Here is a 56,694-nt window from a genome sequence, read left to right as displayed (position 1 = left end):
CCTGTTACCCGCCGTAAAGCGCCCCCGCCTCAGCCGGGCGGCTGTCCCTCCTTACGGCGCGCGTGATGCCGCGCGACCCGGGCCCGGTTGCCGCAGGACGGCTTGCACCACTCCTGCCGCGCGTGCTCCTTGACGAAGTACCGCACACACCGCGGCGCGGGACACGCCCGCAGCAGCTCGCGCCGGGGCCCCGCCAGGAAGGCGATCGCGGAACGGGCGAGAGCGGCGGCCAGCCGCTCGCTCTCCACGGCGCCTTCCCGCACATGGTGCGAGGCCACCGGCAGCCCCTCGTCGGGCCAGTCCAGACACGGGCTGACGGGCACCCGCGCGGACGCCGCGTTGAGCCGCTCCAGCGCCTCGCCTGCCGACGGCAGCCGCCCGGCATCAGCGGAACTCGGCGGCCCCGGCCGCACCGCCCGCGCGAACAGCGTCCGCACCGCCGTCCGCACCGCGACCACCGCCACCCGCACCTCCTCGTCCGCCGTGAAGCCGTCCGCCCCCACATCGGCCCCGAGCGCGTCCGCGTGCGCACGTACCCAGAGGGTCAACCCGTCCGGCGTGGCGAGGTCATCGGCCACACCCCCGTGCCCGTCGTGCCGGATGGTGACGGCCAGATCGAGTGCGAGGCCCTCCGGCGATCCCATACCTTCCATGAGCTAATGCTATCTTCACCAAAGACCGTTAACCCACGAGGGGGTACCTGTGTCCGACCTGCGCGAGACACTCCGCGCACTCGAGGTCTTCGACGGCGCCCTGCCGACGTTCGACACCTCCGAACTCCCCGCCGACCCGCATGAGTTGTTCATCGCCTGGCTCCTGGCCGCGGTACGCCAGGGCGTCCGCGAGCCGCACGCGATGACCCTGTCCACCGTCGACGCCGACGGCGACCCGGCCGCCCGGGTCCTGATCCTCAAGAACGTCTCGCCGGACGGCTGGGAATTCGCCGCCGACTCCACCAGCCCCAAGGGCCGCGACCTCGCCGCCCACCCCTCGGCGACCCTCACCTTCTACTGGCCCGCCCTCGCCCGCCAGATCCGCGTCCGCGGCGGCGTCACCACGGCGCCCCCCGCCGCCAGTGCCGCCGACTTCCTCGCCCGCTCCCCCAGCGCCCGCGCCGAGGCCCTGCTCGGCCGCCAGAGCGGCCCCCTCCCCGACACCACCGCCCGCGACACGGCCGTACGCGCCTCCACCGCCCGCGTCACCGCCGAGCCCGACCTGATCTCCCCCACCTGGACCCTTTACGCCCTGCACGCCACCACCGTGGAGTTCTGGCAGGGCGACCCCGACCGCAACCACACCCGCGTCAACTACCGCCGCACCGAAGGCACCTGGGAGCGAGGTCTGCTATGGCCGTGACCACCCCGAACTCCACCTTCCCCCCAGCCGACACGCAGGCCGCCCTCACCACCGGCCAGAACCGCCTGCGCGCTCTGCTCCCCACCCTCACCGACGAAGCGCTCCGCGCCCCGAGCGCCCTCCCCGGCTGGACCAGGGGCCATGTCCTCACCCACATCGAAGGCGTCGGCCTCGCCCTCGCCCGCCAGGCCCGCTACGCCCTGCGCGGCGCCCAGGTCGACCTGTACGACGGCGGCCGCCCGGCCCGTGACGCCGCGATCGAGGCCGGACACGGCCGCCCCGCAGCGCAGTTGAGCTCGGCGCTGGAGGAGGCACTCGACGAGATCGAAGCATCCTGGTCCGCCGTCGAGCCCACCGACTGGACCCGCCCGGTCCGCCACCGCGACGGCACCCTCGAAACCGCCGCCCAGGCATGGTGGCGCGAACTGGAGATCCACACGGCCGACGCCCTACTCGGGCCCACCCCCCGCGACTGGACGCTCCCCTTCTGCGCCCACCTGATCACCTACCTGTCCCCCCGGCTGCCCCACGGCCACAGGGTCACCCTCACCGCGACCGACAACGACGACTCGTGGACCTTCGGAGAGGGCCGCCCGGTGACAGTGACCGGCCCCGCCGCCGACCTCGCCGCCTGGCTCGCGGGCCGCCACCCCAGCACTCCGCTGACGGGCGACCCGATCCCGCCGCTCTCCGAGTGGCCGTGACGCGTGTGCCCGGCCCGCCTCCGCGTGCCGGGCACGTCACCTCAGGTCAGATCGAACTCCCCGTCACGCGCCCCCAGCACAAAGGCCCGCCACTCCGCCGGAGTGAAGATCAGCGCCGGACCCTCGGGGTTACGCCCGTCGCGCATCGCGATGTACCCCTCGACGAAAGCGATCTGCACGTCACCCGTGCCTTGGCTGCTGGAAAGCCATTCCGCGTCCGTCAGGTCGACCTGCGGCTTCTTCCCGTTGGTCAACGGCTGTCCGATGGTGCTTTCGGCCACGTCCGCTCTCCTCCCACGTCGTCGTCCGTGCCTCAGCCTATCCACCGCGGCAGCGCCCTACACAAGATGCGAGAACCGGCCCCCACAACAGCCTCTCGTCAGGTAGAACCCGCAGAACCCGTCACGTGGAAGGAGCCTCGCTTCCCACCACCCACATGGCGAAGAACTGGGAGCCACCCCCGTACGCGTGCCCCATCGCCCGCTGCGCACCCGGCACTTGGTGCTCCCCGGCCAGCCCTCGCACCTGAAGTGCCGCCTCGGCGAAGCGAATCATGCCGGAGGCGCCGATCGGATTGGTGGACAGGACGCCACCCGAAGGATTGACCGGAAGGTCGCCGTCGAGTTCGGTGACACCGGACTCGGTGAGTTTCCAGCCCTCGCCCTCGGCGGCGAAGCCGAGGTTCTCCAGCCACATCGGCTCGTACCAGGAGAAGGGCACGTACATCTCGACGGCGTCGATCTCCCGCCGCGGCTCGGTGATCCCGGCCTGCCGGTAGACATCGGCGGCGCAGTCCCGCCCGGCCCGCGGACTGACGTAGTCCTTGCCCGCGAACATGGTGGGCTCGCTGCGCATCGCGCCACCGTGCACCCACCCGGGCGGCCGCGGCGAACGGGCCGCGCCCTGCCGGTCGGTGAGCACCATGGCGCAGGCGCCGTCGGAGGACGGGCAGGTCTCGGAGTAGCGGATGGGGTCCCACAGCATGGGCGAGGACTGCACCTTCTCAAGGGTGATGCCGGTCTCGTGCAGATGGGCGTAGGGGTTGAGGAGGGCGTTGCGCCGGTCCTTGAAGGCGACGAGGGAGCCGACGGACGACGGCGCGCCGGTGCGCCGCATGTAGGCGCGTACGTGGGGGGCGAAGAAGCCGCCCGCGCCGGCCAGCAGCGGTTGCTGGAACGGTACGGGGAGCGACAACCCCCACATCGCGTTGGACTCCGACTGCTTCTCGAAGGCGACGGTGAGGACGGTGCGGTGCACCCGGGAGGCGACGAGACCGGCGGCGACCAGCGCGGTGGAGCCGCCGACCGAACCCGCGGTGTGGACCCGCATCATCGGCTTGCCGACGGCGCCGAGCGCGTCGGCGAGGTACAGCTCCGGCATCATGACGCCCTCGAAGAAGTCGGGCGCCTTGCCGATCACGACGGCGTCGACGTCCGCCCAGTCCAGTCCGGCGTCGTCGAGGGCGCGGCGGGCCGCCTCCCGGACGAGACCGGCGATGGAGACGTCATGGCGGGCGGCGACATGCTTGGTCTGGCCGACCCCGACGACGGCCACGGGCTCCTTGGGCATGCGGCTACTCCCCTTCCAGGACGGCCACGAGATTCTGCTGCAGGCACGGCCCCGAGGTGGCGTGGGCCAGGGCCCGCGTCGCGTCGCCGCGCTGGATACGGGCGGCGGCCTCGCCGAGCCGGATCAGCCCGGCCGCCATCACGGGGTTGGCGGCGAGCGGGCCGCCCGACGGGTTGACCACGGTCGCGCAGTCGGGCGCGTCGAGCCGCAGCGCCCGGCGCAGCACGACCTCCTGCGAGGTGAAGGGCGCGTGCAGCTCGGCGGTGTCGACGGGGGCGGTGAACACCCCGGCGCGTTCGGCGGCGAGGCGGGTCGAGGGTGAGTCGGTGAGGTCGCGCACGCCCAGCGCGGGCGCCTCGATGCGGTGGTCCATGCCGCGGATCCAGGCGGGCCGCTCGCACAGCCGCCGCGCGGTGTCACCGGCCGCGAGCACCACCGCGGCGGCGCCGTCGCCGACGGGCGGGCAGTCGTGACGGCGCAACGGGCTGACGACGTACGGGCCTTGGTCCGGCGCGGTCTCCACCGCCGTCACCTGGGCGTAGGGATTGCCGCGGGCGGCGGTGCGGTTGCGGGCGGCGATACCGGCGAGTTCGGCCTCGTCGGTGATCCCGGCGTCGAGCAGCGCCCGCGCCTGGAGCGCGGCCAGGGCGACGGAGTCGGGCCACAGCGGGGCCGCGTAGTAGGGGTCGAGCTGCCGGGTCAGCACCGAACGGACGTCGCCGGGCGACGACTTGCCGTAGGAGTAGACCAGCGCGGTGTCGGCCTCGCCGGTGAGGAGCTTCACCCACGCCTCGTACAGCGCCCAGGCGCCGTCCATCTCGACATGGGACTCCGGGATCGGTGGCCAGGCGCCGACGCCGTCGAGGGCCATGGTGAAGGAGAAGGCCCGCCCGGCGAGGTAGTCGGAGGAGCCGGAGCAGGTGAAGCCGATCTCACCGGCGGCCAGCCCGGTCCGCTCCAGCACGTCGTGCAGTACCGGCATCAGCAGTTCGACCTCGGAGACCTCGTCGGTGCTGCGGCGGCAGGGCGACTGCGCGAAGGCGACGATGGCGACGTCCCGCATCTAGACCAGCTCCCGGTAGGTGTCGTAGTCGGCGTCCGGCTCTCCCGTGGGCCGGTAGTGGTCGGGGTAGCGGCCGCCCTCGGTCCACACCGGCTCGACCCGCAGCCCCATCCGCACCTGGTCGTACGGGATGCCGCCGATCCGGCCGTGCAGCGCGAGGTCGGCGCCGTCGAGCGCGATGTGCGCGTAGACGTAGGGGACTTCGATGTCGAGGGCCTTGAGATGCTGGCTCTTGATGTTGACGATGCAGAAGGTGGTGACCGTGCCGGCCGGGCCGACCTCGACCTGTTCGTCGGTGGCGACGCCGCAGGTGGGGCAGGCGCCGCGCGGCGGCACATAGACCTTGCGGCACTTGGGGCAGCGCTCTCCGGTGATGCGCTGCTCGGCGGCGGCCCGGAGGTAGCGGGTCTGGGCGCGGCCGGGTGTGTGGGTGTAGTCGAGGCGTGCGGTGGCGACGATGCCGGTGACGGGGCTGTCGAACCGCCCGTCGTGGGCGACGGCCGTGGCGGCGGCGGGCGGTTCGTCGGCGGCGCAGGGCTCGAAGCAGGCGATGTCGGTGATCGCGCCCTCGCGCCGCTCCGCCCAGCGGATCCGGACCCGCATACCGGTGCGGACGTGTGCGGGGCCGGGCGCGTCGAGCGCGTGCAGCAGGGCGGTGTCGGCGCCGTCGAGGCGTACGAGGACCCAGGCGAAGGGGGTGGCCAGCGGCTGCTGCGGGCGGGGGGTGGGGTTCCAGGCCCAGGTGGTGACGGTGCCGGTGGCGCCGACCTCGACCAGTTCGCGCAGTTCGGCGGCGGTCGCCGGGTCGTACTCGACGGGGGGCACCAGCACCCGCCGGTCGCTGGTGCGTACGCCGAGCACCGTGCGCAGCCGCAGACCGCTGAGGAAGGCGCTCTGCACGGGGCCCAGCGAGCGGGTGAAGGGGAACTCGACGACGAGCGGGGCGCGGAGCACGTCCGGTGCGGTACCGGATGTCATGGGCTGCCTCCTTGGTGACGATCTGTCAGGGGGGCTGTCAGGGGGGCTGTCAGGCGCGGCGGAAGACGGGCGGCCGCTTCTCGGCGAAGGCGCGGGGGCCCTCCTTGGCGTCGGCGGTGGCGAAGACCGGCCAGCCGCGGTCGAGTTCGAGCTTCAGCCCCTCGGTCTCGGTCAGTTCGGCGCTGTCGTAGACGCACGCCTTGACGGCCTCGACGGCCAGCGGCCCGTTGGCGTTGACGAGTTCGGCGATCTCCAGGGCCTTGTCCAGGGCCGTGCCGTCGGGCACCACATGGCCGATCAGGCCGATCTCCAGGGCTTCGTCCGCGGTGTACGGGCGGCCGGTGAGCAGCATCTCCAGGGCGTGGGTGCGGGCGATCTGCCGGGCGAGGCGGACGGTGGAGCCGCCGATCGGGAACAGCCCGCGCCGCACCTCGTACAGCCCGAAGACCGCGCTCTTGCCCGCGACCCTGATGTCGGTGCCCTGGAGGATCTCGGTGCCGCCGGCCACGCACGGCCCCTCGACCGCGGCGATCACCGGCTTGCGCGGTCTGTGGTGCCGCAGCATGGCCTTCCAGTGCAGGTCGGGGTCCTCCTTGAGCCGGTCCCTGTACTGCTGACCCGCCGCTCCGCCGCCACCCTCGGACAGCGCCTTGAGGTCCATCCCGGCGCAGAAGGCGCCGCCCGCGCCGGTCAGCACGACCGAGCGGATGTCGTCGTCCTCGTCGGCGCGCAGCCAGCCGTCGTAGAGGCCGACGAGCATCGGCAGCGACAGTGCGTTGCGCGCCTCGGGCCGGTTGAGGGTCAGCACCAGGGTCGCCCCGGCGCGTTCCACGGTGAGGTGTTCCGTACCGTCCATGGGCCACTCTCCTTCGTCCGGTACTGGAACAGGTTGCAGTAACCGCGGTGGCAGGACAAGGATTTTCTGACTACTCGTCAGATTTCTTGCACGGGAGCCCTTCCCAGTGCGCGCCGGGGACGTTCTAATGACCGCCAGGACCGGCTGGACAGGCCCTGGTCCACCGATGCGGGGCTGGAGGCACTGTGGAGTACAACCTTGCCGACCTGTTCGAGTCGGTGGCCGACGTGGTCCCCGGCCGAGAAGCGCTGGTGTACGTCGACCATCCCGGCACCGGCGCGGAACGGCGGCTGACCTATGGCGAGTTCGACGCGGCGGCCAACCGGCTCGCGCACCATCTGACCGCTGCGGGCCTGAAGCCCGGCGAGCACGTGGGGCTGCACCTCTACAACGGCGTCGAATATCTGCAGACCGCGTACGCCTGCCTGAAGGCGCGGCTGGTGCCGGTGAACGTCAACTACCGCTATGTGGCCGACGAGTTGGTCTACCTGTACCGGGACGCGGATCTCGCGGCGCTGGTCTTCGACGGCGAGTTCACCGACCGGGTGGCGGCGGCGCTGCCGCAGACCGAGCGGCTGCGCCATCTGATCCGGGTCGGGACCACTCCCCCGGACGCCACCGAACCCGCTCTGGCGCCGGTCGCCTTCGCCGACGCGGAGGCGTCGGGCTCGCCCGAGCGGGACTTCGGGCCGCGCTCGGCCGACGACCAGTTCGTGATCTACACCGGCGGCACCACCGGCATGCCCAAGGGCGTGATGTGGCGTCAGGAGGACCTGTTCTTCTCCGGGATGGGCGGCGGCGCGCCGACCGGCGAGCCCGTCAAGCGCCCGGAGGAACTGGCCGAGCGGGTCGCGGCCGGCGGCGACGGACTGGTCTTCTTCCCCACCCCGCCGCTGATGCACGGCACGTCGACGCTCACCGCCTTCATCGCCTTCCACTTCGGCCAGAAGGTGGTCGTGCACCGGAAGTTCGCCCCGCACGAGGTGCTGCGCACCATCGAGCGGGAGCGCGTCACCAGCGTCTCGCTGGTCGGCGACGCGATGCTCAGGCCGCTCGCCGACGCGCTGGCCGGCCCGCTGCGCGGCACCGACTGCTCCTCGCTGTTCACGCTGTCGAGTTCGGGCGCGATCATGTCGGAGACGGTGCGGGACCAGTTCCAGGCACTGGTGCCCGGTGTGCTGATCCTCAACAACTTCGGCTCGTCGGAGTCCGGTTTCAACGGCACCGCCACCGCCGACTCGGGCCCCGACCGCGGCTTCCGTATCGAGGTCGGCGCGAACATCGCGGTGGTCGACCTCGCCACCCTCGAACCCGTCGCCCCCGGCGAGCCCGGCCGGATCGCGCTGCGCGGCCACGTACCGCTGGGCTACTACAACGACCCCGCCGCGTCCGCCGAGACCTTCTTCGAGCGCAACGGCGAGCGCTGGGTGCTGCTCGGCGACATGGCGACCGTCGACGCGGACGGCGTGGTGACCGTACTCGGACGCGGCTCGCAGTGCATCAACACCGGGGGCGAGAAGGTGTATCCGGAGGAGGTCGAGGAGGCGCTGAAGGCGCACCCGGACGTGTACGACGCGCTGGTCGCGGGTGTGCCCGACGAGCGGTGGGGCAATCACGTGGCCGCCGTGGTGCAGCCGCGCGAGGGTGCGGGCCCGCTCACCCTGGAGTCGGTGCAGGCGCACTGCCGCGCCCGGCTGGCCGGTTACAAGATCCCGCGCAGCCTGGTGCTGACCGACCGCATCCAGCGCTCACCGAGCGGCAAGGCGGACTACCGCTGGGCCCGCGCGGTCGCCGTACGCGAGGCGGAGGCGGCGGGATAGCGGCACTTCGGGGAAGGCGCCCACGGGGCGGGCGCCTTCCCCGTGGGCGTCCTCCGCGAGGACGTGCCCGGGGCGGCGGCGGACGTCCGCCGCCCCGCTCCTCCTGGATTCTGTACCTACTAGTATGTACACTCACCTCATGGACACCGCGGAACGGTTGATCGAGAGCGCCCAGGAACTCCTGTGGGAGCGCGGCTACGTCGGCACCAGCCCCAAGGCCATCCAGGAGCGGGCAGGCGCCGGGCAGGGCAGCATGTACCACCACTTCCGTGGCAAGCCCGATCTGGCGGTGACCGCGATGCGGCGCAGCGCCGAGCAGCTGCGGGCGCTGGCCGAGCGGCAGTTCGCCGACGGCGGCACGGCGCTGGACAAGGCGTCCGGCTACCTGCTGCGCGAGCGCGACGCGGTGCGCGGCTGCCGGGTCGGCCGGATGGCGATGGACCCCGACGTGCTCGACAGCGACGACCTCCGCGCGCCGGTACGGGAGACGTTCGCCTGGCTGTGCGAGCGGCTGGCCGGCATCGTCGCCGACGGCATCGCCAGCGGCGAACTGCGCCCGGACCTCGACCCGGTGGACACCGGCGCCGCTCTCGCCGCGGTCGTACAGGGCGGATACGTACTCGCCCGCGCCGCCGACTCGCAGGAGCCCTTCGACCGGGCGGTCCGCGGCGCCACCGCGCTGCTCGCGGCGGCCCGCGTCACCGGCCCGTCCGCGTAACCACCCGCCGCCCACCGGAGACGGCAGCCGCCTACCGCGCCACAGCACAGCACACCGACGGGGAGTCAGCACCCATGCACGCCATGAACTACCGCATCACCCTGCCCGCGGACTACGACATGAAGATCATCCGTCGCCGGGTGGAGACGAAGGGGCATCTGCTCGACGGCTTCCCCGGGCTCGGCCTGAAGGCGTATCTGATCCGCGAGCGCGGGGTCGACGGGTCGCCCGTCAACGAGTACGCGCCGTTCTATCTGTGGAACACCGAGCGGGGTATGAACAGCTTCCTGTGGGGCCCGGGGTTCCAGGGGCTCGTCGACGACTTCGGCCGCCCGGTCGTCCAGCACTGGACCGGTCTCGGCTTCGCCCGCGGACCCGCCTTCGCCCGTACACCGCGCACCGCCACTCGCCGCGTGCGGCCGCTGGGTCCCGGCGACGCGCACGCCGCCGTGATCGACCGCGCGCTCGACGACCTGGCGGAGCAGGCCGCACACCCCGGGGTGCACAGTGCGGCCGTGGCCATCGACCCGCGCCACTGGGAACTGCTGCACTTCACGCTCCGGGAGGACGGGGCGCCCCAGGAGGCGCTGGTGGACGGCACCGAGGAGCACTTCCAGGTGCTGCATCTGTCGGCGCCCGGGCTGGACGCGATCGAGACCGGGCGGCAGTGGTGACGACAACAGCCGCGCGGCACACGCGGGACGACAGGGAAGCAGCCGGGGACATGAAGGAGAGCAGAGGCATGAAGCAGGCCACCGTCGATCGCGAGGCCGGGTACCGGCTGCTCGGTGAACTGGCGGGTCCCGCCACCGTCGAGGGCACCCTGGCCGGGCTCGACGCCCTCGCGCCGGGCTTCCCCGACTGGATCGTCACCAGCCTCTTCGGCGGCACCTACCAGCGCGAGGGGCTCGCCCTGCGCGACCGGCAGATAGCCACCCTGGCCGCCCTCACGGCCTTCGGCGGCGTCGAGCCGCAGCTCGACGACCATGTGCGCAACAGCCTGCGGATCGGGATGTCGCCCCAGGAGATCGTCGAGGTGATGGTGCACCTGGCGCCGTACGTGGGCGTGCCCAAGGCGCTGGCCGGACTGCGGGTCGCCGCGGCGGCGTTCGCCGACACCGAGGACGCCGTCACCGGGGACGCCGCCGCCGAGGGGGCGACGGCGTGAGGACGGTCCGTACGGTCCTCGGTGACATCGCGCCCGACCGGCTCGGGGTGTTCGACGCCCACGACCACCTCTTCCTCAGCAGTCCCGTACTGGCCGGGCAGGAACTGGACGACGCGGAGGCGGCGGGCGCCGAACTCGCCGCCTACCGCGCGCTCGGCGGTGAGGGACTCGCCCAGTGGACGCCCTTCGGCATGGGGCGCAGGGCCGCCGAGCTGCCCGCGCTCTCCCGTACGCACGGCGTGCACGTGGTGGCCGCCACCGGGCTGCACCAGGCGGTGCACTACCGGCCGGAGTTGCTGGAGCGGCTGCGCGAAGGCGGGGGCCTCGCCGCGTTCTTCACCGCGGAGCTGACCCGCGGGATGCACGAGGGCGACGACCCGGACGGGCCGCGCGGCGCCGCGAAGGCCGGGATGATCAAGGTCGCCGGGATGTACCACGGCCTCGACGGCCACACCCGTGAGGTGATGGCGGCCGCCGCCGAGGCGCACCACGCGACCGGTGCGCCGATCGGTGTCCACCACGAGCTGGGTACGGCCGCCGTGGACGTGCTCGGGCTGCTGCACGGCGAGGCCGCAGTGCCCGTCGAGAGCATTCTGCTCGGCCATCTCAACCGCTTCCCCGACCCGGGCGTCCACCGTGAACTGGCCGCCTCCGGTGCGTTCCTGGCCTTCGACGGGCCCACCCGGGCCCACCACGCCACCGATTGGCGGCTCGTGGACAGCGTGGTGGCTCTCGCCGAGGCCGGGCACCTCCACCAGATCCTGCTCGGCGGTGACACCACCTCCTCCGCCGGTCGCGCCGCGACCGGCGGCGGCCCCGGCCTTCCGTACCTCCTCCGCACCCTCCGGCCCCGTCTCGAACGTGAACTCGGCTCCGCCGGCGCCGAGGCCATCTTCCTCCACAACCCCGCCCGCGCCTTCTCCACCGCCTGGCGCAACTCGCCTCGCGCGGCGGAGGACCTAGCCCCGTAGGGGCGCGGGGAAGCGCGCTGCGCTTGCGGAGGCCCAGGCACCGGACGTGCCCCGTCAGGGGCGCGGGGAACTGCGCGACCAGCCCATGACCGGGCTGCAGGTCACCACCGGCCCCAATGGGGCAGACGCGTTGTTTTCGGGCCACCGGCCCGGTGGGGGCGGGCCGCGCAGTTCCCCGCGCCCCTTCGGGGCACAGGTCCTCCGCAAGGGCACCCGGCTAGGGAGCGAGCTCGGCGATGACGGCGGCGTGGTCGGAGGGCCAGGTGCCGGCTACGGGGCGGTCGGCGGTGCGCCGGGCGGCGCGGATGCGGCCGCGGCCGCCGGGGCCGGGGACGCCGACGAGGATGTAGTCGATACAGCTGGGCCGGTCGCCGAAGTTGACCGAGTCCCGGTGGGCGATGTCCCAGGTGCCGTGCGGCAGCGCGGGATCGGCGAAGCGCCAGGCGTCGAGCAGTACGAGACCGGGCACGGCGGGAGCCGTCTTGTAGCCGCCGATCAGCCGGACCTCGTCGAAGTCGGCTTCGGCGTTGAAGTCGCCGGTCACCACGGGCGGATGCCCACCCTCGGCCGTCCGCTCGGCGACGAAGGCGGCCAGCTCCCTGACCTGGGCGCAGCGCACCGCCGACTGCGCGATCCCGGAGTTGAGGTGGGTGGTGAAGAACGGCAGCGGCCCGCCGGGGGCGTCGATCAGCGCGTACAGCGCGGTCTTCCCGTCGTCGGGCTCGTCGCCTGCGGGGAGCCGCCGCTCGGCCGTCTCCAGCAGGGGGTGGCGGCTGAGCACCGCGACACCGACGTCGACCGAGGTGTCGCCGCCGTTGCGCCGGTGCCAGCGGTCCTGGACGGGCGAGCGCGACCAGGTCCACTCCATGCCCAGCTCGTCGGCCAGCCACCCGGCGAGGTTCTCGTCCGCGCTCCCCCACACCTCCTGCAGGCCCAGGACGTCGGGCCGCTCCTCGCGCAGGACGTGCAGGATCGCGTCCCTGCGCCGCTGCCAGGGGCCGAACCGCCACCACAGGTTCCATGTCATGATCCGCACGGTGCGGTTGTCGTTATCCACTCGCCCGTTCCCCTCGCCGCGCATACGGTGGTCGGGTGTCCACTCAGGTGATCATTCTCAACGGAGGTTCCAGTTCGGGGAAGTCCGGTATCGCGCGCTGTCTGCAGGCGGTGCTTCCGCAGCCGTGGCTGACGCTCGGCGTCGACACGCTGTACGCCGCGATGCCCGCGCACCTGCGGGACTCCGACGAGGGGATCGCCATCGGCGCCGACGGTTCGGTGTCGACCGGTGACGAGTTCAAGCTCCTGGACATAGCGTGGGCGCAGGGCATCGCGGCGATGGTACGGGCCGGGGCCAGGATCGTCGTGGACGAGGTGTTCCTCGGCGGGGCCTCCTCCCAGCAGCGCTGGCGCACCGCGCTGACCGGCCTCGACGTGCTGTGGGTGGGCGTCTACTGCAGCCCGGAGGTGGCCGCGGGGCGGGAGACCGCGCGCGGCGACCGGGTCGTGGGCATGGCCCGCTCCCAGGCCGAACTGGTGCACCGCGGCGTGGTCTACGACCTGGAGGTCGACACCAGCCGCTCCGAGTCGCTGGCCTGCGCCCGTACGATCGCCGCCCGCGTCATCGCCTGACCGCCGTCGTACGAAGAGCCGCTAGCCCACCGCACCGCCCGGCGCGGCGGGGTCGGCGGCGAGGAAGGCCCGCACCTCCCGCAGGAAGTCCCCGGGGCGCGCGTCGTGCACCGTGTGCCCGGCGTCGAGGGTGACGATCCGGCAGTCGGGGATGCGCGCGGCGGTCGCGGCGAGCTGGTCCTGCCGCAGATGGCTGGTGGGGCCGCCCGCCACGATCAGGGTCGGCGCGGTGATCGCGGTCAGCTCCTCCCACCAGCGCGGGTCGGGGGCGTTGCGCTGCTCCGCGACGGCGGGCAGCAGCCGCCAGTCGTACGGGGTCGGCCCGTCGGGGCGTTCCGGCACCGGGCGCGGCGGGTCGGCGGGGAACGGCAGCGGGCCCTCCTCCAGCACCAGCCGCGTCACGGCCGCGGGCCGTTCCATGGCCACCAGCGAGGCGACCGCCGCGCCCAGCGAGTGGCCGACGAGGGTCACCTGCGGCAGCCCGAGGGCGTCCAGGAAGGCCAGCACGTCGTCACGCATCCGCGCGAAGGCGTAGTCGCCCGGGTGCCCGCTGCCGCCGTGGCCGCGCAGGTCGAGGGCGTGGGTCCGCCATCCGTCGGCGGCCAGCGCGGCGGACACCGCCCGCCAGGAGGTGCGGTCCTCGCCGAGGGCGTGCAGCAGCACGAGCGGCGGCCCGTCGTCGGGTCCGGCCGCCTCGTGGGCGAGCCGGACCCCGTTCGCCTCTGTCGTCAGGAGTTCGTCCACGCCCCGAGGCTACGCGGCCGGGGGCCGCTCACAGCGGACGTTCGCGCTCGGCCCAATAGGGCTCGCGCAGCCGCCGCTTGTAGAGCTTGCCGTTGGGGTCGCGCGGCATCTCGGCGATGAAGTCGACGGTCCTGGGCCGTTTGTACGCGGCGAGGTGCCGGGCGCAGTGGGCGAGGATCTCGTCGGCCAGCGCCGGCCCCGCGGGCTGCCCGGGTGCGGCCTCGACGACTGCCTTGACCTCCTCGCCCCAGTCGTCGTGCGGGATGCCGAAGGCGGCGGCGTCGGCGACGGCCGGGTGGGTCAGCAGCGCCGCCTCGATCTCGGCCGGGTAGATGTTGACGCCGCCGGAGATGATCAGGTCGATCTTGCGGTCGCGCAGGAAGAGGTAGCCGTCCTCGTCGAGGTAGCCGAGGTCGCCGACGGTGAAGAAGTCCCCGATGCGGTTGGACCGGGTCTTGTCGGCGTCCTTGTGGTAGCTGAAGCCGCCGGTCCTCATGTGGATGTAGACCGTGCCGACCTCGCCGGGCGGCAGCCGCGTGCCCTCGTCGTCGTGGATGGCGATCTCACTGATCGGCCAGGACTTCCCGACGGTGCCCGGCTTCTTCAGCCAGTCCTCCGCGGAGGCGAAGGTGCCGCCGCCCTCGCTGGCCGCGTAGTACTCCTCCACGCACGGGCCCCACCAGTCCAGCATCGCCCGCTTGACGTGCTCGGGGCAGGGCGCGGCGCCGTGGATGGCGTGCCGCATCGAGGAGACGTCGTAGCGCGCCCTTACCTCGGCGGGCAGTGCCAGCAGCCGGTGGAACTGGGTGGGCACCATGTGGGTGTGCGTGCAGCGGTACCGGTCGATGACCCGCAGCATCTCCTCGGGGGTCCACTTGTCCATCAGCACCACGGGGTGGCCGATGTGCAGCGCCGCGCCCGCGAACTGCAGCACTGCGGTGTGGTAGAGCGGCGAGCAGACCAGGTGCACGTTGCCGTCGAAGGGCTTGATGCCGAAGATGCCGAGGAAGCCGCCGAGGTAGGTCTCCTCGGGCGGCTTGCCGGACAGCGGGCGGCGGATGCCGCGCGGGCGTCCGGTGGTGCCCGAGGTGTAGTTCATCACCCAGCCGCTGGTGCGGTCGCCGGGCTCGGTGACGGGCTGGCCGTCGAGCAGGTCCGCGTACGGCCGGAAGCCCTCGATGGCGCCGACCGCGTACCGCCGCCCGGCGGGCAGCCCCGCCTCGTCGGCGGCGTCCCGTGCCGCCTCGGCGAACCGCTCGTGGGCGACCAGCACCTTGGCGCCGGAGTCGGCGAGTATCCAGCCGATCTCGGGTGCCACGAAGTGGTGGTTGACCGGCACCAGGTAGAAACCGGCCTGGAAGGCGGCGAGATAGGCGGTGAAGATCTCGACGCCGTTGGGCAGCACGACGGCGAACGCGTCGCCCCGCTCCAGCCCGGCCGCGCGCAGCCCGTGCACGAGCTGGTTGGAGGCCGCGAGCAGCCGTCCGGCGCTCCACTCCTCGCCGTCCGGCGCGGTGAGTACGGTGCGGCCGGGGTCCTGTCCGGCCTGTGCCCAGAAGCCGTTGGGCGTGGACGTGCTCATCCGGTCCTCCTCAAGCGGGGCGTTCGGTGGGGCGATCACGGTGGTGCGGTGTTCAGCGGGTGTCGCGTCCGGCGATACGGTTCAGCCGGTCCATGGCGCGTTCGAAGCCGCGGGTGAGGTCGTCGAAGACGGCCTGGACGGGACGTTCCTCGGTCATCGCGCCGACGATCTGGCCGACGGGTGTGCCGAGCAGCGGGCCGATCTCGTAGCGCTGGATACGGGAGACGGCGTCGGCGACGAGCAGGCCCTGCAACGGCATGGGCAGCGGCCCGGGGCCCGCCGGGTCCTCCCAGGCGTCGGTCCACTCGGTACGCAGCTGCCGGGCCGGTTTGCCGGTCAGGGCGCGGGAGCGGACGGTGTCGCCCGAGCCCGCGGCCAGGAGTTTGCGGGTCAGGGCGCGGGAGTGCAGCTCCGCCTCGGTGGTGGTGAGCCAGACCGAGCCGAGCCAGACGCCCTGCGCGCCGAGCGCGAGCCCGGCGGCGACCTGCTCGCCACTGCCGATGCCGCCCGCGGCCAGTACCGGCAGCGGGTCCACGGCCTTCACCACCTCGGGGACCAGCACCATCCCGGCGATCTCGCCGGTGTGGCCGCCCGCCTCGTAGCCCTGGGCGACCACGATGTCGATGCCCGCCTCCTGGTGGTGCCTGGCGTGCCGGGCGCTGCCCGCGAGCGCGGCGACCAGCACCCCGTGGTCGTGGGCGCGGCGCACCACGTCGGGGGGCGGTGAGCCGAGCGCGTTGGCGAGCAGCCTGATCGGGTATCCGAAGGCCACGTCGAGCTGGCTGCGGGCGACCTGGTCCATCCAACCGGTGATCCGCCAGCCCGCGGGGTCGCCGGGGTCGAGCGCGGGCACGTCGTGCTTGGCGAGCAGCGCCTCGACGTACGCGCGGTGCTGGGGCGGGATCATCGCCTCGACGTCGGCCTCGGTGACGCCCTCGACCTTCTTGGCGGGCATCACGACGTCCAGCCCGTACGGCCGCCCGTCGGCGTGCTCGGTCAGCCAGTCCAGGTCGCGGGCCAGGTCGGCGGCGGCGGAGTAGCGCACCGCGCCCAGCACGCCCATCCCGCCCGCCCGGCTGATGGCGGCGGCGACCGCGGGGAAGGGCGTGAAGCCGAAGATGGGCCGCTCGATGCCCAGCCGTGTGCTCAGCTCGGTCTCCATGGGTGGCAGGATGCCCCAGCCCGTGGGGAGAGGGAAGAGATTTTCTGACGCAGTGTCAGTTTTCTGTGGCGGGCGGGCCGGGGCGAGGCCCGGACGCCGCCGTCACAGCCGCTCGGGCGCCCCCTGCTGCTGGTCGGCGACCCGGCGGTAGAGGGCCTGCGCCTCGGCGGTCCTGCCCAGCTGCTCCAAGCAGTGCGCCTCGTCGTTGCGACTGGTCAGGGTGTCGGGGTGGGTCGGGCCGAGCACCTGCTCGCGGGCGGCGGCGACCTCCTGGTAGACGGTCAGCGCGCTGGGCCAGCGGCCGAGCCAGCCCAGTCCGACCGCTATCTCCCGCTTGCTGACCAGAGTGTCGGGATGGGTGCCGCCGAGCACCCGCTCGCGGACCGCGGCCACGTCGCGCGCCTCGGCCAGGGCGCGGTCCCAGTGGCCGAGCCGCCCCAGGTTGACGCCGAGCGCGTGCCGGGCGCGCAGCGTCTCGGCGTCGGCGGAGCCCACGGTCCTGGTGCGGGCGGCGACCAGGTCCTCGTACAGCGTGAGCGCGTCCGCGCTGCGGCCGAGGCGCCCGAGGCAGATCCCGGTCTCGTACCGCGCGGCCAGGGTGTCGGGGTGGTCGGCGCCCAGGCTGCGGGCCCGGGCGGCGGCCACCTCGCGGTAGGTGTCGAGCGCTTCGGCCCAGCGCCCCGACTGCCCCAGCGCGTATCCCACCTCGAACCGGGTGACCAGGGTCTCCGCGTGGTCGGCGCCCAGCACCCGGGCGCGCGCGTCGGCCACTTCGACGGCCTTCGCGTACGACTCCTCGGCGCGGCCCAGCCGCCCGAGGTTGAAGGCGAGGTTGTGCTTGCAGTGCAGGGTGTCGGGGTGCTCGGGACCGACGGTGCGCTCCCGGGCGGCGAGCACCGCCGAGTAGACCTGGTGCGCCTCCAGATGGCGGCCGAGCCTGCCCAGGGCGTACGCCGCCTCGTGCCGGGCCACCAGGGTGTCGGGGTGGTCGGGGCCGAGCACCCGGCGGCGGACGTCCGCCACGTACTCGTACAGCCGCAGCGACTCCTCGATCCGGCCGAGCCGGGCCAGGCAGAAGGCGGCCTCGTGGCGGCTGGCCAGGGTGTCGGGGTGCTCGGTGCCCTGCGCGCGGTCGCGGGCGGCGGCCACCGAGGTGTGCAGGTCGTACGCCTGGCGCCAGTTGCCGATCCGGCCGAGGTCGATGCCCTCGGTGTGCCGGGCGGCGAGCGCGGCCAGGGTGTCGGGGCCCGCGGCGGCGGCCAGCGCGCGGGTCGACCAAGCGCCGGTGATCTCGTGCTGCGGCGGGGCGGGGACGCGGTGCGCCCGGGTGGAGCGGGCGGGCGAGCCGGTGGTCAGCCGGGTGGCCCAGGAGGGCAGCCCGGCGGGGGGCGCCGCGAGGGCCGAGGCGCTCGCGGCGGCCCGCATCGCCTTCAGCCTGCCGCTCACGTCCGCGGCGTCCTGCGGGCGGTCCTCGGGGTCCTTGGCGAGCAGGTCGAGGATGAGCCGCTCCAGCTCGACGGGCAGCTCCGGGCGGTGGGTGCGCGGCGGCTCCGGCTCGGTGTCGCGGTGGCCGACCAGGATCGACCAGGCGTCCTCCAGGTCGAACGGCGGCGCCCCGGTGGCCAGTTCGTACAGCACGCAGCCGAACGAGTAGAGGTCGCTGCGGTGGTCGACCTCGGAGCCACCGCCGATCTGCTCGGGCGACATGTAGTGCGGGGTGCCCATCGCCAGGCCGGTGCCGGTGAGCCGGGAGGTGAAGCCGATGTCGTGGCCGAGCCGTGCTATCCCGAAGTCGCAGATCTTCACGGCCCCGTCGGACAGCCGGATGATGTTGGCCGGTTTCAGGTCGCGGTGCACGATGCCCTGGTCGTGGGTGTACGCGAGCGCGTCGGCGACCTGCTCGGCGATGTCGGTGATGTCGGGGACCGGCAGCGGGTGGCGGCGCGAGTCGTCCAGCACCTGGAGCAGATTGCGGCCGTCGAGCAGCTCCATCACCAGGTAGAGCACGCCGTCGTGCTCGCCGAAGTCGTGGACGACGGTGACGCCGCGGTGCTGCAGCCCCGCGGCGACCCGGGCCTCCCGGCGGAAGCGCTCCTGGAGGATGCGGGTGAAGCCCGCGTCGCCGGTGTGCCCGGAGTGGCCGGCGGGCTTGAGGCACTTGACGGCGACCCGGCGGCCCAGCGACTCGTCCAGGGCGCGCCAGACCTCGCCCATGCCGCCGCGCCCGATCAGCTCGTGCAGCCGGTACCGCTGCTGGATCAGGGAGTTCTGGCCGTCAGGAGCCCGGCCCTGCGCCTGCTGGTGTCCCTCATGATGTCCCGCAGCCATCACGTGCCGTCCCGCCCCCGGTGGTCCTGGTGCTTCCCCGGTCCCAGTATGGCCGCGACCGCCGACAACCGGGACCTCGCGTCAGGGCGTACCGGTGGCCGCCGCGCGCAACCGGTGCACCGAGGGGTGCGTACCGGGCCCGAGACGGCCGACCGCCTTCAGGATATGGCCGGGCGGCAACTGCCAGCGCAGACCCGCCGGGATGGTGCGCAGCAGGCGTCCGGTGACGCGCAGCCGCCTGGTGGTGGCGGCCTCGGACGGCGGCTGGCCGCCGTACAGCTCGTGCGCGAACGGCGGCAGCGCCGCGTAGGCCGCCCCCGCCACCTGCTGCCACAGCGCCATCCGTACCGGCACCAGCGCCCGGGGCACGGGCGGCGCCTTGAGGAAGCGGGTGACCTCGTACGACTCGGTGGTGGCGGCCAGCTCCGGCCGGGTCTTCTCGAAGTACCGGGCCAGCTCCGTGGTGTCGGCGGGCACCGTCTCCGGGTCGAGGCCGACCAGCCGGGCCGCCACCCTCTGCTCGTCCACGTAGGCGTCGGCCTGCGCGTCGGTGAGCGGGAAGCCCGAGCGGCGGGCGACGTGCAGATAGGAGTCGATCTCCGCGCAGTGCACCCACATCAGCAGGTCGGGTTCGTCGACGCCGAAGGTCTCGCCGGTGTCCGGGTCGGTGGCGGAGAGCCTGCGGTGGATGCCGCGGATCCGGGCGCCCGCGCGCTCGGCGGCCGCCGTGGTGCCGTAGGTGATCTCGCCGACGAAGGAGGCGGTGCGCAGCAGCCTTCCCCAGGCGTCGCGGCGGAAGTCGGAGTTCTGCACCACCCCGCGCACCGCCCGCGGGTGCAGCGCCTGCAGGTACAGCGCCCTGACCCCGGCGACCCACATGATGGGGTCGCCGTGCAGCTGCCAGGTCACCGAGTCGGGGCCGAACAGCCCCGGGTCCTTCTCACGCATGGCGGCCTCCTCCGCCGTCTACGTTAACGTCGCACGCGGGGCATGCCGAGGCCGATCCAGGAGATGATCTCCCGCTGGATCTCGTTGTTGCCGCCGCCGAAGGTGAAGATGACGGCGCTGCGGTAGCCGCGTTCCAGCTCTCCGTGCAGCACCGCGCCCGCGGAGCCCTCCTTGAGCGGTCCCGCGGCGGCGGTCACCTCCATCAGCCAGGCGTAGGCGTCGCGGCGGGCCTCGCTGCCGTAGACCTTCACCGCGGAGGCGTCCTGGGGGGTCAGGGTGCCCCGCTGGAGGGCGTCCACCATCTGCCAGTTGAGCAGCTTCATGGCGTCCAGCCGGGCGTGCGTACGCGCCAGCCGGCCGCGGACCCAGCCGAGGTCGATGACCCGGCGGCCGTCGCAGAGCTTGGTGTCGGCGGCCCAGCGCTGGACGTCGTGCAGGGCGCGGATGGCCATGGTGCCGTGCGCGGCGAGGGTGACGCGCTCGTGGTTGAGCTGGGTGGTGATCAGCCGCCAGCCCTTGTTCTCCTCGCCGACCCGGCGGCTCACCGGCACCCGGATGCCGTCGTAGTAGCTGGCGGTGGTGTCGTGCGAGGCCAGCGTGTTGATCACGGTGAAGGTGTAGCCGGGGTCGGTGGTCGGCACCAGCAGGATGCTGATGCCCTTGTGCGGCGGCGCGTCGGGGTCGGTGCGCACCGCGAGCCACACCCAGTCGGCGGTGTCGCCGTTGGTGGTCCAGATCTTCTGGCCGTCGACCACGTAGGCGTCGCCGTCGCGCACCGCGCGGGTGCGCAGCGCGGCGAGGTCGGTACCGGCGTCGGGCTCCGAGTAGCCGATGGCGAAGTCGATCTCGCCGGCCAGCACCTTCGGCAGGAAGTACGCCTTCTGCTCCTCGGTGCCGAACTGCATGATCGTCGGTCCGACGGTGTTCAGCGCCATCAGCGGCAGCGGCACCCCGGCCTGCGCGGCCTCGTCGAAGAAGATGAACTGCTCCATCGGCGACATCCCGCGCCCGCCGTACTCCTCCGGCCAGCCGACGCCGAGCCAGCCGTCCGCGCCGAGCGTGCGGATCGTCTGCCGGTAGAAGGACTTCCGGGCGGCGGGGTCGTCATGGCGGGCGTACGCGTTGTCCGGTACGAGACCGGCGAAGTACGTACGCAGCCGGGCCCGCAACCGCTGCTGCTCGGGCGTGTATTCGAGGTGCACGGCCCCTCCTGGACTCTTCGGGACTCTCCGTGGTGTTCCGGTCGCTCCGCAGTGCCGCCGGACACAGTAGAACGTGTTCCATTAATTCGGAAGGGCGGTGCGACCGCGGGACTGACGCGATGTCAGTGGGGTCTGCCACTCTGAGTACGTACGTGATGCCACTGCGTAGCCACCACTGGGGAGGGGTGTATGAGGGGGAGGGGACGACCGCGCCTGCGCGGTCCGCTGCGGCGGCCGGGACCACCCGGCGACCAGCCCGTGTCGGCCAGCGAGGAGGAGCTGTTCGGCGGCGCGCTGCGGTACGACACCGGGTTCAGCCAGTACGAGTACGCGTATCTGGACCTGACGCTGCTGTCGATGGCCAGGTCGCTGCCGCAACTGGTCGGCGGGACCCTGCGGCTGGCCTGGCGGGCGGACCGCAGGGCGCTGGTCGCGGTGGGGCTCGCCGAGCTGGGCCGCGGGGTCGGGCAGGCGGCGGGACTGCTGATCACCAACCGGGTGCTGCGGGCGCTCTTCGCGACCGGCGACACCCCCGAGCGGCTGCGCGCGGCGCTGCCCGCGCTGGTCACCGCGGCGTCGGTGGCCGTGGTGATCGCGCTGCTCGCGGCGGTCTCCACCGCGGGCACCGGGCGGCTCGAGCCCAAGGTCGAGCGGCTGGCCACCGAGCAGTATCTGGCCGGCGCGGCGCGGGTCGAGCTGTCGGCGATCGAGGACGCCGAGTTCCACAAGCTGCTGGACTCCGCGAGATACGGCACCGCGTCGGCCCGGCGGATGATCGGCACCTGCGTGGCGGCGCTGAACGGCACCATAGCCTTCGCCGCCTCCGCGAGTGTGCTGACGGTGCTGCACCCGGTGCTGCTGCCGCTGCTCGCGCTGATCGCGCTGCCCAGGAGCTGGGGCGCGCTGCGGGTCGCGCAGCGCCGCTACACCTCGATGATGAACTGGATCGAGCACGCCAGGGCCGGGCATCTGCTCGGCAGCCTGCTCACCGAGCGCACCGCGGCGCCCGAGGTCCGGGTGCACGGCGTGGGGCCCTTCCTGCTGGGGCACTTCCGGCAGATGTCGGAGACGGCGGAGGCCGAGCAGACCCGGCTGGCCGACGAGCGCGCGCTGACCGAGCTGCTGGCCGCCGCCATGTCGGGCGCCGCGACGCTCGCCACGTACTGCGCGCTGGCGGCGCTGATGCTGTCCGGCGGCATGCCGATATCGGTGGCCGGCACCGCGGTGCTGGCCATCCGCACCGGGTCGTCGAGCCTCGCCGCGCTGGTCACCCACGTCAACCAGGCATATGAGGAGGCGCTGTTCGTCCGCGACCTGGAGCGGCTGGTCGACCAGGCGGCCGAGCGCAGCATCCCGTCGGGCGGGCTCGCCGTGGGCGCGCCGACCGGCCAGATCCGCTTCGAGGACGTCACCTTCACCTATCCCGACCGGACGGCCCCGGCGCTGGACTCGGTGACGCTGACCATCCCGGCGGGCAAGGTGGTGGCTCTGGTCGGGGAGAACGGCTCGGGGAAGTCCACCCTGGTCAAGGTGCTCGCCGGGCTCCATCTGCCGGACTCCGGCCGGGTGCTGTGGGACGGCGTGGACGCGGCGCTCGCCGACCGCGACCAGCTCTTCGCCCAGGTCGCCATGGTCACCCAGGACTTCCAGCGGTGGCCCTTCACCGCCGAGTCCAATGTGGTGATCGGGCAGCCGGACATCCCCGTGCAGCGCGAGCGGCTGGACGGCGCGGTGGACTACGCGGGGGCGCGGGAGCTGGTGGACTCGCTGCCGCGGGGTCTGCGCACCCTGCTGGCGCGGCAGTTCAGGGGCGGCCATGAGCTGTCCGGCGGCCAGTGGCAGCGGATCGGCATCGGCCGGGCCCGCTACCGCAAGGCGTCGGTCATCATCTGCGACGAGCCGACCAGCGCCCTGGACCCGAAGGCGGAGATCGAGACCTTCGACAAGATACGCGGCCTGGCGGCGGGCGGGCAGACCGTCCTGCTGGTCACCCACCGGCTGGCGGCCGTCCGGCACGCGGACCTCATCTATGTGCTGCACGAGGGGCGGGTGGTGGAGGAGGGCAGCCACCGCCAGCTGCTGGCCCGGCCCGAGGGGCGGTACCGGACGCTGTTCCGGCTGCAGTCCGACCAGTACGCGGCCGATCCGGTCCCCGACGCCCGCTGACCCGGCGCCGGATCCCCGCCGACATCGCCTCGCCGGCACCGCCTCGCCGACACCCCGCCCCGGCGGGCAGCCGGGAATCGCCGCCACCGCGGGTGATACTGCAACTGCGCTGGTGGGCGGCCGTGTCCACCGGTCCGCCGACCGATGCGAGGGCGCTCACCCAGATGGCCGAAGACGAGGCGGAGCCGGAGGAGCCGGGGCAGGCAGCCGAGCCGGAGGAGGCAGCGGAGCTGGACCAGCCGGAGCGGCCGGACGAGCCGGACGAGCCGGACCAGCCGGAGGGGCGCGGGCGGGCGGCGGTCAGGAGGTGGGGCGGACGGCGGGTGATGCGGCTGGGCGCGCTCACCCTGTCCGGACTGGTCCTGCTGGTCGCCGCCGTGGGGACGGTGATCTTCCTGCGGCTGAACGGCAACATCCGTGACCTGCCGCTGTTCGGCGGCATCGGCGGCGACGCGGGCAAGGAGCAGCCGGACGCCTTCGGCAGGACCCCGGTCAATGTGCTGGTGATCGGTTCCGACACCCGCGCGGACCCCGCCGACTGCCATCTCGGCGGTGCCTGCGGGCCGGGTGAGAACGCGGATGTGGAGATGGTGCTGCACATCTCCGCGGACCGGACGCACGCCACCGCGCTGAGCATCCCGCGGGACACCGTCACCGAGCTGCCCGCCTGCCGCAAGCCGCACGGCGGCGTCAGCCCGGCGACGCGCGGCCAGGTCAACTCCACGCTGCGGTTCGGCCCCGGCTGCACGGTCGCGGCCGTGCACGCGCTCACCCGGATCCCCATCGACCACTTCGTGATGGCCGACTTCGCCGGGGTGGTACGGATGTCGGACGCGGTGGGCGGTGTCCCGGTCTGTGTGGACCGCGATGTGTACGACTCGTACTCGCATCTGAAGCTGGCCAGGGGGCGGCACGCGCTCAAGGGCACCGCCGCGCTGCAGTTCCTGCGCTCACGGCACGGGTTCGGCGACGGCAGCGACATCGGCCGCACGGACGCGCAGCACCTGTTCCTGGCCGCGCTGGCGCTGCGGATGCGGCAGAGCGGTTCGCTCACCGATCCCGCCTCGCTGCTGGACGTCGCCGACGCCGCCACCCGGGCGCTCACGGTGGACCCGGGGCTGGCCTCGGTGTCCAAGCTGGTGGGCCTGGCGAAGGACCTGCGCAAGGTGCCGTCCGCGCGGCTCTCCTTCACCACGGCGCCCACCAGGCCCGACCCCGGTGACCCCAACCGGGTGGTGGTCACCGAGACCGGTCAGCGGCTGTTCGCCGCCATCGCCGCGGACATGCCGCTCACCGTCACCGGGGCGCCCGCGGGCGACGACAAGCCGGCCGACCCGACGAACGCGCCCGCCACGCACACCCGGGGCCGCACCGCGGCGACCGGCTCGGGCTGCGCCAAGGTGGCCACCACCCGCTCGGTGCGGGTGCGCGGGGTGGCGATGACCCCCAGCGCGGCGTTCCGGGCCACCCCCCGGATCCCGGTCTCGGCCCGCTGAACCATCCGCCGTCGCGCCCGACGGCCCGCCCGCCGACGCGCGGGCGCCGTCACAGCGGGGCGGGTGACGAGGCGTCGGGGATCAGCAGGTGCGGGGTGCCGGTGCCGTCGGCGGGGACGCTCCACAGGTCGGTGGTGCCGACCGCGCCCTCCTTGGGCAGGGCGTAGGCGACGGTGTGGTCGTCGAGCCAGGTGGCCTGGTCGTCCACGCTGTGCATCTCGGCGAGCGCCGTCTCCTTCAGCGTCCGCAGGTCCAGCACGTACAGGTGCCACAGCGAGGCACCGGCCAGCACGCGCTTCTTGAACGCCACCCGGGTGCCGTCCGGGGACAGCGACGGGCACTCGACGTTCTGCACCAGGCTGGTGACGGTGCGGCGGGAGAGGGACCCCCGGACGAGATAGGTGTGACCGCCGGTGCCGAGGGTGGCGTAGAAGGTGTCGTCGTCGGTGGCGAAGGTGACGCCCCAGAAGTTGATGTCGGCCGCGTGGTACTTCTGGCCGTTGAGGAGGATGGTGAACGCCTCCAGGTTGGGCGTGAGCGTCCAGGTCCTGGTGTCCACGATCGAGGTGCGGGTGGAGAAGAAGGCGGCGCCGTAGGACTCGCCGCCCACGAAGACGGTCCAGGCGGCGAAGTGGCCGCTGGGTGAGACCCGGGCGCGGCTGGGGGTGCCCGCGAGCGAGAAGGTGCGCAAGGTGTGCAGGCCCGCGTCGACCACCACCGCGCGGTTGGTCTGCGAGACCACGCCGACCGCGGACTGCAGGCAGACTCCGGTGCCCGCGGCGGCGTAGAACCGGGCGCACTTGAGGCCGGAGGCGGTCCGCGAGCCGTCCGCGGAACCGGCCGGGACGGTGGCCACCTCGGTACGGTGCGGGCCAGGCGCGCCGTTGACGAAGGCCACCTGCCTCGGCTTCGGGTCGAGCGTCACCGGGCCCGCGCCCACCACCGGGCCTCCCGCCCGCGGCTTGTTCTTGTCGTCGGCGCGGGACACGGCGTGCAGCACGAAGGCGGTGCCGAGACCGGCGAGCAGCACGACCGCCGTGGCGAGTACGAGCAGGCGGCGCAGCGGCGTCATCGGGATCCTCGGTCTGTTCGGGTGGTTCCTGGGGCTTCGGGTTCCCCGGTGGCCTCCGGGGTCATGTCCACGGGTGGCGGCATGCCCGGTGCGGGCCGCAGCACCACTCCGGCCACCCCCGCGCACAGCAGCAGGCCGATCGCGGAGTACAGCAGCGCGCGGCCGTCCCCCCACACCGTCCAGGCCGCGCCGAAGGCCAGCGAGCAGCAGAAGCGGGCGAGCGCCTGGCCGGTGCCGACCAGGGCGAGTCCGCTGGCCCGCAGGTGGTCGGGCACCACGTCGGCGACGGCGGCGGGCAGCACCCCGTCGGTGCAGGCGTAGAAGGTGCCGTGCAGGGCGAGCACCAGATACGGCAGCGCGGGCATGTGCGGCGCCCAGAGCAGCAGGGCGTATCCGGCGAGCAGTCCGCCGTGCCCCGCCAGGAACACCCCACGCCTGCCGATCCGGTCGGCGAGGACGCCGACGGGCACCGCCAGCAGCAGGAAGACGGCCGCGGTGCCCAGCGGCAGCAGCGGGAACCACTGCTCGTCGATGCCGATCCTGCGCTGCAGCAGCAGATAGATGAACGCGTCGCTGACCGTGGTCAGGCCGAGCAGCACCGCGCAGACCGCGAGCGCCCGCAGCCGGGGCAGCCGCAGCAGCGCCACCGCCTGGCGCAGGTCGACCGGCCGCCGGTCACCGTCGCCGCCGCCGCCGGCTCCCGCCACCGCCGCCGCGTCCCGCTCGACGCGCGCCTTGCCCGGCACGAACAGCACCAGCACCAGCACGCCGAGCACGGCCACGCAGGCGCTCACCCCGAACACGGCGTCGTAGCCGTCCTCGGCCACCCGCAGGATCAGGAAGGCGGCGACCGGGCCCAGTACCGCGCCCGTGGTGTCCATCGCCCGGTGCACACCGAAGGCCCGGCCGCGGTGTTCCGGCGCGGTGGACAGCGAGATCAGCGCGTCGCGGGGCGAGGTGCGCAGGCCCTTGCCGGTGCGTTCCAGGGCCAGCACCGCGCCGAGCGGCCCGAGGCTGTGCACGAGCAGCAGCAGCGGTTTGCACAGCGCGGACAGGCCGTAGCCGATCCCGGCGATGAGTTTGTGGTTGCGCACCCGGTCGGCGAGATGGCCGCCGGTGAGCTGGACGAGGGCGCTGACACCGTTGTAGACGCCGTCGAGGGTGCCGAAGCCCAGGGGGCTCAGGCCGAGCCCCGCCACCAGGTAGAGCGGCAGCACCGCGGTGACCATCTCCGAGGAGACATCGGTGATCAGGCTGACGGCGCCGAGCGCGAGGACGACCGAGGAGACCGCGGGTATTCGGCCGCGTACGGCGGCCTCCCCGGTCCCCATCCCCCCGGTGTTCCGCGTCTGTCTGCCCGTCTTCGACGGCTTGGTCGCCTTGGGCGACGCCCGGTCCGCCAGGTACATGTCTGTCGCCCCCTGTCAGCCCTGCCTGCTGCTCTCGTCCCGCAGCCAGGTGCCGAAGTCCTGGTCGCGGATGGCCTTCCCCGATCCCCTGCGGGCCGCGAGCGCGACCGCGAGGAAGACGACGACGCCTGGCAGCAGCCGCGGTTCCCGCCGGACCACGCCCAGCAGGTCGGCCTTGCTGGTCCGGGCGGACGGCCGGTCGGGACCCTGCCCCTGCGCGCTCTCCAGTTGGGCGGACGAGGTCGCCGAGCGTATGCGGCGCCTGATCAGATCGCCCCAGGTGCGCGGCGGATGGACGACCACCCGGGCCGCGTCGACCACCAGCCGCTCGTCGGGCCCGAAGGCCAGCGAAGCGGCGAGGTCGTCGGCCATCAGCGGCGGCAGCGCGGCGATCCGGCCGTACCCCTCCTCGGACACCGCGATCACCCCTCTGCCGAACAGTCCCTCCCGCACCGCGGGCAGCCGCTGCCACACGCGGTAGTAGGCGCGCACCCGCCAGGCGCATCCTGCCAGCGGGATGTCCCGTGCGGGAGCCGCGGCGAGAATCTTCGCCGGGGCGTTCCCCGCCGTTTCCCCCGCCGCCCCTGCTTCCCCCGCGCCCCCGGCGCTCCCGCCCGGCTCCCCCGCCCCGGTCAGCGCGTCCGCCAGCGCGCGCACGTCGGCCGCGCCGATCACCACGTCGGCGTCCACGTACAGCCGCGGGAAGCCGCGGGCGTGCGCGTCCCCGGTGCGCAGCGCCTCGTGTTTGGACGGCACCGGGATCTCCACCACCCGCACACGCTCCCCGCGCGCGCCGGCGACCGCCGCGGTGCCGTCGGTGCAGCCGTTGCACACCACCACGATGTCCGTCCCACCGGCCGCGCCGTCCGCCAGCAGGGCGTCCAGCAGCCTCCCGATGACCCGTTCCTCGTTGTGGGCCGGGATAACGATGCTCGTCACGAGGGGAGTATGCAGTGGTCGGCGGCAGTCGTGCTGAGTGTTTCGTCCAACTGTCCCCCCCGGTGGCCCCAGTAGTCTAGATTGTCGTCGCGGGGCCGGTTTGGGTGAGGGGGAACTCAGCATTCCGGTGTCCCGGCTAGTCCACTGCGGTGGGGGGAAGCATGGCCGACGAACTGGTCACGCCTGGGCGGGTTTTCCGCGATGCCGTGACCTCTGCGCACTCTCCGTTCACCTCGCCGCCCCTTGATCCGCACTGCGCGACATCCCGGCCAACGTGTACGAAGTGTACGAAGGGGAGACGGACACTGTGACGGACACCAATGCCCTCGGGCAGCAGCAGGCGGCGCCGCTGGGCGTCGCCGTCGTCGGGGCGGGGTACTGGGGCCCCAACCTGGTGCGCAACTTCCAGTCCAGCCCGCACTTCCGGCTGCGCTGGCTGTGCGACCTCGACGTGGAGCGGGCGCGCAAGGTGCTCGGGGGCTACTCCACGGTGCAGGCGACCGCGGACTACGCGGCGGTGCTCGCCGACCCGGAGGTCGACGCCGTGGCGGTCGCCACCCCCGCGGGCACGCACCTGGACGTCGCGCTCGCCGCGGTCCGCGCGGGCAAGCACGTACTCGTCGAGAAGCCGCTGGCCGCCACGTACGCCGACGGCGCGGTCCTGGTCGCCGAGGCCGAGGAGCGGGGTGTGACGCTGATGTGCGACCACACCTACTGCTACACCCCCGCGGTGGGCCGAATACGCGAGTTGGTGCACGCCGGGGAGCTCGGCGAGGTCCACTTCGTGGACTCGGTCCGGATCAACCTCGGGCTGGTGCAGAAGGACATCGACGTCATGTGGGACCTGGCGCCGCACGACCTGTCGATCCTCGACTTCATCCTCCCCGAGGGCGTCGAGCCGGTCGCGGTCGCGGCGCACGGCGCCGACCCGATCGGCGCGGGGCAGGCGTGCGTGGCGTATCTGACGCTCCAGCTCAGCTCGGGCGCCATCGCCCACGTCCACGTCAACTGGCTGTCCCCCACCAAGGTGCGCACCACCATGGTGGGCGGCTCGAAGCGCACGCTGATCTGGGACGACCTCAACCCGGCACAGCGCGTGGCGCTCTTCGACCGCGGGGTGGACCTGGCGACGCCGCAGGAGCTGGGTGTGCACGAGCGGCGCAGCATGCAGATCTCGTACCGGACCGGCGACATGATCGCTCCGGCGCTCCCGGAGAAGGAGGCGCTGCGCAGCATGGTCGACGAGTTCGCGGGGGCGATCACCGAGGGCAGGGCGCCGCTGACCGACGGCCGGGCGGGCCTTCGGGTGCTGGACATCCTGGAAGCGGCGTCCAGGAGCCTGGAGTTCAAGGGGGCCGTGGTGGGGCTGCGCACCGGTCACTGACCGCGCGCCGGTCTGGGGAGCTTCCGCCGCACACCGCGGCGGACCGTTTGGGGACGGATCAAGTGTGGGGGCAACGGCGTTGAGCACGGTACGAGACAGGACAATCCTGGTCACCGGCGGAGCGGGCACCATCGGCTCCAACCTGGTGGACCTGCTGGTCGAGGGCGGTGCGCGCGAGGTCGTCGTCCTCGACAACTTCGTCCGGGGGCGGATGGCCAACCTGGCCACCAGCATGGGCAGCGGCGTGGTCCGCGTGGTCGAGGGCGACATCCGCGACGCGGCCACGGTACGGAAGGTCACCGAGGGCGCGGACCTGGTCTTCCATCTCGCGGCGATCCGCATCACCCAGTGCGCCGAGGAACCGCGGCTGGCCAACGAGGTGATGGTCGACGGCACCTTCAACGTGCTGGAGGCCGCCGCGGACGCGGGTGTGGGCAAGGTGATCGCCTCGTCCTCGGCCTCCGTCTACGGGCTGGCCGAGACCTTCCCCACCACCGAGCGCCACCACCCGTACAACAACGACACGTTCTACGGGGCGGCGAAGGCGTTCAACGAGGGGATGCTGCGCAGCTTCCACGCCATGTACGGGCTGGACTACGTGGCGCTGCGGTACTTCAACGTCTACGGGCCGCGGATGGACATCCACGGTCTGTACACCGAGGTGCTGATCCGCTGGATGGAGCGGATCGAGGCGGGTGAGCCGCCGCTGATCCTCGGTGACGGCACGCAGACGATGGACTTCGTCGACGTCAGGGACATCGCCAGGGCCAATGTGCTGGCGGCCGAGTCGGAGCTGACCGACGAGGTGTTCAACGTGGCCAGCGGCACCGAGACCTCGCTGCGCGAGCTCGCCCTGGCGCTGCTGGAGGCGATGGGCGCCGAATCCCTGGTGCCCGAACACGGCCCCGCCCGCGCCGTGAACGGGGTGACCCGCCGGCTGGCGGACACCTCGCGCTCGGCCGAGGTGCTCGGTTTCCGCGCGAAGATCGACCTGCGGACCGGGCTGCGCGATCTGGTCGCCTGGTGGCGTGCCGAGCGCGCCGCGGGTACCGCCGACGCCAGGCTCGCCCGATGAGCGCCGCGCCGGAGACCGCGCCCGCGCGGATACCGGTGATGGTGCCGTGGCTGGGCGAGGAGGAGGCGCGGGCCGCCGCGGACGCGGTGCTCTCCGGGTGGGTCGCACAGGGCCCCCGGGTCGCCGCCTTCGAGGCCGCCTTCGCCGAGCGGGTGGGCGCCGAGCACGGTGTCGCGGTGAGTTCGTGCACCACCGCCCTGCATCTCGCCCTGGTCGCCCTGGGGATCGGCCCCGGCGACGAGGTCGTCGTCCCCTCGCTCTCGTTCATCGCGACCGCCAACGCGGTGCGGTACGTGGGCGCGGAGCCGGTGTTCGCCGATGTGGAGCTGGCCACCGGCAATCTGACGGCGGCCACCGTCGACGCGGTCCGCGGTGACCGTACGCGAGCGGTGCTGGCCGTCCACCAGGGCGGGGTGCCCGCCGATGTGCATGCGCTGCGGGCGGCGTGCGCGGACTGGGACCTCCCGCTGGTCGAGGACGCGGCGTGCGCCATCGGCTCGACGGTCGGCGGCAAGTCCGTCGGTCAGGGCGCGCTGCTGGCCGCGTGGTCCTTCCACCCGCGCAAGGTGATCACCACCGGCGAGGGCGGCATGATCACCACCGACGACGCCGAGTGGGCGCAGCGGTTGCGCAGGCTGCGCGAGCACGGCATGAACGCCTCGGCCGCGCAGCGGCACGCCAGCAGCACGCCGATCCTGGAGAGTTACCTCGAGGTCGGCTTCAACTACCGGATGACCGACATCCAGGCGGCCGTCGGCCTGGTGCAGCTCGGCAAGCTGGACGAGATCGTGGCCAGGCGCCGGGCGCTGGCGGCCCGGTATGACGCGCTGCTGGCTCAGGTGCCCGGGATCACCCCGGTGCGCGACCCGGCGTACGGCCAGGGCAACTTCCAGTCGTACTGGGTGCTGCCCGCCGAGGACTTCCCGTTGGGCCGGGACGCGCTGCTCGCCGCGCTCTCCGAGGCGGGGGTCTCCGCCCGCCGCGGGATCATGGCCTCGCATCTCGAACCCGCCTACCAGGGGCATCGGTGCGCGCCGCTGCCGGTCACCGAGCGGATCAGCCGCGACTCGCTGATCCTGCCGCTGTTCCACACCATGACCGACGACCAGCAGGACCGGGTGGTCGCGGTGCTGCGCGGGAAGGCGGCCGCCGGATGAGCGGCCCCGCCAGAGCGGGTGCCACCGGCGGGGACCCCGCCGGACCGATACCGGCGGGCCCGGGCAGCGCGCAAGCCGTCCCCGCCGACCTCGTCCTGATCGGCGCGGGCGGCTTCGCCCGGGAGACGGCGCAGGCGGTACGGGACGTCATCGCCGACGACGAGGCGCACGGCCGCCGCGCCCGCTGGCAGTTCCTCGGCCATCTGGACGACGATCCGGCACTGCACGGCCGCGACGTCGACGGTGTGCCGGTGCTGGGCGGCACCGGGTTGCTGCGCGACCTGCCCGGCGCCCGGACGGTGGTCTGCGTCGGCAGCCCACGGGACTACGCGGTCCGCGCCCGGCTGGTGCGGCGCCTCGCGCTGCCCGAGCACCGCTACGCCACGGTCGTGCACCCGACGGCGGTGGTGTCGAGGACCTCGCGCGTCGGCCCCGGCTCGGTGCTGCTGGCGCACTGCGTGCTGACCGCCGCCGTGCGGGTCGGCGCGCATGTCGCGGTGATGCCGCAGGTGGTGCTGACGCATGACGACGTGGTGGCGGACTTCGCCACGCTCGCCTCCGGGGTGCGGCTCGGCGGCGGGGCGCGGCTGGAGCGCGGCGCCTATGTCGGCGCGGGGTCGCTGGTACGGGAGTTCACCACGGTCGGCGCCTGGTCGCTGGTCGGGATGGGAAGCACCGTGCTCGGCGCCGTGCCGCCGGGTGAGGTGTGGGCCGGAAGTCCGGCCCGCAGACTGCGCGCGGCGGACCCCGCCGCGCTGGCGGAACTGGCCGGGCCCGTGGGGGACGGGTTCCCGGCCGGACAGGGATACGAGGGAATCGACTCCGGCCCGCGGCCGGTGACAGGGATGGGGAACCCGTTCAGATGAACCAGATTCCGCTTGTCGACCTCAAAGCGGCACACGCCGAGGTCGCCGACGAGGTCAGGGCAGGATTCGACCGTGTCCTGGCCAACACCGCGTTCATCGGCGGTGACGAGGTGCGGGCGTTCGAGCGCGAGTACGCCGAGTTCGCCGGGGTGGCGCACTGCGTCGGGGTCGCCAACGGCACCGACGCCCTCGAACTGGCCCTGCGCGCCAGTGGCGTACGGCCCGGCGACGAGGTCGTGCTGCCCGCCAACACCTTCATCGCCACGGCGGGCGCGGTGGCCAGGGCCGGTGCCCAGCCGGTGCTGGTGGACTGCGATCCGGCCACCCATCTGATGGACACCGAAGCGGCGCTGCGGGCCGTCGGACCGGCCACCCGCGCGGTCGTCCCGGTCCATCTCTACGGCCAGTGCGCCGATGTGGCGGGGCTCGCCGCGGCGCTGCCCGCCGGCGTCGCGGTGGTGGAGGACGCGGCGCAGTGCCAGGGCGCCACCCGGGACGGCCGCTCGCCGGGCAGTGGCGGCATCGCGTCGACCAGCTTCTACCCGGGCAAGAACCTCGGCGCGTACGGCGACGCGGGCGCGGTGCTCACCGACGACGAGGAGCGGGCCGATCTGGTGCGCGCCCTCGCCAACCACGGCGGCGTCGCCAAGTACCGCCATGACGTGGCCGGGTTCAACAGCCGCCTGGACGGCCTCCAGGCGGTGGTGCTGCGCGCCAAGCTGGCCCGGCTGGCCGCGGGCAACTCGGCCCGCCGCGCCGCCGCGGAGCGCTACGACGCGCTGCTCGGCGACCTGGCGGCCGCCGGACGTGTGGTCCTGCCGGTGACCGCGGCGGGCAACGCGCACGTCTGGCATCTCTACGTCCTGCGCGTCACCGGAACCAGCCGGGACGACGTCGTGGGCAAGCTCAACGCGGAGGGCATCGGGGCCGGTGTGCACTATCCGGCCCCCGTCCATCTCACCCCGGCGTTCGGGCATCTCGGCCACCGCCGAGGTGACTTCCCGCATGCCGAGGAGGCCGCGGACCGGATCCTCTCGCTCCCGCTCCACCCTCACATCACCCCCGACCAGCAGGAGCGAGTCGCCGCCGCGCTCGCCGATGCCCTGCGCTGACCCCCGTTCCGCGGCGCCCCCGCCGCGGTCCGGTGCCGGCCCCCGCTCGTGCTCCACACCGACTCGTCACGTCGGGCCCCTGCACCACCTGAGAGGTACAGATGTACAGAAGGAGCAGATCCCTCCGGGGCGCCCTGTGCGCCCTGGTGGCTGTGTTGACGACAGCCGTGCTGCCGCTGGCCTCGGTCAGCGGCGCCGCCGCCGCCGATCCCTGCGGATCCGGCTCGAACCCCATCACCTGCGAGAACTCCAAACCCGGCACCCCGATGTCCGACTGGTTCTCCCCCAACGCCTATGGGAACGTCCAGGGCTTCAGCTCTCAGGTGAGCGTCCAGGCCGGTGACACGGTCCAGTTCAAGGTGCAGTCCCCCGTCCCGTACCACGTCGAGATCTACCGGCTGGGGTACTACGGCGGGGACGGCGCCCGGGAGATCTCGACCGCGGCCCAGGCCGCGGCGACCTACCCGGCGAACTTCACCAGGGACGGCACCCCCGGCAGCCCGCCCGACAACGCGGTCAACGACGGCGTGCCGCACGGCAAGCCGCTCAACTGCAACACCAACGGCACCGGCCTGGTCGACTGCGGCAACTGGCCGGTCACCGCGACCTTCCAGCTCCCCAGTGACGCCGTGTCCGGTCTCTACATCGCCAACTTCGACCAGACCGACGGGAACGGCGTGATGCCGTACCCGTTCGTGGTGCGCAACGACGCCAGCCACTCCGACATCGTCGTGCAGACCGACGACGAGACCTGGCAGGCGTACAACATGTGGGGCGGCCAGAACCTGTACCAGGGCAACGGGCCGGCGCCCGACGGCCGTGCGTACCAGGTGAGTTACAACAGGCCGCTGGACGTGGGCGGTGACAACGGCATCTACGGCTCCGAGTACGAGATGCTGTTCTGGCTGGAGGAGAACGGCTACGACGTCAGCTACATCTCGGGCGTCGACATGTCCGCGCACGGCAGCACGCTGCTGACCAACCACAAGATGTTCATGTCGTCGGGCCATGACGAGTACTGGACGCAGGACCAGTTCACCAACGCGCTCAACGCCCGCCACGCGGGGGTCAACGAGACCTTCTTCAGCGGCAACGAGGTGTCCTGGAAGACCCGGTTCGGGGCCAGCATCGACGGCACCAACACCGCCAACAGGACGCTGATCTGCTACAAGGAGACCAAGCTGGAGTTCGCGGTCCCCGACGGCATCCCCGACCCGAACCCCAACGTCTGGACCGGCGCGTTCCTCGACCCGGGCAGCGCCGCCAAGGGCGAGCCGTTCCAGCCGCAGAACATCCTCACCGGCTCGCTGTTCACCGTGAACGGCTCGCGCAGCGACGCGATCACGGTGCCGGGCAGCTACGCCAAGCTGCGGCTGTGGCGCAACACCACCGTCGCCGGTCTGACACCGAGTCAGACCGCGACCTTCCCCGCGGGCACACTCGGCTACGAGTGGGACAGCGATCTGGCCAACAGCACCCGGCCCACCGGGCAGATCGACCTGTCGTCGACGACGGTGGACATCGCCGACGGCAAGCTCCGGCTCGACTACGGCAACACATACGGGAACGGCACCGCCACCCACAACCTGGTGGCGTTCCGCGACCAGACCTCGCACGCGCTGGTGTTCGGCTCCGCCACCGTGCAGTGGTCGTGGGGGCTGTCCAACATCCCCACCGGCGACCCGGACTCCGTCGTGGTGACCGCCGACAAGCGGATGCAGCAGGCGACGGTCAACCTCTTCGCCGACATGGGCATCCAGCCCAAGACCCTGCAGAGCGGCCTGGTCGCGGCCACCGCGTCCACCGACACCACCGGTCCGGCGGTCACCGTGACCACCCCGGCGTCCGGTGTCACGGTCCCGGCGCTGCGCCCGGTCACCATCACGGGCACGGCCAGTGACTCGGGCGGTGTGGTCGCCCGCGTCGAGGTCTCCACCGACGGCGGCACCACCTGGAACGCCGCCACCGGGCTGACGTCCTGGACGTACTCCTGGACACCCACCACCTCGGGCGCGGCGCAGATCAAGGTCCGCGCGGTCGACGACAGCGTCAACATCGGCGCGACCACCACGGTCCCGCTGACCGTCGGCCCGCAGCAGTGCCCGTGCACGGTCTGGCCCGCCACCGCGGTGCCGGCCCTCGTCAACAGCGGTGACGGCGGCGCCGTCGAGCTGGGCGTGAAGATCCGTACCACCGCGGTGGGCTCGATCACCGGCGTCCGCTTCTACAAGTCCGCCGCCAACACCGGCACGCACACCGGAAGCCTCTGGTCCGCGTCCGGCCAGCGGCTGGCCACCGGCACCTTCACCAACGAGACCGCGTCGGGCTGGCAGCAGCTCAACTTCTCCTCGCCGGTGCCGGTCAAGGCCAACACCACGTACATCGCCTCGTACTTCGCCCCGCACGGCGGGTACTCCTACGACGGCGGGTACTTCAGCGCCAACTCCGCGGGGCTCGCCCCGCTCACCGCCCTGAAGTCGGGCACCGACGGCGGCAACGGCGTCTACCACTACGGTTCGGCCGGCGGCTTCCCCAGTTCGGAGTCGGCGGGCAGCAACTACTGGGTGGACGCGGTGCTCGACACCTCGGAGGCCAGTGCGGTGCCTCCGTCGGTCACCGCCACCTCGCCGACGTCCGGCGCGGTCAACGTGTCGATCACGGCGCCGGTGACCACCACCTTCAGCGAGGGCGTGGACGCGGACACCCTGAGCTTCACGCTCAAGGACTCCGACGGAGTCGCCGTGCCGGGCACCACGACCCTCAGCTCGGCCAACAGCGTGACCTTCACGCCCTCCACCGAGCTGGCGCTGAGCACCACGTACACGGCGTCGGTGCAGGCGGACGACCTGTGGGGCAACCACATGGCGGACCCGGCCACCTGGTCCTTCACCACCAGCTCCACACCGCCCACGGTCACCTGTCCGTGCACGCTGTGGAGCGGGACCACGGTCCCGGGCACCACCGACGCCACCGGCGACCCCAACTCCCTGGAGCTGGGCACCCGGTTCAAGTCGGCGATCAACGGCTACGTCAAGGGCGTGACCTTCTACAAGGGCACCGGGAACACCGGCCAGCACACCGGCACCCTGTGGTCCGCGAGCGGTACGCAGCTCGCCACCGGCACCTTCGGCTCCGAGACGGCGTCCGGCTGGCAGACCCTGACGTTCGCCACCCCGGTGGCGATCACGGCGGGTACCTCGTACGTGGTCTCCTACCACGCGCCGAACGGCAACTACGCGGTCGACGGAGGCTACTTCTCCGGCGCCCACCAGTCCTATCCGCTGACCGCCACCGCCGACACGGCCGGCAGTCCCAACGGCCTGTACCACTACGGCTCCGACTCGGCGTTCCCGACCGGGACCTATGGCTCGGCCAACTACTGGGTCGCACCGATCTTCACCACGACCCCGTAGGTCATTTGCGTCCAGTCCCTTCCGGCAGAAGATTGGCAACCCGTCGATGAGCAGCGTCAGCGTCGTGATCCCCTGCTACAAGTACGGTCATTTCCTGGCCGACTGCGTCAGCAGCGTGCTGGACGAACAGGGCGACCTGGACGTCAGGGTGCTGATCATCGACGACGCGTCACCCGATGACTCGGCGGAGGCCGCGCGCAAGCTCGCGGCCTCCGACCCGAGGATCGAGGTGCGCGTCCACGAGCGGAACCAGGGCCACATCGCCACGTACAACGAGGGCCTGCTGGAATGGGCCGACGGCGACTACCTGGTGCTGCTGTCCGCCGACGACCGGCTGGTGCCGGGCGCGCTGGTGCGGGCGGCGGCGCTGCTCGACGCCCATCCCGAGGTCGGGTTCTGCTACGGCAGACCGCTGCGCTTCCAGCACGGCGGTCCGCTGCCCAGAGCCCGTACCGAGGGCCGCGGTTCCGCCGTCTATCCGGGCCACTGGTGGCTGGAGCGGCGGTTCCGCGAGGGCACGGGCTGCATCACCTCGCCCGAGGTGGTGGTCCGCGCCGACCTCCAGCGCGAGATCGGCGGCTACGACCCCAAGCTCCCGCACGCGGGAGACATCGAGATGTGGATGCGGCTCGCCTCGCACGCCGACGTGGGCCATGTCCGCGGCGCGGACCAGGCGTACTACCGCGTCCACGGCAACAACATGTCCACCACCGACTTCGGCGGCCAGCTCGACGACCTGCGGCAGCGCCGTGTCGCCTTCGAGTCGGTGCTCGACAAGTGCGGCGACCGGCTGCCGCAGGCGGAGCGGCTGGCGGACCTGGTGCACACCCGGCTGGCCCGCTTCGCGCTGCGCCGGGCCTACCGGGCGTACGACCGCGGGCGCACCGATGTGGTGCCCGTGGACGAGTTGGTGGAGTTCGCCGCGGAGTGCCTGCCGGGTTTCGAGGCGCTGCCCGAGTTCCGGGCGCTGCGGCTGCGGCGGCGCGTCGGCGCGAAGGCGATGCCGTACCTCCAGCCGCTGGTGCTCTCCGCGGTCGCCGAGCGCGGCCGTGAGTGGTTGTGGTGGCAGTCGTGGAAGCGGCGGGGGATCTGATGTCCGCATGCCGCACCGCGGCGCTCCCCCGCCGCCGGGACCGCGCCGCCTCAGTGCGCGGTCCGCGCCGCAGTACCGACCGCGCCCGCCGGACGCCGCCACCGGCCCCGGCCACCGCGGCGGCGCAGCAGCAGGCGGTCGGTCCACAGGGCGGCGAGGATGCCGAAGGTGGCGCCGGTGATCGCGACTCCGGCCAGCGCCCGGCTCCTGGTGCCGATCACCGGTACGGCGTTGGGCGGGACCAGCAGGTCCGTGCTCATCCGCGAACTCGCCGGGATCTCCTGCGCGTTCTGCATCCGGTCGAGATGGTCGCCGAAGACCCCGATGATCGCGCGGACCTCGGCGTCGGCCACCGCGGGGTCCGGCTGCCGCACCTGCACCTGGAGCGAGGGGATCAGATACGCCGGGGTGACGCTGGTGCCGCTGTTGCGCGGGACCAGGGTGAAGCTGCCTTCGGGCACTCCGGCCGCCCGCAGCTCGGCGGTACCGGCGGGCGAGCGCAACTGCTCGACGATCGCGTACGACACGGCCGCCAGCGGCGGCTGCAGGTTCGCGAACTGGTTGGGCTGGTTGCCGGTGACCGGCGGCTTGACCACGATCACCGCGGTACTGAGATAGCCGGGCCTGGGATGCAGCACGTGATAGGCACCGGCCGCGGTCAGCACCAGTGCGAGCAGCACCACGTACCAGCGGCGTACCAGTGCGAGGACGACCTCACCAGGCGTCATGGGGCCTCCTCCCCTCGGCTTCGATACTGTCAGGGCGGCCGGGCGGTTGTCAGCGAGTCCGGGGAGGCCGGGTGAATCTCAGCGAACTCCTCGGCGTCCTGGGGCGCCGCTGGTACGTGATGGTGCCGCTCACCCTGCTCGGGCTGCTCACCGGCGGCTATCTGTACACCTCGGTGCCCGTGTCGTACGAGTCGCAGAGCTCGATCTCGCTGCTGGACTCCACGGCCGTCGCCAAGCCCGCGCCCACCTACGGCAACCCCATCTCCAACGCCGGGGGTTCGCTCGTCGTCACCGCGGACGTGCTGATCAGGACGCTGCAGTCCACGGGCGCGGCGCAGGACCTGCACGACCGCGCGGTGACGGACCCGTACACCGTCGGCTTCGCGGCCAACGCCTCGGGGCCGCTGCTGTCGCTGGCGGTCACCGGCACCGACCGGGCCAAGGTGCTGAAGGAGACCCAGACCCTCACCGACTTCGCGGGCGAGCAGCTCAAGGCGCTGCAGCAGGCGGCGCAGGTCGCCCCGCAGTACTACGTCAAGGCCGCGCCCATCGTGCTGCCGCAGACGCCGGTGTCGAAGCTGAAGAGCCGCTACCAGTACATGGCGGCGGTCGTCATCGCGGGCACCGCGGGCGGCTTCTTCCTCAGCTTCGCCCTGGAGAGCTACGCGCTGGCCAGGCGCCGCAGGCGCGGGATCCCGCTGCCCGCGCCGAAGCCGGGGCGGCGGGCCGGCGGGCCGCGGCGCGGGCTGATCCTGCGGCGGCCGCTGGACTCGACGACCATCCTCACCGGCTATCTGGCGCTGGCGTTCTTCATCCCGTCCGACCTCACGCTGCCCGCGCTGGGCGGTGTCGGCACCCCCGCCAACGTCTTCGCCCTGCTCGGGCTGCTGTGGTACCTGGCGTCCTGGCTCACCGGCCGGATCACCACGGCGCCGGGCACCCGGTCGGCCCGGCTGGCGATGTGCCTGCTGGCCGCCGCGGTGCTGATGTCGTACGAGGCTGCCGCGGCCCGCGGCAGCGCGCACGAGGAGGTGCTGGGCGCCGACCGGGGTCTGATCGGGCTGCTGGTGTGGGTGTCGCTGGTGGTCCTGACCACGGCGGGCATCCAGGACCGGGCCCGGCTCGACACCCTGATGCGGCGGCTGGTCGTGCTGGGCACGGTGGTGGCCGCGATCGGCTACTACGACTTCTTCGCCGCCACCAACATCGCCGACTCCATCACCATCCCCGGGCTGCACTCCAGCGCGGCCCGGATCGCGGCGATGGACCGCGGCTCCTTCACCCGGCCGCGCTCCACCACGGCCCATCCGCTGGAGTTCGGCGGGATGCTGGCCATCCTGGTGCCCTTCGCGGTGCACCAGGCGTTCGACCCGGTCCGCAGGCACGCGGGCGCGATGCGCCGCTGGGCGCCGGTGGCGATCATGGCCGGCGCGCTGCCGCTGACGGTGTCGCGGACCTCCATCATCGGCGCCGTGCTGGTGGTGCTGGTGATGGCGCCGCGCTGGAAGCCGCAGCGCCGCTGGACCGCGATCGGGCTGCTGGTGGCCTCCGTCGGTGTCTTCAAGGTGCTGGTGCCGGGGCTGATCGGCACGATCACCACGCTGTTCTCGACGTTCCTGTCGAACTCCGACAGCAGCACCCAGGCCCGTACGGTGAAGTACTCGGCGATCGTCCCGTATCTGAAGGAACGCCCCTTCTTCGGGCGGGGGTTCGGCACCTTCACTCCCGACCTGTACTTCTTCACCGACAACCAGTACATGCTGACGCTCGCGGAGATGGGCCTGCTCGGCATGGTCGCGCTGCTGGCGCTGTTCGCCACCGGCATCCACCACGGCGGCGCGGTACGGCGGCTGGCCCGCGACGAGTCCGACCGGGAGCTGGGGCAGGCGTTCTTCGCCTCGGCCGTGGTCGGGCTGGTGATCAGCGCCACCTTCGACGCGCTCAGTTTCCCCATGTTCGCGGGGATGTTCTTCCTGACCCTGGGCGCCGGCGGGAGCTATCTGGGCTTCCTGCGGCGCGACGCCGCGGCGGAGCAGGCCGCCGCCGCACAGGCCGGTCAGGCCGCGGAGGCCACCGGCACCGAACGGTCCGACACCCCCGCCGGGCGCCCGTCCGCACCCCAACTCGTGGAGTCCTGATGCCCGTGCAGCCCACCGCCGAAGGCCCGGTCGCCGTCCTGGTCGTCACCTGGAACAGCGCCGCCGTCCTGCCGGACTTCCTCGCCTCGCTGCCCGACGGCATGGGCGGACTCGACTGGCGGCTCGTCGTGGCGGACAACGACTCGGCGGACGACACCGTGGCGGTGCTGCGGAAGCTGGCGCCCGACACCACGATCGTGCAGACCGGCCGCAACGCCGGGTACGCGGCGGGCATCAACGCCGCGCTGGGCGCCGCCGCCGCGTGGGACGGCGGCTACCGGGCGGCGCTGGTCTGCAACCCCGACATCCGGATGCGGCCGGGCTGCGCCAAGGTGCTGATCGAGGCGCTGGACGCCCCACTGCCCGACGGCACCCGGGTGGGGATCAGCGTCCCGCTGCTGTACGAGGAGGGCAGCGACACCCCCGTCCACTCGCTGCGGCGCGCGTCGAGCGTGACGCGGGCGTTCGGCGAGGCGGTGCTGGGCAACACCAGGGCGGGCCGCTTCCCGCGGTGGAGCGAGATGGTCACGGACCCGGCGGCGTACACCGGGCAGACCGTGGCGGACTGGGCGACCGGCGCGCTGCTGGCCCTGTCGGCGAACTGCCTGGCGCAGTGCGGGCCGTGGGACGAGTCGTTCTTCCTGTACTCCGAGGAGACCGACTACTGCCTGCGGGCCGGTGACCGCGGCCTGGTCACCCGTCTGGAGCCCGCGGCCTCGGCGGTCCACCTCGGCGGCGACTCGAAGGTCTCGCCGTTCCTGTGGACGCTGCTGACCCTCAACCGGGTGCGGCTCTACGGCCGTAGGCACGGCAGGGCCTCCACCGCGGCCTTCTGGGCGGCGGTCCTGCTGCGGGAGACCTCGCGGGCGGCCCTGGGCAAGGCGTCGAGCCGGGCCGCCGCGCTCGCGCTGATCAGCCCGCGGCAGATGCGCCGCGCCCCCGGTCCCGCTCAGCCCGCTCGGCCCGCACCGCGATCAGCGACTTCGTGACACCGGCCACCCGCTCGCTGAGCAGTTCCGAGCCGGGGAAGAGATAGCGCATCTCGGTACGGGTCAGCAGCTCGATGTTGATCACCGCGTTCATCCCCTCCTCGGGGGTGCCGGGGCGGCTGTGCACGAGCGGCCAGCGCCGTACCAGCCGGGCCCGGGCGGCGAGCGGCAGGAACTGGAAGCCGGGCGCCACGAAGTGCGGCTCCACCGGGAAGTAGCGGTACGGCGTCTGGACCCAGTGCAGCGGCGCCAGCGTCTCGACGGCGGCGACGAACTTCTGGCGCTGGCTGTGGCCGCCGACGTGCTCGATGGTGGAGTTGGAGAAGACCACGTCGTAGCTGCCGAGCGCCGCGGCGACCTCCGGGGCGGTCACATCGGCGACCTCCGCGGTGATCCAGTCGGGCAGCTCCGCGGGGTGCTCCTCCAGGTTGATGAGATGGACGTGCTTGGCGCGCAGCGGCGCCCGCAGCCACATGTCGGCGGTGCCGCCGAGGTCCACCACCCGCATCCCCTCGATTCCGGGGAAGCAGCGGCGGAACCGCTCCCAGCGGGCGACGCGCATGCGCTCGCCGAGCGAGCCCGGCGCGTCGACGAACCTGTTGCGGAGAGCGCGGGTGTCGGGCATGGAGTCAACCACCTGGAGTCGATCGGGCGTCGGAAGAGTCTGTGCGGAGCTGGGGGACCGGGTGCGCGGCGGTCAGGCCGCGGCGCGCGGGCGGCACACCAGGGCGACGAAGTCGTGGCCGACCTCGGGCAGCGCCTTGTCCTCGGCGGCGAAGCACTGCTCCAGCAGCGCGAGGGTCTCGGCGTCCTGGCCGAGGAAATTGTGCGCGATGCCGGAGAAGGCGATGTGCAGCACGGTGCCGCCGTACGGCCGCTCCTCGACGACGTCGAACAGCCGCCGCAGCCCCGGCAGCAGCGCGGCCGCGTCGACGGCCTCGGAGGGGTCGTCCAGCACCATCGCCATCCGGCTGGGGCGCACCACGCGCTGCTTGATCCGCCCGTCGGCCAACCGCCGCCGCTCCTGCGGCAGTTGGGACAGCAGCGCGTTGGCGGCGTCCAACTGGGCGTCGGTCCACTGGAACCGGGTGGGGCCGACGAACTCGTCGACCACGAACATCCCGTCGGGCTCGATCAGCTGGGCCAGCCGGGGCAGGGTCTCGTCGAGGTCGTCGAAGTGGTGCAGCGACTGGAGTCCGAGCAGCACGTCGAACCGCTCGCCGTCGGCGGTCATCCGGTTGACGTCGGCGACCCGGAAGCGCAGCACGTCGGCCAGGCCCTGCTCGGCGGCCGTGCGGTTGGCGAAGTCGATCCGCGGCTCGGAGACGTCGACGCCTTCGAGCAGCCCGAAGGCGCCCGTGCCGGCCCAGAGCAGTTCGTTGCCGCCGGTGCCGCAGCCCAGTGACAGGCCGCGCAGGTCGCGGCGCGGCGCGAAGTGCCGCGCCGCCACGTATTGCGGGAAGGAGGTGTCCGCGTCGCCGGTCATCAGCAGGTTCCACCGCTTGATGACCGCCGGTATCGCCCACCACTGCGTCTGCGAGGGCTCGACCTCGGCCCAGTGCTCGACGACCCGGGCGCCGCCCCGCACCCGCAGTTTGGACACCACGGGATGCAGTTCCAGCCGCCGCACCTTGCGCAGCAACCGGTCGGCGTCATGCCTGTTGATCAGATTGTTGAGCATGCGCGAGCCCCCCTCGCCCCTGTGGGCCGCCACGCGGCCCTCGCGGAACACTGTATGGGGTGCGGGGCGGGAAATATCGGACAACGGCAGGAATGGCGGGGGCCGGTCATTCCGTCCACGCCGTGTAGAAGCTCCCGGGGTTGACCAGGTAGCGGACGGTGGCCTTGGGGAGGTGCCTGACCTGGTGTTTCCTCGCGTATCTGCGGATCAGTTCCCAGTCCTCGCGGGGCATCACCTCAGGGGTGCGGCGCAGCCGGCTGAAGTGCAGGGCTCGGGTGCGGCGGGCGACGAAGGCGTTGGTGTCGAGGAAGGACTCCCGGGCCGCCCGGTGCCGGTCGAAGGGCACCGACAGGACGTCCATGTCGGTGCCGTCGGGCAGCACCCGCCGCAGCGCGGTGTAGACGCCGTCCGGTCCGCCCGGTGCCTCCAGCGCGGCCAGCGCCTGCTCCAGATGGTCCGGCTCCCAGAGGTTGTCGTCGTCGAGGAAGGCGACGTACGCCGAGCGGGTGAGCCGGATGCCGACGTTGCGCACCACGCCCGCCACGGCGGTGTTGCGGTCCAGCGAGACCGCGAACAGCCTTGGGTCGGCGGGCAGTTCCGGCAGGCCCGCGCCGTCGTCGACGACGATCACCACCTGGTCGCGTACGGTCTGCTCCAGCGCCGAGCGCACCGCCCGCAGCAGCGGCTCGGGGCGGCGGTGGGTGGCGATGACGGTGGCCACCCGCGCGGTCGGCGGCCGCACCTCGGCGGCCAGCCGCCGCACCTGCGCGTCCTCGAAGCGGCGCAGCCGGACCGCCGAGGGCGCCAGCACCACCTTGTTGCGCAGCTCGAACAGCACCAGCCAGCCGAAGAGCCGCTTGAGCAGCTCCCAGGGCGCCCGCGCGACGGTCCGTGCGACGGCGCGCGGTGAAGGGGCGGTACGGGGCATGGTGTCCTCGCTCAGGACGGCTCGGCGACTCGGGACTCGGTGACTCAGGACGGCTCGGGGACGACGGGTTTGCCATTGGACATGCGGTTCCCGCTCCAGACGTTGCCCTCGCCCGAGGCGTTCCAGGCCGCGACCGGCCCGTAGGCGCCGCAGTTGGGGTGGTACTCGGTCGAGAAGACGTTGTCGGTGACCTTGATGTGGGAGGCGTCCTTGCCGCCGCCGTATAAGGCGTAGGAGCCGCCCGCCAGCCAGTTGTTGTCGACGGTGGTGTGGGTGACGGGTGCCACGTCCGCGTAGAGGCCGATGCTGGCGGAGGCGCCCCTGTCGATGGGTGTCGAGTTGAGCAGGGTGTTGTGCCGGATGACCAGTTCGCCGGTGCCGCCGCCGTCGCTGATCACCGCGTTGGTGTGCTGCCACTCGCCGCCGAGGTTGATGAACGGCGTGATGTCGTGCACGTAGTTGTCGTGCAGGTCGCCCTGGCCCATGGAGAGGGTGTCGCCGAAGACCGAGATGTTCGTCCAGCCGACCTCGACCAGGCTGCCGCCCATGTTGGAGACGGCGTAGTCGACACCGCCCTTGTCGGGGCCCTTGCCGGGCAGCGCGGTGATGGTGTTGTGCAGCACTCGCAGGCCGTGGTACCCGGCGCGCAGGTTGATGCCCCACCAGTTGGTGGAGGTGATGCTGCTGTCGATGACGGTGACGTTGTTGGCGTAGATGTCGAGGGAGCCCTTGAGGTCCCAGCCCTTGATGACCATGTTGTTGGTCCTGATGGTCATGTCCCCGGTCTTGTGCGCCAGGAAGGGCAGCCGCGGCCCGGTCGTGGTGGCGTCGGGGAAGCCGCAGGCGCCCGGTGAGGCGCAGGGACCCGTGGAGCGCGGCCGGGCGGTCGCGGAGGCCGAGGGGTGGCCGGGCGGTGAGGAGCGGTTCATACCGGGTGCCTTGGCGTCGCCGCCCGCGTCGGTGGCCTGGCCGCTGGGCGAGGCGGAGTCGGGCGGGTCGTCCTGTCCCGGAGTGCACTTCAGCGCCTCCACCGGGCATCCGGCGCCGCTGGGGGCGCCGCTCTCACCGGAGTGCGAGGCGAGGACCAGCGAGAGGGTCACCGCGAGGGCGGCGCCCAGGCCGAGCAGGATCAGCAGTCTGCTCTTCTTCTTGAGCATGGCGGGGTTTACCTCGTGTCCGTGTCGGCGGGAAGAGCACCGCGCAGGAAGGAACGGCTCGGCAGCACGCTGAGCGTGTACACGGCCAGGCCGACCGAGCCGGTGACCAGCAGCGCGGGCACACTGTCACCGAGCTGGCGGCGCAGCAGAAGGATCACCGCGGCCATGACGGCTCCGGCGAACGCGGGCCAGGCACAGGCCCTGGCCACCCAGCGCAGGCCGATGCCGCCGCGGCGCAGTGCGAAGAGGAAGACGGGGGCCACCAGTCCGGCGGCGACCAGGACATGGCCCTCGGAGACGCCCACGATGCCGCGGTGGTGCGCGGCCACGATGAGCACCGGTATCAGCGCGGCCAGCCACAGGCCCTGCACCATGATGAGCAGCCGGCGCCGGCCCACCGCGACCAGGCAGTCGTAGGCGAGTTCGCAGCCGATCCTGGCCAGGCCGAGCGCCATCAGCCACGGCAGCGCCTTGGCGGCGGGCAGCCACTGACTGCCGTAGACGACCTCGACCAGCGGTCCCGCCAGGATGCCCAGCAGGACGCAGAGCGGCACGGTGCCGGTCATCAGCACGCCCAGCGCGCGGCTGAACCCGTGGGCGAGCGCCCGCGGTGAACCGGCCAGCCGGGAGAAACCGGCGAAGGAGACCCGGCGGGCGGCCTCGGAGATGATCCGCACCGGCCAGCCGGAGATGTTGAACGCCAGTGCGTAGAAGCCGAGTTGGACCTTCCCGAGGGTGGAGCCGACCACCAGGGTGTCGGCGTTGACCACTCCCAGGGCGAGCATGCTCGCTCCGGCGAGCGGCACACCGAAGCGCAGCAGCGCCCGCGCCTGGTCCGGGTTCCAGCCGAAGCGCAGAGTGCCGGGGGCGGCCAGGCAGCAGCCGATCAGGGACGCGGTGTTGCCCACCACGGCGCCGCAGGCGAAGCTCATCGCGCCCCAGCCGGCGAATGCCAGCGCGAGCGTCACCCCGGTGCTCAGCACGAAGTTCACCGCGTCGATGGACATCCGCTTGCCCTGGGCGAACTCGCGGGTGAGGAAGCCGCCGGGCACCTGGGCGAGCCCGTCGAGCACCACGCACAGGCACATCACCCGCAGCACGCCCGACGCCTCCGGCGACCCCATCGCGCGGGCCACGGACGGCGCGGCCGTGAACAGCGCCACGTACACCAGGCTGCTGGACACGGTGCTGAGCGTCAGCACGGTCGGCGCGAAGCGGCGCGGGTCGCCGTCCCACCGCACGATGGCGAGCCCGACACCGAGTTCGTTGGCCGACAGCAGCACCAGCAGGACGGTCTGCGCGATGCCGTACACGCCCCAGGCGGCGGGGCCGAGGACGTAGCGGGCCAGGATGACGCCGGTGGCGAAGTTGCCCAGCCGCATCACGACGGTGTTGATCAGGCTCCAGCGGGCCGCGGAGCGTACCTTGCCGCCGAACGACGGCGGTGCGGGGTCGGTCTCCGGGTCCTGGATCGCCCAGGAGGGCACCCGGCGGACCCGGCGGACGGCCGTGTCAGCCGCCGAACCTGCCCTGGCTTCCGGTGGGTGCGCCCTGTCCATGAGACGACTCCTCGCCGAGCGGCGCGTAGAGAGCGGGGGTCACGGTCATACGAAGCGGTGCGATTCCGCGCCGGCGGCCGGGCCGGTGCCGGTCAGGCCGTCCTCTCCTTCGCGCCCGGCGGGCGCGTCGTCTCCCTGCTCGGCGGCCTCGTCGCCGGTGCGGGACGACCACCGGGGCGCGGACCTGACCGGCGTCCTGGCGGCGGGCCTGACCGGTTCGTCCGCGCCCGTTCCCTGGGCGGGGCCGCCCTCGGCAGGACCGGCGGCCCCGTCCGAGGCGGTGGGCCCGGCCGCGTCCGCCGTGGTGGCCGTCGCCACCGCGGGGCGCGGGCGGCGGCGGGCCTCCACGTAGAAGGTGGCCACCATGCTGATGACGATGCCCATGATCGCGGCCAGCGCCAGGTACTCGGTGCGGGACTTCGTCATGGCCGCGGGATTCTGCGGCGGCACGATGACCGTCATCCGGATCATCGCCTTCGGCGTCACCGCCTGCTGCGTCTGGAAGTCGTCGAGGCGCTTGGCCGCGTAGTCGGTCAGCAGCTTGTCGGACTTCAGGACGGCGTCCTTGTCGGTGCCGGTGACGGTGAGCCACATCAGCGGGCCGAGGGCGTTGTCGGCGATCTTCGCCACCGGGGTGCCGGTGGCGCCCTGGCCGCGCAGGTCCGCCACGGAGGCGTCCGAGTTGAGGTTGCGCGCCAGGCTGTCGGCCATGCCGGTCAGCGAGGTCTGCGTGCTCAGGAACGGGTTGCCGTCGAAGGCGACGGTGGCCCGCTGGGAGTTGAGGAGCATCACGGTGCTCTGCGACTGGTACGTGATCGGCACGGACACATAGGCGCCGGCCACCAGCGCCGCGGTGAGCAGCAGCCCGGGCAGGAGGACGTACCAGCGCCTGCGCATCACCCGGACGATCTCAGCGAGATCCATCAGCTTCCCCCTCGCGGCCCCATGTCGCGTGATCAGCATATGACGCGTCATGACGGACGAGAGCCGTTTCGGCCTTCGTCGGTCGGTCTGGGCCGGTCCCGGGCGGTGCCTCCCTCCAGCAGCACGGTGGCGATACGGTCGCTGGCCCGCCCGTCCCACAGCGCCGGGCGGCGGGGCGCGGGCGGGTCGTCCAGTACCCGGGTCACGGTGGCCACGATGCGCTCCGGGTCGCGCCCGGCGAGCACATTGGTGCCCTCGTCCACGGTGATGGGCCGCTCGGTGTTGTCCCGCAGCGTCACACACGGCACACCGAGCGCGGTGGTCTCCTCCTGTACCCCGCCGGAGTCGGTGAGCACCACCCGGGCGGCGTCCTGCAGGGCGATGAAGTCGAGGTATCCGGCGGGCGGCACCAGCCGCAGGCCGCCGGGCACGCCGAGTTCGGCCAGCCGGCCGGCCGCCCGCGGGTGCACGGGCAGCAGCAGCGGGCAGCGGTCCGCGATCTCGCCGAGCGCCTTCAGCAGCCCGGTGAGGATCTCCGGGTCGTCCACGTTGGCCGGGCGGTGCAGGGTGACCAGGCCGTACTCCCCCGCCGTCAGCCCGTACCGGCGCAGCACGTCGGAGGCGCGGGCGCGTTCGAGGTTGGCGAGCAGGGTGTCGATCATGACGTTGCCGACGAGATGGATCTGGTCGTCGCGGTAGCCCTCGGCGCGCAGGTTGTCGGCCGCGTCGGGCGAGGAGGCCAGCAGATAGTCGCTGACCCGGTCGGTGGCGACCCGGTTGACCTCCTCGGGCATGCTCCAGTCGCGGCTGCGCAGTCCGGCCTCCACATGGGCGAGCAGCGGGCCCGCCTTCGCGGTGACCAGGGCGCAGGCCAGGGTGGAGTTGATGTCGCCGACGACCACCACCGCGTCCGGGGCGACCTCGTCGAGCAGCGGCTCGAAGGCGGTCATCACCCGGCCGGTCTGCTCGGCGTGGCTGCCGGAGCCGACGCCGAGGAAGCGGTCGGGCGGGCGGATGCCGAGGTCGCGGAAGAAGACGTCGTTCATCGCGTCGTCGTAGTGCTGGCCGGTGTGCACCAGGACCACCTCGGCGCCACGCCGCTCCAGCGCGTCCATCACCGGTTTGATCTTCATGTAGTTGGGCCGCGCCCCGGCCACACAGATGATCCTCATCATGGGTCAGAGCACCTCGATGGTGGGTCCGGCCAGCTTGTGGCGGCAGTCGAGCACGAAGGAGGCGTGTTCCCTGACCAGGTCGTAGTCGAAGGCGTCGTGGTCGGTGAGCAGCACGACGACGTCGGCGCTGGCGAGTTCCTTGCGGGTCAGTTCGACCCGGACCAGCCGCGGGTCGACCGCCATGGTCTCCACGACGTGCGGATCGGCGGCCCTGACCTTGGCGCCCATGTCGAGCAGCAGCCGGGAGATCCGCAGGCTGGGCGATTCGCGGGCGTCGCCGGTGTTCTTCTTGTAGGCGAGTCCGAGCAGCAGCACCCGGGAGCCGTTGACCGAGCGGCGGCGGCTGTTGAGCGCCTCGATCACCCGGCGGGCCACGTAGTCGGGCATGTGGCTGTTGATGTCGTTGGCCAGCTCCACGAAGCGGAAGTTCTGGCCCAGTTCGCGCTGGACGCGCCAGGACAGGTACGACGGGTCGATCGGCAGGCAGTGGCCGCCGACGCCGGGCCCCGGGGTGAAGCGCATGAAGCCGAACGGCTTGCTGGAGGCCGCGTCGATGGCCTGCCATACGTCGATGTCCAGGTGCCGGGCGAACATCGCGATCTCGTTGACCAGCGCGATGTTGACATGCCGGAAGGTGTTCTCCAGCAGCTTCGCCAGCTCCGCCTCCTTGGGCGAGCCGACCGGCACCGTGGTGTCGACGAGCTGGTCGTAGAAGTCCTGGACGGCCTTCAACGAGGCCGCGTCGACACCCGAGACGACCTTGGGCGTCTGCTGGAAGCCCCACACGGGGTTGCCCGGGTCGATGCGCTCCGGGCTGTACCCGAGGTGGAAGTCGGCGCCCGCGGTGAGCCCCGAGCCGTCCTCCAGGATCGGCGCGAACAGCTCCTGGGTGGTGCCCGGGTAGGTGGTCGACTCCAGGACGACCGTGGCGCCCGGGCGCAGATAGCGGGCCAGGGTGCGCCCCGACTCCTCGATGAACCGCAGGTCGGGGATGCCCTCGTGCAGCGGGGTCGGCACCGTCACCACCGCGACGTCGAAGCCGCCGCAGTCCCTGGCCGAGTCGCTGGGGCGGTACGTCCCGCGGTCCATCGCGGCGAGCAGCCGCTCGGAGGAGACGTCCTCGACGTAGGACACCCCGGCGGCCAGGTTCTTCACCCGGCGCGCGTCCACGTCGTACCCGATCACCTCGTGTCCGACCTCGGCAGCACGGATAGCGAGCGGCAGGCCGACATAGCCCTGTCCAACCACGACGACGCGCATCAGTGTCTCCTGTCCGCGGAACCGGCTGTGGGGGTCCGGCGTATGAGTTCGCGCGCCGTCATGACGACGAAGGCGGCGTTGGTGGTGAAGTACCGCTTGCCGAGGCGGCGCGGTTCCTGGAGGACGCGGTAGAGCCATTCGACTCCCAGGCGCTGCCAGGACCGCGGCGCGCGGCGGGTGATTCCGGCGAGGATGTCGAAGGAGCCGCCGACGCCGTGCACGACCCGTACCCCGGTGGCCTTGCCGTGGGCGGCGGTGAAGATCTCCTTCTTCGGCGAGGTCATGCCGAGGAAGAGCAGTTGGGCACCGCTGGTACGGATGTCCTCGGCGATCTTCTCCTGCTCGGAGTCGTCGAAGTAGCCGTTGCGGCTGCCCGCCACCTCCAGGTCGGGGAAGCGTACGGCGAGCCGCCGCAGCATCTCCTCCAGCACGTCCTGCCGGGCGCCCAGCAGATAGACCGGCATCCGCTCGGGACCCGCCGCCTCCAGCAGTCGCAGGAACAGGTCGATGCCCGCCACCCGTTCGGGCAGCGGCCTGCGCAGCAGGCGGCTGGCCCAGACGACGGACTGGCCGTCGGCGAGCACCAGGTCGCAGCCGGTGACCGCGGCGGCGAGCCGCGGGTCGCGCCGCATGTTGACCAGCTTCGCCGCGTTGACCACGCCGACCTCCAGCCGGCGGCCCCCGCGGGCCGCTTCGAGGCAGCGCCGCACGGTCTCGTCCATGGTCAGGGCGTCCAGGGTGAACCCGAAGAGGGTCTGGCGGCCGCTCATCGGGACGCCCCGCCGAGCCAGGCGAACAGCATCCAGCCGAACTCGTACGGGCGGCACTCGCGGTCGACCGCGGCCGGGCGGAAGACCCGGTCGAGGGGAGCCAGCCGCATGCCGGGCACGGCCCTGGTGCTGAGCCCGCGGGCGGCGCGTACCGCCTTCTTCGGGTCGCCGCGGTAGACCTTGCGCCAGGTGACGCCCGACGCGTCCTGGATCAGCGGCGCCCCGTCGCCCGGCGGTCCGGCGCGTCCCGGGCGTGCGGCGAGTTCCGGGGTGTCCGCCATCCAGCGCAGCCCGTCGCGGATCGCCCGGTGGTAATCGCCGCCGCCCGCCTCCATCACGTCGAAGAGCGCGGTGGGCGCCATGGCGTGCTGGTGGACGCTGTAGACCGGATAGCCCTCGACGACGGTGCCGCGGCGGGCGTCGTAGTGCCACCACCACTGGCCGCCGTCGCCCTGGAGTTGGCAGATCCGGGCCGCGCAGGCGTCGGCGGCGCCGAGCGCCGACGGGTCGTCACCACTGGCGTGCGCGCGGGCGAGGGCCTGCATCGGGTAGGTCTGGTCGGCGAAGCAGCTCACATGCGCCCGGTACCAGGGCACCAGACCGGGCGCCGTGGCGTGCGGGAAGAGCGGGCTGTCGGCGATCCTGGCGCGCAGCAGCCGGTCGCGGGCGGCGGCCAACGGCCGTTCCACGTCGGCGGTTTCGCGGGCCGCGGCGAGCGCCGAGAGCACCCACGCGGCCTCCACCGTGTACCGGGGACCGTCGTCCGCGTCGAGCGCCGCGACCCGGTCGAGGGCGTCGGACAGCTTGGGGTGTCCGGTCTCGGCGGCGGCCCAGGCGACGAGCGCCGCGTCGCCGAGGTTGGTCACCCCGGGCAGCCGCTGGACCAGCAGCCCGGTGAACTCCTCGGCGGTGTGGCCGCCGAGGACGGCCCGCTGGCGCTCCTCGGGCAGGAATCGCGCGCCCAGCGCGGTGATGGCCGCGTAGCGCGTGCTGGTGCCGCGGTCCTCCAGCGTCCACCGGCCGCCGCCCTGGGCACGGGCGGCCCTGGTGAAGACGAAGGTGTCGCCGTCCTTCCGGTACATCGCCGGCAGCCCCGCCTCGGCCACCGTGAGCAGCCGCTGGGCCAGCGTGTGCAGTGTCCGGTCCTCCTGCGCGAGAGCGCCCAACCGTGGTGTGGTCATCCGACCCTCATTGCGATCATGGGCATGACGTGCACCGCCCCCCTGGTCACGATCGAAAATGCGGGGTTGACACTGTGCGGTGGGCCGCGAAAGACGCCTGCGCGCATGCTGGTTCACCGACCGCACCCCCGGCCGGTACCGCGCATCCGTCCGCCACCGGACGACCTGCGAACCCCCCGGCGTTCTGCCGGTCGCAGGCACGACCCGGACAGGGTTCAGCGGTCGAAGCGGTTCGCGCCCCGATGCCTCAACTGTCCTTGGCCCCCACCGCGCACTCCAACCCCCCGCCGGATCCGGCTTCGCCGCCGTACCCGGCCTGCAGTGTGCAGGATCACGATATGCCTACGCATGTGCCGTGATTGACGTTTTCACGAAAGATGGTGCCGCTTGTTCATGAGCCGTTCCCGAGCACGACGTCAGCCGCGCTCCACCAGGGCTCCGTCCTTCTCGTCGTACAGCGCCCCGGTCTCCGGGCACTCCCACAGGCCCGCCGCTCCGTCCCGTTCGACCAGCCGCACACCGGCCCTGCCGACCCAGCCGATCCGCCGCGCGGGCACCCCGGCGACCAGCGCGAACTCCGGGACGTCCCGGGTGACGACGGCGCCGGCGGCCACCAGCGCCCAGCGGCCCACCCGGACCGGCGCCACGCACACCGAGCGCGCGCCGAGCGAGGCGCCCTCCTCGACGACGACGGCGACGGCCTGCCAGTCCTCGCCGCGCTTCTGGCGGCCGTCGGGGGCCACCGAGCGCGGGAAGTAGTCGTTGGTCAGCACCGCGGCCGGGCCGACGAACACCCCGTCGCCGAGCACCGCGGGCTCGTAGACCAGCGCGTAGTTCTGCAGCTTGACGTTGTCGCCGATCCGTACACCGGGGCCGACGTACGCGCCGCGGCCGACGATGCAGCTGCGGCCGAGCACGGCGTCCTCACGGATCTGGGCGAGGTCCCAGATCGTCGTCGCCTCGCCGAGTTCCGCGGTGCCGTCGACCTGCGCCGTCGGCTGGATCCTGACGCTCAAGGTGCTGCCCTTCCGCCGGGAACGCGTGGTTTGTTCGGGGCGAGCATAGGCGTTCCACCCGAACGCGCGACCCGTCACCGCCACAATGGGTCGCGCACCGGCGGGGCCGCCGGTCGGACACCGGACACCGCGACGGCGAGGACGTGATTCGCATGAGGCAGCTCGGCATCCCCGGGGCCTGGGTGCACGAACCGAAGGTCATCCCGGACAGCCGCGGCAGCTTCCACGAGTGGTTCCGCGCACCGGACTTCACCACCGCGACCGGCCGCCCGCTGCGGCTGGCGCAGGCCAACTGCTCGGTGTCGGCGCGCGGCACCCTGCGCGGCGTCCACTTCGCCGACGTACCCCCGGGCCAGGCGAAGTACGTCAAATGCCTGAGCGGCGCGGTGCTCGACGTCGTCGTGGACGTGAGGCTTGGCTCCCCCACCTTCGGGGAGTGGGAGGCGGTACGCCTGGACGACCAGGACCACAGCGCGGTGTTCCTGTCGGAGGGACTGGGCCACGCGTTCCTGGCGCTGACCGATCTCGCGACGGTGGTCTACCTCTGCTCCGAGGGGTACGCCCCGGCCCGCGAGCACGGCGTCCACCCGCTCGACCCGGCGCTCGGCATCGGCTGGCCGTCCGGCAGCGCACCGCTGCTGTCCGACAAGGACGCCGCCGCGCCCACCCTGGAGGAGGCGCGGGAGCGCGGACTGCTGCCGTCGTACGAGGAGTGCGTGGCCTTCTACCAGGAGCTGTAGCGGCCCGAGGGGTCGCCGGGCCCGGTGTCGGGCCGGTGGTGCCGGAGGATCTCGATGAGGTAGTCGCCGTAGCCGCTCTTGGCCAGCGGCTCGGCGAGGGCGCGCAGTTGGGCGTCGTCGATGAACCCGGCCCGCCAGGCGGCCTCCTCGACGCAGCCGATCTTGAAGCCCTGCCGCTCCTCGACCACCCGGACGTACTCGGACGCCTGCACCAGGGACTGGAAGGTGCCGGTGTCGAGCCAGACCGTGCCGCGGTCCAGCACGGAGACCTTGAGCCTGCCGCGTTCCAGATACGCCTGGTTGATGTGGGAGATCTCCAGCTCGCCGCGGGCGCTGGGCCGCAAGGATCCCGCTATCGGGACGACCTCGGAGTCGTAGAAATAGAGGCCCGGCACCGCGTAGCGGGACCTTGGGTTGACCGGCTTCTCCTCGATGGAAAGCACGGTGCCGTCCGCGTCGAAGTCGACCACACCGTAGTCGGAGGGGTTGGCGACGGCGTGCGCGAAGACCACACCGCCGACCGGGTCCCGGTACTTGCGCAGCTCGCCGCCGAGTCCGGCGCCGTGGAAGATGTTGTCGCCGAGGACGAGGGCGACCGAGTCGCCGCCGAGGAACTTCTCGCCGATCAGGAACGCCTCGGCGATCCCCGCCGGCCGCTCCTGCGCGGCGAACTCCAGCCGCAGGCCGAACTGCGAGCCGTCGCCGAGCAGCCGCTCGAACTGCGGCCGGTCGTCGGGGGTGGTGATCACCAGGATGTCCTGGATGCCCGCCATCACCAGGGTGGTCAGCGGGTAGTAGACCATCGGTTTGTCGAAGACCGGCATCAGTTGCTTCGAGACGGCCTTGGTGATCGGCCACAGGCGGGACCCGGTGCCGCCGGCCAGCAGAATCCCACGCATGGCGGTCATGATAGCCACGGTCGGTGCTACTGCGGCGAAGAACGACGAAGTCCTGCGAACACCTCCGAACCGCCCCGAACGTCGCCTACGATGCCGATCTCATGCGAATTCTCGTCACCGGCGGCGCCGGATTCATCGGATCGCAGTTCGTGCGCGCCGCGCTCCTCGGCGGCCTTCCCTCGGGACCCGACCACCGGATCACGGTCCTGGACAATCTGACGTATTCGGGCAACGAAGCGAACCTCGCCCCGGTGGCCGGTCACCGTGGCTACTCCTTCGTGCACGGCGACATCCGGGACAGGGAGGTCGTCGACCAGGTGATGGCGGGCCACGACGCGGTGGTGCACTTCGCCGCCGAGTCGCACGTGGACCGCTCGATCATCGACGCGTCGCCCTTCGTGACCACCAACGTCCTCGGCACCCAGGTGCTGCTGGACGCCGCACGGCGGCACCGGGTGGGCCGCTTCGCCCATGTCTCGACCGACGAGGTGTACGGCTCGATCGACGAGGGGAGCTGGACCGAGGAGTGGCCGCTGGCGCCCAACTCGCCCTACTCCGCGTCGAAGGCGTCCTCCGACCTGATGGCGCTGGCCTACCACCGCACGCACGGCATGGACGTCACCGTCACCCGGTGCTCCAACAACTACGGGCGCTACCACTTCCCGGAGAAGATGATCCCGCTGTTCGTCACCAATCTGCTGGACGGCCGCAAGGTGCCGCTCTACGGCGACGGGAGCAACATCCGCGACTGGCTGCACGTCTCCGACCACTGCCGCGGCATCGACATGGTGCTGCACCACGGCAGGGCCGGGGAGATCTACCACATCGGCGGCGGCACCGAGATCAGCAACCGGGAGCTGACCGAGCGGCTGCTGCGCGCCTGCGGCGCGGACTGGGACCGGGTGGAGCACGTCGAGGACCGCAAGGGCCACGACCTGCGCTACTCGCTGAGCATCGACAAGATCCGCCGAGAGCTGGGCTACGAGCCACTGACCGGCTTCGACGAGGGGCTGGCCGACACGGTCGCCTGGTACCGGGAGCACCGCGAGTGGTGGGAACCGCTCAAGGAGAAGGCGCGGCTGGAGGGGTTGTCGGCATGACGCGCTGGCTGGTGACCGGAGCGGGCGGCATGCTCGGCCGGGACCTCACCGATGTCCTCACCGCCGTCCCGGGCGCCGTCGTGACCGGGGCGGTCCGGGCGGACCTGGACATCACCGACCCGGCCGCCGTGGACGCGGCCGTCGCCGGGCAGGACCTCGTGGTGAACACCGCGGGCTGGACGGACGTCGACGGCGCCGAGAGCGCGGAGGCCGCCGCGACCCGGGTCAACGGCACCGGCGCCCGGCTGCTGGCCGCCGCCTGCGCCCGGCACGGGGCCGCGATGCTGCAGATCTCCACCGACTACGTCTTCGCGGGCGACGCCGGGCACCCGTATCCCGAGGACGCCCCGACCGCACCGGTGAACGCCTACGGCCGCGGCAAGCTGGCGGGCGAGCGGGCGGTACGGGAGCTGCTGCCGGACAGCGGCTATGTCGTCCGTACGGCCTGGATGTACGGGGCGCACGGCCG

51 protein-coding genes (1 of these 51 only partly in view) are annotated in these 56,694 nt (G+C 72.6%); 22 read left to right on the top strand and 29 right to left on the bottom strand.

Annotation, left to right across the window (positions count from 1 at the left end):
- Positions 1-29: 29 nt before the first annotated feature.
- Entirely contained in the window at positions 30-644 is a 615-nt protein-coding gene (locus tag AB0M29_RS08660; protein ID WP_365381039.1) for a CGNR zinc finger domain-containing protein, read from the bottom strand.
- A gap of 58 nt (positions 645-702) precedes the next feature.
- On the opposite strand from AB0M29_RS08660, the gene AB0M29_RS08655 reads away from it, so the two are divergent.
- Together AB0M29_RS08655 and AB0M29_RS08650 are read left to right on the top strand one after the other, a co-directional pair.
- Positions 703-1,356: a pyridoxal 5'-phosphate synthase gene (locus tag AB0M29_RS08655; RefSeq protein ID WP_365380919.1), complete on the top strand. Its 654-nt coding sequence runs from the start codon at positions 703-705 to the stop codon at positions 1,354-1,356.
- Positions 1,347-2,060 (top strand): maleylpyruvate isomerase family mycothiol-dependent enzyme, encoded by a 714-nt coding sequence (locus tag AB0M29_RS08650; protein WP_365380917.1) that lies wholly within the window; start codon positions 1,347-1,349, stop codon positions 2,058-2,060. Before AB0M29_RS08655 ends, AB0M29_RS08650 begins: the two co-directional genes overlap by 10 nt.
- A 41-nt stretch (positions 2,061-2,101) precedes the next feature.
- Here AB0M29_RS08650 and AB0M29_RS08645 read toward each other — a convergent pair whose 3' ends face one another.
- From AB0M29_RS08645 to AB0M29_RS08625, 5 genes are all read right to left on the bottom strand, one after another.
- On the bottom strand, positions 2,102-2,341 hold the full coding sequence (locus AB0M29_RS08645; protein ID WP_365380914.1) for a DUF397 domain-containing protein: 240 nt from the start codon (positions 2,339-2,341) through the stop codon (positions 2,102-2,104).
- A gap of 121 nt (positions 2,342-2,462) precedes the next feature.
- Entirely contained in the window at positions 2,463-3,629 is a 1,167-nt protein-coding gene (locus AB0M29_RS08640; RefSeq protein WP_365380911.1) for a thiolase domain-containing protein, read from the bottom strand.
- Between the two features lie 4 nt (positions 3,630-3,633).
- On the bottom strand, positions 3,634-4,692 hold the full coding sequence (locus AB0M29_RS08635) for a thiolase domain-containing protein (protein ID WP_365380908.1): 1,059 nt from the start codon (positions 4,690-4,692) through the stop codon (positions 3,634-3,636).
- Entirely contained in the window at positions 4,693-5,670 is a 978-nt protein-coding gene (locus AB0M29_RS08630; protein ID WP_365380905.1) for an OB-fold domain-containing protein, read from the bottom strand.
- A gap of 49 nt (positions 5,671-5,719) precedes the next feature.
- Positions 5,720-6,526, bottom strand: a complete 807-nt coding sequence (locus AB0M29_RS08625) for a crotonase/enoyl-CoA hydratase family protein (protein WP_365380902.1) — start codon at positions 6,524-6,526, stop codon at positions 5,720-5,722.
- A gap of 185 nt (positions 6,527-6,711) precedes the next feature.
- Between AB0M29_RS08625 and AB0M29_RS08620 the strand changes: the two genes are divergently transcribed.
- The 5 genes from AB0M29_RS08620 to AB0M29_RS08600 all read left to right on the top strand — a co-directional run bounded on the left by AB0M29_RS08620 (position 6,712) and on the right by AB0M29_RS08600 (position 11,203).
- On the top strand, positions 6,712-8,346 hold the full coding sequence (locus AB0M29_RS08620; RefSeq protein WP_365380899.1) for an acyl-CoA synthetase: 1,635 nt from the start codon (positions 6,712-6,714) through the stop codon (positions 8,344-8,346).
- A 139-nt stretch (positions 8,347-8,485) separates the two neighbouring features.
- Positions 8,486-9,064 (top strand): TetR/AcrR family transcriptional regulator, encoded by a 579-nt coding sequence (locus AB0M29_RS08615; RefSeq protein ID WP_365380896.1) that lies wholly within the window; start codon positions 8,486-8,488, stop codon positions 9,062-9,064.
- Positions 9,065-9,138: 74 nt separating this feature from the next.
- Positions 9,139-9,738: a DUF4865 family protein gene (locus AB0M29_RS08610; RefSeq protein ID WP_365380893.1), complete on the top strand. Its 600-nt coding sequence runs from the start codon at positions 9,139-9,141 to the stop codon at positions 9,736-9,738.
- Positions 9,739-9,806: 68 nt separating this feature from the next.
- On the top strand, positions 9,807-10,232 hold the full coding sequence (locus AB0M29_RS08605) for a carboxymuconolactone decarboxylase family protein (RefSeq protein ID WP_365380891.1): 426 nt from the start codon (positions 9,807-9,809) through the stop codon (positions 10,230-10,232).
- Positions 10,229-11,203, top strand: coding sequence for a phosphotriesterase (locus tag AB0M29_RS08600; RefSeq protein ID WP_365380888.1), 975 nt, complete (start codon positions 10,229-10,231; stop codon positions 11,201-11,203). Before AB0M29_RS08605 ends, AB0M29_RS08600 begins: the two co-directional genes overlap by 4 nt.
- 217 nt (positions 11,204-11,420) lie before the next feature.
- On the opposite strand, the gene AB0M29_RS08595 is transcribed toward AB0M29_RS08600, so the two are convergent.
- The gene (locus AB0M29_RS08595; RefSeq protein ID WP_365380886.1) at positions 11,421-12,230 is read right to left on the bottom strand and encodes an endonuclease/exonuclease/phosphatase family protein; all 810 of its coding nucleotides are present in this window, start codon (positions 12,228-12,230) and stop codon (positions 11,421-11,423) included.
- Positions 12,231-12,295: 65 nt separating this feature from the next.
- Between AB0M29_RS08595 and cpt the strand changes: the two genes are divergently transcribed.
- Positions 12,296-12,832 carry a chloramphenicol phosphotransferase CPT gene (cpt, locus tag AB0M29_RS08590; RefSeq protein ID WP_365380883.1) on the top strand — a complete coding sequence of 179 codons (537 nt, stop codon included), beginning with the start codon at positions 12,296-12,298 and terminating at the stop codon, positions 12,830-12,832.
- Positions 12,833-12,853: 21 nt separating this feature from the next.
- Here cpt and AB0M29_RS08585 read toward each other — a convergent pair whose 3' ends face one another.
- The 6 genes from AB0M29_RS08585 to AB0M29_RS08560 all read right to left on the bottom strand — a co-directional run bounded on the left by AB0M29_RS08585 (position 12,854) and on the right by AB0M29_RS08560 (position 20,798).
- On the bottom strand, positions 12,854-13,576 hold the full coding sequence (locus tag AB0M29_RS08585) for an alpha/beta hydrolase (RefSeq protein ID WP_365380881.1): 723 nt from the start codon (positions 13,574-13,576) through the stop codon (positions 12,854-12,856).
- A 28-nt stretch (positions 13,577-13,604) separates the two neighbouring features.
- Positions 13,605-15,158, bottom strand: a complete 1,554-nt coding sequence (locus tag AB0M29_RS08580) for an acyl-CoA synthetase (protein WP_365380879.1) — start codon at positions 15,156-15,158, stop codon at positions 13,605-13,607.
- A gap of 52 nt (positions 15,159-15,210) precedes the next feature.
- Positions 15,211-16,320 carry a nitronate monooxygenase family protein gene (locus tag AB0M29_RS08575; protein WP_365380876.1) on the bottom strand — a complete coding sequence of 370 codons (1,110 nt, stop codon included), beginning with the start codon at positions 16,318-16,320 and terminating at the stop codon, positions 15,211-15,213.
- 102 nt (positions 16,321-16,422) lie between these two features.
- Positions 16,423-18,648 (bottom strand): serine/threonine-protein kinase, encoded by a 2,226-nt coding sequence (locus AB0M29_RS08570; RefSeq protein ID WP_365380873.1) that lies wholly within the window; start codon positions 18,646-18,648, stop codon positions 16,423-16,425.
- An 81-nt stretch (positions 18,649-18,729) separates the two neighbouring features.
- Positions 18,730-19,596: an oxygenase MpaB family protein gene (locus AB0M29_RS08565; protein ID WP_365380871.1), complete on the bottom strand. Its 867-nt coding sequence runs from the start codon at positions 19,594-19,596 to the stop codon at positions 18,730-18,732.
- Positions 19,597-19,619: 23 nt separating this feature from the next.
- Positions 19,620-20,798: an acyl-CoA dehydrogenase family protein gene (locus AB0M29_RS08560; protein ID WP_365380868.1), complete on the bottom strand. Its 1,179-nt coding sequence runs from the start codon at positions 20,796-20,798 to the stop codon at positions 19,620-19,622.
- A gap of 189 nt (positions 20,799-20,987) precedes the next feature.
- On the opposite strand from AB0M29_RS08560, the gene AB0M29_RS08555 reads away from it, so the two are divergent.
- On the top strand, positions 20,988-22,964 hold the full coding sequence (locus AB0M29_RS08555) for an ABC transporter ATP-binding protein (RefSeq protein WP_365380865.1): 1,977 nt from the start codon (positions 20,988-20,990) through the stop codon (positions 22,962-22,964).
- Between the two features lie 164 nt (positions 22,965-23,128).
- Complete coding sequence (locus tag AB0M29_RS08550; RefSeq protein ID WP_365380863.1) at positions 23,129-24,460, top strand: LCP family protein; 1,332 nt, start codon at positions 23,129-23,131, stop codon at positions 24,458-24,460.
- Between the two features lie 49 nt (positions 24,461-24,509).
- Here AB0M29_RS08550 and AB0M29_RS08545 read toward each other — a convergent pair whose 3' ends face one another.
- The 3 genes from AB0M29_RS08545 to AB0M29_RS08535 all read right to left on the bottom strand — a co-directional run bounded on the left by AB0M29_RS08545 (position 24,510) and on the right by AB0M29_RS08535 (position 27,880).
- On the bottom strand, positions 24,510-25,532 hold the full coding sequence (locus tag AB0M29_RS08545) for a TolB-like translocation protein (protein WP_365380860.1): 1,023 nt from the start codon (positions 25,530-25,532) through the stop codon (positions 24,510-24,512).
- Complete coding sequence (locus tag AB0M29_RS08540) at positions 25,529-26,863, bottom strand: MFS transporter (protein ID WP_365381036.1); 1,335 nt, start codon at positions 26,861-26,863, stop codon at positions 25,529-25,531. The genes AB0M29_RS08545 and AB0M29_RS08540 overlap by 4 nt, the downstream gene beginning before the upstream one ends.
- A 93-nt stretch (positions 26,864-26,956) precedes the next feature.
- Positions 26,957-27,880: a glycosyltransferase family 2 protein gene (locus AB0M29_RS08535; RefSeq protein WP_365380858.1), complete on the bottom strand. Its 924-nt coding sequence runs from the start codon at positions 27,878-27,880 to the stop codon at positions 26,957-26,959.
- Positions 27,881-28,187: 307 nt separating this feature from the next.
- On the opposite strand from AB0M29_RS08535, the gene AB0M29_RS08530 reads away from it, so the two are divergent.
- From AB0M29_RS08530 to AB0M29_RS08500, 7 genes are all read left to right on the top strand, one after another.
- The gene (locus AB0M29_RS08530) at positions 28,188-29,264 is read left to right on the top strand and encodes a Gfo/Idh/MocA family oxidoreductase (protein ID WP_365380855.1); all 1,077 of its coding nucleotides are present in this window, start codon (positions 28,188-28,190) and stop codon (positions 29,262-29,264) included.
- Between the two features lie 79 nt (positions 29,265-29,343).
- Entirely contained in the window at positions 29,344-30,339 is a 996-nt protein-coding gene (locus AB0M29_RS08525) for an NAD-dependent epimerase/dehydratase family protein (protein ID WP_365380853.1), read from the top strand.
- The gene (locus tag AB0M29_RS08520) at positions 30,336-31,496 is read left to right on the top strand and encodes a DegT/DnrJ/EryC1/StrS family aminotransferase (RefSeq protein ID WP_365380850.1); all 1,161 of its coding nucleotides are present in this window, start codon (positions 30,336-30,338) and stop codon (positions 31,494-31,496) included. Before AB0M29_RS08525 ends, AB0M29_RS08520 begins: the two co-directional genes overlap by 4 nt.
- On the top strand, positions 31,493-32,362 hold the full coding sequence (locus AB0M29_RS08515) for an acetyltransferase (RefSeq protein WP_365380847.1): 870 nt from the start codon (positions 31,493-31,495) through the stop codon (positions 32,360-32,362). The genes AB0M29_RS08520 and AB0M29_RS08515 overlap by 4 nt, the downstream gene beginning before the upstream one ends.
- Positions 32,359-33,474, top strand: a complete 1,116-nt coding sequence (locus AB0M29_RS08510; RefSeq protein WP_365380845.1) for a DegT/DnrJ/EryC1/StrS family aminotransferase — start codon at positions 32,359-32,361, stop codon at positions 33,472-33,474. Before AB0M29_RS08515 ends, AB0M29_RS08510 begins: the two co-directional genes overlap by 4 nt.
- 152 nt (positions 33,475-33,626) lie before the next feature.
- Entirely contained in the window at positions 33,627-36,887 is a 3,261-nt protein-coding gene (locus AB0M29_RS08505) for a DUF4082 domain-containing protein (protein ID WP_365380843.1), read from the top strand.
- Between the two features lie 46 nt (positions 36,888-36,933).
- Entirely contained in the window at positions 36,934-37,980 is a 1,047-nt protein-coding gene (locus AB0M29_RS08500; protein ID WP_365380840.1) for a glycosyltransferase, read from the top strand.
- A 50-nt stretch (positions 37,981-38,030) separates the two neighbouring features.
- On the opposite strand, the gene AB0M29_RS08495 is transcribed toward AB0M29_RS08500, so the two are convergent.
- Positions 38,031-38,708, bottom strand: a complete 678-nt coding sequence (locus tag AB0M29_RS08495) for a hypothetical protein (RefSeq protein ID WP_365380837.1) — start codon at positions 38,706-38,708, stop codon at positions 38,031-38,033.
- 71 nt (positions 38,709-38,779) lie between these two features.
- Here AB0M29_RS08495 and AB0M29_RS08490 point away from each other — a divergent pair, with 71 nt between their 5' ends.
- Positions 38,780-40,846: an O-antigen ligase family protein gene (locus tag AB0M29_RS08490; RefSeq protein ID WP_365380834.1), complete on the top strand. Its 2,067-nt coding sequence runs from the start codon at positions 38,780-38,782 to the stop codon at positions 40,844-40,846.
- Positions 40,846-41,835, top strand: a complete 990-nt coding sequence (locus AB0M29_RS08485) for a glycosyltransferase family 2 protein (protein WP_365380831.1) — start codon at positions 40,846-40,848, stop codon at positions 41,833-41,835. Before AB0M29_RS08490 ends, AB0M29_RS08485 begins: the two co-directional genes overlap by 1 nt.
- Here the strand turns inward: AB0M29_RS08485 and AB0M29_RS08480 are convergent.
- The 11 genes from AB0M29_RS08480 to AB0M29_RS08430 form a co-directional block, all read right to left on the bottom strand.
- Positions 41,759-42,460 carry a class I SAM-dependent methyltransferase gene (locus AB0M29_RS08480; protein ID WP_365380828.1) on the bottom strand — a complete coding sequence of 234 codons (702 nt, stop codon included), beginning with the start codon at positions 42,458-42,460 and terminating at the stop codon, positions 41,759-41,761. The genes AB0M29_RS08485 and AB0M29_RS08480 overlap by 77 nt on opposite strands.
- A gap of 72 nt (positions 42,461-42,532) precedes the next feature.
- The gene (locus tag AB0M29_RS08475; RefSeq protein ID WP_365380826.1) at positions 42,533-43,516 is read right to left on the bottom strand and encodes a class I SAM-dependent methyltransferase; all 984 of its coding nucleotides are present in this window, start codon (positions 43,514-43,516) and stop codon (positions 42,533-42,535) included.
- A gap of 106 nt (positions 43,517-43,622) precedes the next feature.
- Entirely contained in the window at positions 43,623-44,444 is an 822-nt protein-coding gene (locus AB0M29_RS08470; protein ID WP_365380824.1) for a glycosyltransferase family 2 protein, read from the bottom strand.
- Positions 44,445-44,488: 44 nt separating this feature from the next.
- Entirely contained in the window at positions 44,489-45,601 is a 1,113-nt protein-coding gene (locus AB0M29_RS08465; RefSeq protein ID WP_365380821.1) for a hypothetical protein, read from the bottom strand.
- A gap of 8 nt (positions 45,602-45,609) precedes the next feature.
- Positions 45,610-47,160, bottom strand: a complete 1,551-nt coding sequence (locus AB0M29_RS08460) for a lipopolysaccharide biosynthesis protein (RefSeq protein ID WP_365380819.1) — start codon at positions 47,158-47,160, stop codon at positions 45,610-45,612.
- A 45-nt stretch (positions 47,161-47,205) separates the two neighbouring features.
- Complete coding sequence (locus AB0M29_RS08455) at positions 47,206-48,084, bottom strand: chain length determinant protein (protein ID WP_365380817.1); 879 nt, start codon at positions 48,082-48,084, stop codon at positions 47,206-47,208.
- Positions 48,085-48,131: 47 nt separating this feature from the next.
- A complete protein-coding gene (gene wecB / locus AB0M29_RS08450) occupies positions 48,132-49,259 on the bottom strand; it encodes a UDP-N-acetylglucosamine 2-epimerase (non-hydrolyzing) (protein ID WP_365380814.1) in 1,128 nt (375 codons plus the stop codon).
- Between the two features lie 3 nt (positions 49,260-49,262).
- A complete protein-coding gene (locus AB0M29_RS08445; RefSeq protein ID WP_365380811.1) occupies positions 49,263-50,519 on the bottom strand; it encodes a nucleotide sugar dehydrogenase in 1,257 nt (418 codons plus the stop codon).
- On the bottom strand, positions 50,519-51,289 hold the full coding sequence (locus tag AB0M29_RS08440; RefSeq protein ID WP_365380808.1) for a WecB/TagA/CpsF family glycosyltransferase: 771 nt from the start codon (positions 51,287-51,289) through the stop codon (positions 50,519-50,521). Before AB0M29_RS08440 ends, AB0M29_RS08445 begins: the two co-directional genes overlap by 1 nt.
- A complete protein-coding gene (locus AB0M29_RS08435) occupies positions 51,286-52,470 on the bottom strand; it encodes a hypothetical protein (protein ID WP_365380806.1) in 1,185 nt (394 codons plus the stop codon). Before AB0M29_RS08435 ends, AB0M29_RS08440 begins: the two co-directional genes overlap by 4 nt.
- A 416-nt stretch (positions 52,471-52,886) precedes the next feature.
- On the bottom strand, positions 52,887-53,486 hold the full coding sequence (locus AB0M29_RS08430; protein WP_365380803.1) for an acyltransferase: 600 nt from the start codon (positions 53,484-53,486) through the stop codon (positions 52,887-52,889).
- Positions 53,487-53,638: 152 nt separating this feature from the next.
- On the opposite strand from AB0M29_RS08430, the gene rfbC reads away from it, so the two are divergent.
- Positions 53,639-54,226, top strand: coding sequence for a dTDP-4-dehydrorhamnose 3,5-epimerase (gene rfbC, locus AB0M29_RS08425; protein WP_365380801.1), 588 nt, complete (start codon positions 53,639-53,641; stop codon positions 54,224-54,226).
- Here rfbC and rfbA read toward each other — a convergent pair.
- Entirely contained in the window at positions 54,211-55,125 is a 915-nt protein-coding gene (rfbA, locus tag AB0M29_RS08420; RefSeq protein WP_365380799.1) for a glucose-1-phosphate thymidylyltransferase RfbA, read from the bottom strand. The genes rfbC and rfbA overlap by 16 nt on opposite strands.
- Before the next feature lie 101 nt (positions 55,126-55,226).
- Here rfbA and rfbB point away from each other — a divergent pair, with 101 nt between their 5' ends.
- On the top strand, positions 55,227-56,225 hold the full coding sequence (gene rfbB / locus AB0M29_RS08415) for a dTDP-glucose 4,6-dehydratase (RefSeq protein WP_365380796.1): 999 nt from the start codon (positions 55,227-55,229) through the stop codon (positions 56,223-56,225).
- On the top strand, positions 56,222-56,694 hold the 5' portion of the coding sequence (rfbD, locus tag AB0M29_RS08410) for a dTDP-4-dehydrorhamnose reductase (RefSeq protein ID WP_365380794.1). It continues 421 nt past the right edge of the window; 473 of the gene's 894 nt are visible here — the first part of the coding sequence; the start codon lies at positions 56,222-56,224; the stop codon falls past the right edge of the window. Before rfbB ends, rfbD begins: the two co-directional genes overlap by 4 nt.

The sequence above is a fragment of the Streptomyces sp. NPDC051976 genome (assembly GCF_040680795.1).
GTDB lineage: Bacteria > Actinomycetota > Actinomycetes > Streptomycetales > Streptomycetaceae > Actinacidiphila.
Note: the sequence above shows the minus strand (reverse complement) of the source record. Positions and strands in the feature narration are given on the sequence as shown.

Bases quoted from the DNA above. Each gene is read 5' to 3' on its own strand.
- AB0M29_RS08660 (WP_365381039.1), bottom strand. From the start codon at position 644: ATGGGATCGCCGGAGGGCCTCGCACTCGATCTGGCCGTCACCATCCGG.
- AB0M29_RS08650 (WP_365380917.1), top strand. From the start codon at position 1,347: ATGGCCGTGACCACCCCGAACTCCACCTTCCCCCCAGCCGACACGCAG.
- AB0M29_RS08640 (WP_365380911.1), bottom strand. From the start codon at position 3,629: ATGCCCAAGGAGCCCGTGGCCGTCGTCGGGGTCGGCCAGACCAAGCAT.
- AB0M29_RS08635 (WP_365380908.1), bottom strand. From the start codon at position 4,692: ATGCGGGACGTCGCCATCGTCGCCTTCGCGCAGTCGCCCTGCCGCCGC.
- AB0M29_RS08630 (WP_365380905.1), bottom strand. From the start codon at position 5,670: ATGACATCCGGTACCGCACCGGACGTGCTCCGCGCCCCGCTCGTCGTC.
- AB0M29_RS08625 (WP_365380902.1), bottom strand. From the start codon at position 6,526: ATGGACGGTACGGAACACCTCACCGTGGAACGCGCCGGGGCGACCCTG.
- AB0M29_RS08615 (WP_365380896.1), top strand. From the start codon at position 8,486: ATGGACACCGCGGAACGGTTGATCGAGAGCGCCCAGGAACTCCTGTGG.
- AB0M29_RS08610 (WP_365380893.1), top strand. From the start codon at position 9,139: ATGCACGCCATGAACTACCGCATCACCCTGCCCGCGGACTACGACATG.
- AB0M29_RS08605 (WP_365380891.1), top strand. From the start codon at position 9,807: ATGAAGCAGGCCACCGTCGATCGCGAGGCCGGGTACCGGCTGCTCGGT.
- AB0M29_RS08595 (WP_365380886.1), bottom strand. From the start codon at position 12,230: ATGACATGGAACCTGTGGTGGCGGTTCGGCCCCTGGCAGCGGCGCAGG.
- AB0M29_RS08580 (WP_365380879.1), bottom strand. From the start codon at position 15,158: ATGAGCACGTCCACGCCCAACGGCTTCTGGGCACAGGCCGGACAGGAC.
- AB0M29_RS08575 (WP_365380876.1), bottom strand. From the start codon at position 16,320: ATGGAGACCGAGCTGAGCACACGGCTGGGCATCGAGCGGCCCATCTTC.
- AB0M29_RS08570 (WP_365380873.1), bottom strand. From the start codon at position 18,648: ATGGCTGCGGGACATCATGAGGGACACCAGCAGGCGCAGGGCCGGGCT.
- AB0M29_RS08565 (WP_365380871.1), bottom strand. From the start codon at position 19,596: ATGCGTGAGAAGGACCCGGGGCTGTTCGGCCCCGACTCGGTGACCTGG.
- AB0M29_RS08555 (WP_365380865.1), top strand. From the start codon at position 20,988: ATGAGGGGGAGGGGACGACCGCGCCTGCGCGGTCCGCTGCGGCGGCCG.
- AB0M29_RS08550 (WP_365380863.1), top strand. From the start codon at position 23,129: ATGGCCGAAGACGAGGCGGAGCCGGAGGAGCCGGGGCAGGCAGCCGAG.
- AB0M29_RS08545 (WP_365380860.1), bottom strand. From the start codon at position 25,532: ATGACGCCGCTGCGCCGCCTGCTCGTACTCGCCACGGCGGTCGTGCTG.
- AB0M29_RS08540 (WP_365381036.1), bottom strand. From the start codon at position 26,863: ATGGGGACCGGGGAGGCCGCCGTACGCGGCCGAATACCCGCGGTCTCC.
- AB0M29_RS08520 (WP_365380850.1), top strand. From the start codon at position 30,336: ATGAGCGCCGCGCCGGAGACCGCGCCCGCGCGGATACCGGTGATGGTG.
- AB0M29_RS08515 (WP_365380847.1), top strand. From the start codon at position 31,493: ATGAGCGGCCCCGCCAGAGCGGGTGCCACCGGCGGGGACCCCGCCGGA.
- AB0M29_RS08510 (WP_365380845.1), top strand. From the start codon at position 32,359: ATGAACCAGATTCCGCTTGTCGACCTCAAAGCGGCACACGCCGAGGTC.
- AB0M29_RS08500 (WP_365380840.1), top strand. From the start codon at position 36,934: ATGAGCAGCGTCAGCGTCGTGATCCCCTGCTACAAGTACGGTCATTTC.
- AB0M29_RS08495 (WP_365380837.1), bottom strand. From the start codon at position 38,708: ATGACGCCTGGTGAGGTCGTCCTCGCACTGGTACGCCGCTGGTACGTG.
- AB0M29_RS08485 (WP_365380831.1), top strand. From the start codon at position 40,846: ATGCCCGTGCAGCCCACCGCCGAAGGCCCGGTCGCCGTCCTGGTCGTC.
- AB0M29_RS08480 (WP_365380828.1), bottom strand. From the start codon at position 42,460: ATGCCCGACACCCGCGCTCTCCGCAACAGGTTCGTCGACGCGCCGGGC.
- AB0M29_RS08475 (WP_365380826.1), bottom strand. From the start codon at position 43,516: ATGCTCAACAATCTGATCAACAGGCATGACGCCGACCGGTTGCTGCGC.
- AB0M29_RS08470 (WP_365380824.1), bottom strand. From the start codon at position 44,444: ATGCCCCGTACCGCCCCTTCACCGCGCGCCGTCGCACGGACCGTCGCG.
- AB0M29_RS08465 (WP_365380821.1), bottom strand. From the start codon at position 45,601: ATGCTCAAGAAGAAGAGCAGACTGCTGATCCTGCTCGGCCTGGGCGCC.
- AB0M29_RS08460 (WP_365380819.1), bottom strand. From the start codon at position 47,160: ATGGACAGGGCGCACCCACCGGAAGCCAGGGCAGGTTCGGCGGCTGAC.
- AB0M29_RS08455 (WP_365380817.1), bottom strand. From the start codon at position 48,084: ATGGATCTCGCTGAGATCGTCCGGGTGATGCGCAGGCGCTGGTACGTC.
- wecB (WP_365380814.1), bottom strand. From the start codon at position 49,259: ATGATGAGGATCATCTGTGTGGCCGGGGCGCGGCCCAACTACATGAAG.
- AB0M29_RS08445 (WP_365380811.1), bottom strand. From the start codon at position 50,519: ATGCGCGTCGTCGTGGTTGGACAGGGCTATGTCGGCCTGCCGCTCGCT.
- AB0M29_RS08440 (WP_365380808.1), bottom strand. From the start codon at position 51,289: ATGAGCGGCCGCCAGACCCTCTTCGGGTTCACCCTGGACGCCCTGACC.
- AB0M29_RS08435 (WP_365380806.1), bottom strand. From the start codon at position 52,470: ATGACCACACCACGGTTGGGCGCTCTCGCGCAGGAGGACCGGACACTG.
- rfbC (WP_365380801.1), top strand. From the start codon at position 53,639: ATGAGGCAGCTCGGCATCCCCGGGGCCTGGGTGCACGAACCGAAGGTC.
- rfbA (WP_365380799.1), bottom strand. From the start codon at position 55,125: ATGCGTGGGATTCTGCTGGCCGGCGGCACCGGGTCCCGCCTGTGGCCG.
- rfbB (WP_365380796.1), top strand. From the start codon at position 55,227: ATGCGAATTCTCGTCACCGGCGGCGCCGGATTCATCGGATCGCAGTTC.